We start from the raw sequence: 57671 nt of genomic DNA, 5'->3' as shown, positions 1-57671 counted from the left end.
CGGGACATTGGCGGCGGGTTTGGGCTGCACGTTCACGGTGACCTGGGCCTTGCCGACCTCATTTTCCGAATTGGTCGCTGTCAGGGTCAGCGTCCGGTTGCCAGCGGCGCTGAACAGGGCAGCGGGCGAGCCGCAGTTGTTGGCGGGCATGGCGTCGGTGGCGACGGAGCTGGTCCACTTTTCCTTCTGACAATCGTTGAGGCTGGACGATCCCATCAGCGGCACAGTCACGCTGTTGCCGTTCAGGTACAGGGTTTCGCCTGCCGTTGGGGCCTGGATGGTCGCGGTGGGCACAGGCTGATTGACGGCCGTGATGTTGACGTCGATGGATTTGGAGGACTTGGCGCCTTCGCTGTCGGTGGCCGTGACGGTCAGTTTGCGGGTGCCAGTGGTTTTGAAGCGGTAGACCACGCAGCCGTCTGGTCCCACGGCAGGCAGGGCTTCTTTGTCGCTGGCGTAGCTCAGCGTGAAGGGATCATTCTCGGGATCCTTGGCCGTGGCGCAGATCTTGACGTCATCGGTGAGGGTCAGGTCGTTGCCCACACCTCCGCCAAAGATGTTGTCGCGCTCTGCGGTGAAGCTATTGATGACGGGCGCAGCGTTTTGCGCTTCGGCGATGGACTTGCACTTTTTGAAGACCTCGGCGGAGTAGGAGAACTCGTCGAAGAACAGGTCCGCCTCCACACCCACGTTGCCCGCGCCGCAGAGGTCGAGTTTCCACAGGGGCTTGGCGGGATACTGCGCCTTGAAGTTGGCGTAGGCGCGGGCCTCGCCGTAGGCACCGGCCACGCCGTACAGGAGCATCGCCAGCCGCACGCGGGGACCGACCTGCGCTTCGGCGCTCGCACTCGCCTGGATGCCGGAGTGCTTGAACGTCCAGTCCGGACCGCTCGACAGGTTCTTGAACTCGTCGATGTACTCCACCCCAGCAGACGCCTTCAGCGTCTGCTGTAACGCGTAGTTCACCTCACCCTGAATCTTGCCGCTCGCGTCGAGGTACAGCGTCACCACCGGCACGATCACCACCGTTACTGGGCCGATCGGCACCGTGATGGGCGAGAACTGCAGCTCGGAAAGTTTGAATTCCTTCTTGAACTCGTACTTGCCGCGGGCGTACAGCTGCAGGTTGGTGCCCTGGTCGACGTCCACCTTGGCGCGGAAGTCGAGGTCGAACCAGTTGACGTCCAGCATGAAGTCCAGCCCCAGGTTGAAGTAGAAGTTGCCCTTGCTGCCCGTCTGGTCGTCCAGGGTCTTCTCGTCCCCGTCGATGTCGTACAGCACCTTATTCAGCGAGACGCTGTACCCGTACGTCTTCTGCCAGTCGACGAGGGGATCGTCCGACTGGGCGCTCAGGTGGCCCTGGCCCGCAGCGCTGCTGGTGGCGAGTTGGACACCCGGGGCGAGGGTCTGCTTGGCGAGCTTCTCGGGCTTGAGGGCCTGCTGAAGATCGATGCGTCCACGGGCCACCGCGTCGGTGATGCGCCCCTGTTCGGCCTGCACGATGATCACGCCGCCCTCGCGCTTCACGTTCGTGACCTTGACGAGGTAACCGTAGGGCGCGTTGGGACCGGGTTCGCTCACCAGCACGTTGCCCGGCTGGATGGCTTCGGTGAAGGGGGTGGACTGGTAGCGCATTTCGTACATGGCACGTTTGCCGTTGCTGGGCAGCTTCTGGAAGGTGGTCAGCGCGGCGCGGCTCTGGGCGTCGGGAATGCGGGCCTCGGGGCGGATGATTGGCTCGACGGGAGCGGTGTCCCTGGGGGTCGTGCTTCCGCCATTGTTGCCACCGCCTGTAGAACCGCCAGGCGTCGGGGTCGACGTGCCGCAGGAGGAGAGGGTGAGGAGGCCGAGGGTGAGGGCAGCGGTGAACTTCAGGACAGTAGACATGTGACTTCTCCTTGTTGCGGAAAGGGGAGTGTGAAGGGAACTGGGTTTTGAAGTGGGCGTTGGCGTTCCCGCTCGGCTCTTGCCTGACTTCTGAGCAGAGCTTACGGAGAGGGGCGTCTACTCACCGTCCACCGCTGCGGTGGACGCAGCGCCGCGTCCGGTAGACGCAGCGCCTACTGCAGGCCTGGCCGCGGCGCCTTCCCCTGCACGCTGTGCTGGCGCACCAACTCACTGAGCCGCTGCGTCAGTTCAGCCAGCGAATCGAACCGCTCCACATCCCAAGGCCCCCCAGGACTTTCCAGGGTCCAGTGGCACCGCTCCCCTTCCTGCCGCCACAGGCGCACTTTGAAATCCACCGGTCCATCGCCATTGCCCAACACGCCGTTTTGCATCTTGTTCCTCCTCGGCGCGAGGCTAGCCATTCGGCCGTCTGCTCACCGTCTATTTGCGTCTGGAAGGGGAATGCTTCAACGGAAAAAAGCAGCATGCACCCGCATCTGTTCGTTGCGGGTGCATGCGAGCTGTGCAAGGTGATGCGGGGCGCGGAGGGCGCGCGCTGGAAGAAACCAGGCGTGGCCCTGGCCAAACGGCTTCAGGCTTGAGCTCCTACACGGCCCGACTCCAGCCCGTGGACCTTCGGCGCGCACACCGCAACGAAGGTCCCACAGGCCGTGTATACGTCAATGATGTCTTCCATCTTGGCCACGAGCTTGGCGCTGCGCTTGCCGATGCACCATGGCTTCGAAGCTCGTTTTTTTCAGACGGTGGTACGCAGCGACGTTGCTGATGAAGTTGAAGTAACCCCGCTCGGTCATCTGCTCGGCAAGGAGGCGCAGCGTCCAACGTTTGCGGCCCGCTGCACGCCAGCATGACGAGCTTGGCCTCAATGTCGCCGGTGATTTTAGGCGGCGTGACACTTCTGGACTTGCCGTGGAGTGCCATGTTGTAGGTAGGTGTGCTTGATGCGCCCGACGCGCCCAGGAGTTGTGCCGAGCGCATCGGCAATCTCCTGATGGCTGCGCTTGTGGCCTTGCGGTCGACCAGCAGCAGGATGCGCGCGCGCGACCTTGCGCGCACGATGGGTATCCGTATCGACAAGGCGCTCAAGCTCGGCGCGCTCGTCGGGCTTCAAAAACAGATGCGGGTGTTGACCCATGCCCTCATCAAGGATCAAACGTATGAAACTTCCTTGGCGGTCCGGTAGAGAAGTAAGTTGGAAATAGGAGTCGGCGGAGGTGGACGATGCATCGTGGCCCTTCATCGCCAGTCCCTGCCCTCACAGACGAAGGGCGACGCCAGCGAAAGTCGTGCTGCTGAGGGTTCCGACTTTTCGTATATCTGTCCCAGGTCAGGAAGACGTTCAAGTCCCACCGGCCTTCACCGAACGCCTTGCAGACCTCCTCTGTTGTGCTGCCTGACTTCGGTAAATGGCCGAAGTCGAGCTTAGTTCCAGCCTTCGCAGCTGACGTCTTGTTGGAAGTACTTCTTGCTCAGCCTGGCATAGGTGCCGTTGTCTTCCAATTTTGTGAACGCGACATTGTAGGCGGCGGACAGGGCGCTGTCACGGCGGGATGAACCGGGCGTCACCAACTGCAGGTGCTGGTTCCACAGAGGGGAGCTGATATGAAGCTTCTTGGCCCCGACCCGGTTGTACATCTTCAGGGCGTCGAAACGGTCGAGGACCAGCGAGTCAACCGAGCCCGACAGGAAGGCCAGCAGCGCCTGGTCTGAGTTGGCAAATACGTTGACCTTCTTCTCGAAGGGGAGGTTACGCACGTAATAGAAGTAGGGGCTGTTCGTCGCCACAGCGATGCGCTGTCCCTTGATGTCCTCTTCGAACTCGGGCCCACCGGGACGGCTGAGCAGCACCCCTCCGGTACAAGTGAAGGGCGCCTGCCGCGCAACATTGTCCAACTGCAGCGGCAGATTGACGTCCATAATCGCGTCGAGCTTGCCGGCCCGCAAATCCTTGACCAGCTGCTCAGGGGTGGCGACCTTCTGCCAGGTGACGCCCTTCACCTTGATATCCTTGGCAATCATGTCCACAACCTCAACCGCAAAGCCCGCTGCTTTGCCGTTCTCCCAGGTGACCAGACCGGGCGTGTCGGTGGAGAAACCGATTCTGAACTTGCCACTGCTCTGAATTTTGGCGAGGTCGCCTGCCTGAGCGTGTGCAGGAAACAGGGCTGCTCCCCCCAACAGGGCGGTCAGCAGGAGAAGGGGAGCGCGTGAAGCGTGAACAATAATCATGATAAACCTCGACAGACGAAGTGAACGAACTGCGAAGGTTGTGGCCAACCAACAGAACGTCTCTACCTGCGAAAGACAGGCATGGGAAGGGTGGGTTCTTTGACAGGAAGGATAGATCCGAGACTCTCTCTAATTTATGACAATCCTGAGTAAGCCTCCCCACTTGTTTCGTAAACAGGGTGAACTTACTAACAATTACGATGAGGCTTTTGCTGGGAAAGAGGAGAACGCAGCATTTATAGAAAGGGAACGGCAGCCACGGCTGCCGTTCCCTTCATTGGGGCGTTAAAAGAGGGCGTCCCTTCTTCAACCCCAACGCTAACTGTACTTCGGGGAAATCCAGAGTAGGACCAGGGAGGCCAGCATGACCGATGCTGGCCTCCAGCTATGCCAGGTGCTATGTCGCCCTGGGTCCGACACTTTCCCACTTGGTTTGCGCCCTTTCTAACGCACTTTCGCCACGCAGCACAACGGACTTGGGCACCGTTGTACGTCCGAGGATTGTGCAGCGCTGCGTCGCGGAAAAGCATGCACCCTCTGGCTGCCGTGGTCGCTCCTGGGAAAGAAGACCACGTTCAGCACTTCATCACCGACAGTCCCTGGACGACTCATCCCCTCGAAACGCTGCTGGCTGAGCGGGCCCAGCAGATGCTTGGAGGCAAAGACGCTGTCCTGATCATTGACGATACCTGCCTGACCAAGTTTGGAACGAAGTCTGTGGGCGTGGCCCGTCAATATTCAGGACAGGTGGGCAAGATCACGTCCTGTCAGTGTCTGGTCTCCCTGACCTTGGCCCACTTGCCTGTCCCCCTGGCCCTACGACTCTTCCTCCCGCAGGAGTGGACCAGTGATCCGGTGCGTCTTCAAGCTGCTGGTGTTCCACTGGAACACCAGCAGCCACAGACCAAATGGGCGTTGGCTCTTCAGGAGTTGGACCGGGTGCGCGAACACGTGACCTTCGGCATGGTTTTGGCGGACGCTCGGTCAGCGCGTGGCGCCTCAGTTCCGCCACGCGCTGACCGAGCGTGGACTGCTGTGGTCCGTCGGGATCACCCGCACGCAGAGGGTCTATCCCAAGGAGGTCCGATTGATCCCCATCCCCAAGTTCTTTCGGGGCAGAAGACCCAAGTCCCCCACCCCCTCAGAAGACCGGCAATCGGTCGAAGAGGTCCTCAAAGGTGCTGCCATGCAGCACCTGGTGTGGCGACATGGGACCAAGGGCCCCCCCTCTCAGGACGCTTTGCCGCCGTGTGCGTGCGTCTCGCCGATGGAGAGGAGAACGCGCAGGGCCAGCACCTTCCTGGGCAAGCCGCCTGGATTATTGGGGAACAACGCCGGGGAGAGGAACGCAAATATTACGTCTGCAACTTGCCCGAAAACACTCCACTTTCTCGTCTGGTGGAGGTGAACAAGCGCCGCTGGGCTTGTGAGTTGACGCACCGAGAGCTGAAGGACGAAGTCGGTCTGGACCACTTTGAGGGTCGTTCCTGGCAGGGCCTCTATCACCACGCCGTGCTGTGCATGGTGGCTCTGACCTTCCTTCAATGGTTGCGCTTGACCCAGCCCGATGACCTCAAAGGAAACACCGTTCCTACCATACGAGCGGAGGTGGGCCCCTGCCACCTCAATGCCGATCTTGTCGCGCCTGCACAGCTTTATTCAGTGGTCCCTGAATTTCCCCGAAGTACAGCTACAGTGCAGAGGAAAACTTATCTCCCAACTTACTTCTCTATCAGACCACTAATCGGCCTTATGAACAAAGAGTTGCTGGGTGCTTCAGACCGTTGGGTATTACGGCTTTTCGTCCTGAAGCGGTGCGGCCTTGTTGAAGTGGTTTGCCAGAACAAAAAAGGTAGGGGCCCATAACCCCACGAAGATGCCAAACCGCTCACCGTGCGCACGTTCCTCGGCAGAACGGCCTTGTCCGCCCTGGCTGGCCCAGATGGCGATGGAGCCGAGAATGGAGATGGCTCCGGCAGCGGTGAACAGATGGGCAATATTACGGTTTTGCATGCGGTGACTCCCGGGAAGCCATGTCCTGCAGGACATGGTCACGAAGTTGCGTGGCCAGGTGCCCAGCAGCCTTTCCGTGTTGATGAATGCACTATGGACCGAATCAGGAGAGCAGTGTTGCTGAATGTGCGAGAGGTCGTGGCTTCGGCAGTGACAATGAAGAGGCGCTCAAGAGGTGATGGTGAATGGAACAGTTCTATCCTTGAGGCTCGGGGTATGGGAAAGGGAAAATATATACGAGTAAGTGTAATAACCCCTCTTCCCGTCCCACCCCCGAAGTTCCCTCCTCTGCTCACCACGCACTGCACCTGTTCTCAGTTCGCCTCCGAAGTTTTGCACCCCTGCGCCTCGCGCGCTACGACTGTTTTCCGCCGCCTTGTGCGCCTGCACCGGCAAGAACATTGAGTACAGGAAGAGGGCAACTTCTGACCACCCTTCAAAACGTCCGGAAGGAGTGAAAAAGCCGGCCCCAGTCGGGTGTATCTGCGGTGAAAGCACCCAGGAGCAGGGCGCCCTAGACCGCAATGCGGTCTGCGTTCCCCCTGGACGCCTGACGCCTGTCCGTCTTTGCTGCTCTGATCCTGGCGATGATCCAAGCGTCCTGCACACGCTCAAGAATCACGTTCCCCTGCCCGGTCGTGGAGAAACGTGGGACCAGCGTCTGCAACGAGAACATGCAACTTTCGTTGCCCGAAGAACTGTTTAGCCGCTTTGCTGTGTCCTTGCTCCCGGAGGGCGAACTTGATCTGATTCTTGATCGGACGAACTGGAAGCTCGGACAGCGTGACGTCAACGTCCTCCTGCTGTCCGCCGTATGGAATGGGTTCAGTCTGCCGCTGATGTGGACCCTTCTCGCGCATGGCGGCTCCAGTCGCCAACGAACGAGAGAAGCGCTTCACGGGCGCTTCGTCACCACCTGTCCTGAGCGCAACATACGCTGCATCCTCGCGGACCGAGCGTTCATCGGTGAGCACGGCTTCAAATTCCTGGAGCAGCAAGGGATTGCCCCCTGTATCCGCCTTCCCGCTCGAGCCACAGGAGGTGGGTACGGCTTGCCCGTATCCGCCGCATTCAGGAACGTGTAACCAGGGGAAGTCCGTGTCTGGCACCGTCCGGTCAAGGTCTATGGCGTCTCTCTCCGCGTTGCAGCAACGAAAAACGCTGCTGGTGAGATGTTGTACCTGGCGCATCGCGGGCACGCCGGACCGAACCTTAGACACCTGGGCACAGCGCTGGTAGACCGAGAACCTACAGGCCGCACTGAACGCCAGAGGCTTCAACCTGGAGGACACCGGGCTCACCCGACCAGAGCGCGTCACGACGCTGCTGACCGTCGTCGCTGTGGCGTTGCCTCACCGGGCACGTTCAGGAAGCACAACAAGGCATCAAACGCAAAGCACACGGACACCGTGCGGTGTCCGTGTTTCGGTAAGGCCTGGATCCCTTCCAGAACCTCCTTTTGCATCCCTCCCCGACCTCATGGCACACCTTGGCCCGCGTTTTGAAGGGTAGTCGGCGTTAACCCTCTTTCTCTGGATTAAGCACGTCTTAGACTCACTTTAATCACGTATGCGTCTTTGTGTACGCTTCCAGAGCCATTCGCCGTACAGGAGGTCCAGGAAAATGAATGGTGTGTCCCGTGACCCCTCACCGGCCTGCGCTGCTCAACCGGTCTCTAAGGGGAGTGACGAACGGGTGGGACGGCGAATCCGCTTCCCCTTTCCCGCGCTACAGGCTGGATTCGAAGTCCGGGCAGGCTCGGATTGCTTCGGCGAATGCGGTCACCAGCTGGGGATCAATCCCTTGGCCTGCCTGACGTTGAAGTTCGGCAAAAGCAGCGGCTGGCGTCCAGGCGGGTTTATAGGGGCGCTCTGAGGTGAGGGCGTCGTACACGTCAGCGACTGCCACAATCTTCGTGAGCAGGGGGAGCGCTGCCCCTGCATTCTTCCAGGCGTCGTGGTGGTGGCGGGCGATGCTGACGACGGCGTGGGGGAAGACAGCATAACCAGCGAGCAGTTCCGCCCCGGCGGAAGCGTGCAGGTCCACCCAGGCGCGTTCCTCGCTGGTCAATGCGCAAGGTTTGTTCAGGACCAACCTGGGCACGGCCAATTTGCCGATGTCATGTAACAGCGCACCCCAGTGCAACTCCTGCCGCTGGACCGGCGTCAGGTTGAGCGCCCGACCCAGTGTGCGGGCCAGACGGGCCACCCGGACGCTGTGGTACAGGGATGTCTCGTCATAGGTTCCGAGTTCACCGAGAAGTTCGCGCACGATGGCTTCGACCGGTTGCGTACGCGGTGAGCCGGGACAGTGGGTATCGGAAACCGGGGCGTTCCTGGAGGTCGGCAGGAGGACGGGCTGGGGGCCCTGAACGTGGCCCATGCTCATTCCCTCTGCCTGGAAGTCCGGCAGCGAGGTGCTGGGGCAAGAGGAAAGGACAGACGAGGGGCTCATAGGACCCACCCTAAGCGACCGAGGATGATTGCAGGATGACGGGACGGGGGGTCTGTCCTGCATTGGGGGGGTGTGGCCACGCCGTTCTGAAGCGCGGCCTGCGTCAACGTGCCTGGCTTGCCGGTCCTCGGCGGGTGGAAGTCGAGCGAGCGTTGCTGGTCGGCCAGGAGGCGAAGGCCTCCCGCGAAGGGCAAAGTGGTTCAGAGCCGGGTCGTAGACGGAGCAAATGCAAGCTGCGTTTTCCTCGGATGGATCTTGGAACTCCTCCTTTCGTTGAGGTTTGGTCCACTCTTCTGAAGTTGTCGGAGGTGTTGGACCACAAGGTAACTTTGCCGCGGCTGAGGTGAACCATTTTCAGTGACCCGGGAAGGAGGTGGGAAAAAACCCCCATCTTCTTCCTTTATATATTCTGCTGTTCCCTCCCCAGCTGCAGGATTGGAGCAAATGGCAAACTGGGTTGTGAAGCAGGCGAATGGAAAGCAAGTCCATGTGGTGATGGAAGCGACCAATGTGCCCTGCGAGCGGCCAGCTCACCATTTCCACCGATTTGGTCTGCGGGTCAGCGCCGTTAACCCTGTGCAGATCAAGTACTTTGCCAGGTCAGCCTTGAGGTGCGGGAAGACCGATGCCGTGGATGCGGAGATCACCGCGCAGTACGGGGGTGTGACGCAGCCACCAGCCCGGACCCCTCCAGCTCGGGTGAGGGCCGAGCCCAAGCAGTTGACGCCGGAACGAGAAGCTGTGTTGGCGCAACGGACCCAGGAGGACACCCACCTCATGGCCTTAAAAGACGCTCAGCACGCCTCGCCTATCGCGATTCTTCGTCTCAGCAGCGTTTGGAACTGCAGCGCCAGGTTGATGAAGTTGAACAGGCGCTGAAGGCGCGGGTAGAACAGGATGCCAGCTTGGCGCAGCAACTTCAGTTGCTGCTCAGCGTCCCTGGATCTGCATTGATCTCGGCACTCACGGTGCTTGCGTAAACCGAGGGCTTCGCGCAGATCGGCGCAGGACGGGAGATTTCAGCAGCAGCTGGCATGGCACCCGCGCCCCGACAGTCGGGTGCGCGTCCGGGTCGAGGCAGGATCTCCAAAACGGGGAATACTCGGCTGCGGCGGATCGCTCATCTTTCTGCCCTTGGAGCCTCGAAGTCACGCAGCCGCTTACGCACCTACTCTCCCGGCTTGCAGGAGAAAGGAAAACCACCTCAGGTGGCTTTGATCGCCCTGGACGCAAACTGCTGCGTATTGGCCCGGCAGTTGTACGGTCCGGCCAACCGTACCAGGACAGCTTTCTTTCCCCGCATGGCCGAGCTGGCCCGACGTCAGGCAGAGCTTGACGTCCCGCCTACGAAACCTATCTAGGATTTCCCGTTCCTCACGTAGGATCTCGTTCTCTTTGCGCAGCCGTTGAATCTTTTCTCGGGCCTCAGGTTCTGACGCCCGAGCCTGGGAAATGCGGCATCACCTTCCTGACCGGCTTCTCGAACCCAACGCTGCAGGGTAGAGATGCCGGTTCCCAGATCCCGTGCGGTTTGCGTAACCGTCACATCTGGCCGCTGGGGGAGATGGACGGCTGCGGCCTGATTCGCGGGTGATTGCCGTTGAAAGGAGCGGTACCCGCAGTGCGGCCTCCAGACCGGCCAGGTCGACAGCCTCGGGAATCAGGGTGCAGTCACGCTGTCCCCCCTACGCTGCCAGCGCCCAGGAAGTTTTTCTCACCTGCAAAGGAGCCCACCATGTTCAAACCTCGTCTGCCCTCCCGCCGCCTTGCGTGGGCTTGCCTGCTGGGCAGCCTGACGTTCGGTGCCACGCTTGCGCGCGGCACAACCGCGTCACCGGCACCTGTCGTAAACCTCCGCGCGCAGATCGTGCGGCAGTTCCTCGCCCGCCATGAGGGTACTGTTCCGCTCTCGCAGGCCACTCGGGGCGTGCACGCGTTTACCCTGGAAGTCCACCGCATTCAGACCGAGATCGCGCCTGGCGTCAGGGTGGAGGCGTGGGCCTTCGGCTTCCCGGGTCAAGCCGCCACCGTCCCCGGGCCCGAACTCCGCGTCAAGGTCGGCGAGCGGGTGCGCGTCACCCTGGTGAACACCCACGACCAACCGCACGCCCTGCACCTGCACGGCATCACCTCCCTCGCGCAGGAAATGGACGGTGTGCCCCACCTCAGCGGCGAGGTATTGCCCGGGCAGTCCTTCACCTACGAGTTCGTCGCCACCGAAGCGGGCACCTTCGCCTACCACTGCCACTTCCAGACCAACGTCCACCTCGACATGGGCATGTACGGCGCCCTGATCGTGGAGGACCCGGACCACAAGCCGGTGTGGTCGCAAGACCACACCCTGATCCTCGACGAGTGGGACAGCCACCATGACGCCGCCAAACTCCCCTACCAGCCCCAGTACGACGAGTTTCTGGTCAACGGCAGGGCCTTTCCCTTCATCCCGCCCCTGAAGATTCTGGCGGGTGAGACGCACCTCGTGCGCCTCCTGAACGTGGGCGCGCAGCCCCACAGTCTGCATCTGCATGGCACCAGCTTTCTGGTGACCGCCAAAGACGGGCACGACCTGAGCGTTCCGTATATGGCCGACACCCTGCCCATCCTGCCGGGAGAGCGGTATGACGTGCTGGTGAAGGGGCGGGACGGAACCTTTCCCTGGCACGACCACAACAGCAACGCCAACACGACAGGGGGCCAGTACCCGGGGGGGATGCACTTTGACGTGGAGGGGAGCCCAGCGCTGAGGGCAGACGGCACCCCCGCGCCCATCCAGGCCCATGACCACGGACATCGGGACATGTCCGGCATGGGCAGCATGGATGTGTCCTCGACCACCGCCAGCAGCGTGGTCACGATCTCAAACTTCGAGTTCAATCCGGAAGCCGTCCACATCAAGGCGGGCGGGAGCGTGACCTGGGAAAACCACGACGCCGTAGCGCACGAGGTCGTCGTGACGTTGGGCGGGCAGGAAGTGCACCGTGAGTTACCCCCGCATGGGCAGGTGACCCTCACCTTTCCGCGAACGGGCACGTTCGCGTACCACTGCCTGCCCCACCCCTTCATGACCGGGACGGTGGCCGTGGAGTAGCGGGCGTTCCGCTTATCCCCAGCACAAAGGCCCACAACCGCCAGTCACGCTGCAATCAGGGTCCGCTTTCTAGCGTCTGAGGCACCGAGGCGAGCGCGGGGGCCGCGCACGCCCGGTCCCTCGCCCCAACCGCAGCCCAGTTCCTCCCCAGTCGGCACAACCATGGGCTCCCCCCCATTACGGCCACAGTCGGTGCCGCCGGGGAAGGCTGACCCTGCCGGGAGGCAGCGTGAGAATCGACATTCCCGCCGGAGCCTTGAGCGCCGATACTGCTGCTCAGCGGCACCGCGCCCGGGCAGCGCGGCCACGCCTACCGCCTGACCCCCGGAGGCACCCAGTTCGCCAAGCCGGTCAAACTGACCTTCACACGGACCAGGACGTGGAGGGCTCCGCACCGCAGCCCCTCAGCATCGCCTCTCAGGACAAAACCGGCGTGTGGCAGATGTACCGCAAGCCTGTCCGCGACCTCACCGCCCGTACTGTGTCCGTGGAGACCAACAGCGGCTGGTCGGTGGGGCGCCGTGAGGGCTGCCTTTCCACCCGCGGCGCCATTCAGACAAATGCGCTAAGGTCAAAGGTCAGGGGGCGGGCCCTCAGGGCCGTGTACTGCAGCGCGCCCTCCCAGGATGAGAACGGCCTCTTCGTGCCGTTGCCCGGCGCCCCACCAGCGGGTGTGGCTGCGCCATAGCGTCCTCAACGTGGGGGAGGGAAACAGCAGTGTGAGAACGTTGAGCGCCACCGGGACCAAGGGAGACGGTACCGCCAGCCGCACGTCCCCCACGGAGAAGCCCGGCAAGCCAGGGACGGTGGACGTGGAAGATCCCCCGAATGGCCCTCTCATCCTGGTCTTGAATGTTACGGTCACGGACGAGACGCCCGGGTGGCAGGGCAAGGTCACCTGCACCGAGACGGGCCCGTAGCCCCGAAACGTCCAGTCTGGCTTCGAGGGCTCCGGGCTGAAGACCTTCAAGCAGGTCCACACGTTCAAGGTGGTCGGCGTGAAGGCGGAGAGGGGACTCCCCGGAGGGGCTGCAGGACGCCAAGGTGGTCGGTCAGAACGCTTCCACCCACGCCGCGTCGCTCACCGGCGGGTTCGCCGCGACCGGGAATTTTCCGGGCGTGCCGACCAAGATCTGAAGGCGTGTTGCGCAGTAAGGAGGCGAGGCTCCAGAAACGGCGTCTGGGTAGGGGAAAAGCCCTTCTTTTTGAACCAAAACCAATCTGGGTTGGTTATGGTCGACCCAGACAGCGTTTTCGTAAACTTGATCTGCCACTGCGCAACCGGTCTTGAGTGGAACGGAACCTCAGCCAGGACAACTGAACTGGGGGCTCCTCACCAGATACGGAGGAAACCGCCTCAAGGAGGCACCCCCGGTTCCTTCCCGTGGGTTTTGGGAGCCGCGCTGCTCAGTTCGCCTCGTGGGCGAGGACGACCGGGTCGGCAGCGGAGCGCCGGAAGGCCACCTGGGCCCACTCCTCAAAGCGCGCACGGTACTCGGTGGGCACGTCATGCTCGGCGGTCTGCTGGACCCAGGCGCGGAGATCGGCAAGCGCCTGGGTCCCACGGTCAGGGCCGAGTATCCGCGCCACCCGCGCCCGCACCTCCCGCCACTCCAGGAGGCCGATCACCCCGGCAGGGTGGTCCTCGGGTGGGGCCTCCCAGGGCAGGGGCGGCAGCCCCAGTTCCAGCCGGGCGGCGTTGCGGCGCACTTCGGCACCGAGCGCCACTCCGCGGAAGCCCTCCTCGCGGCTGCGGCCCAGCACCGCCTCAAGCAGGGGCAGGCGTTCTTGCGGGCCGAACAGAGCTGCGCGGGCGAGGTCCAGGCGTGCCGCCCAGTATCCCCTGCCCTGCAGAACCCGCCCGGCCTCGCGCAGGGCTGCCTCCGCTTCCTCCCGGTGTCCCAGGTTCGCAATCAGGTCCAGCACGAGCACCCGGACCTCAGGGAGCTGGTTGGGCGAGTCCGGCAGGGTCCGCAGCAGGTCGCGCGCCTCCGCGAGGGCGTCGCGGGACGCGCCCAGTTCGGCGAGGACGGTCGCCCGCCACGCCCGCACCTCGGGCGTCCAGACGGAGCCGTGCATCACCTCCAGCCGCAGGGCCTGATCGAGGGCGTTCAGCGCTCCCGCCATGCGGCCCTGAGCATAGTCGCACCACGCCTCGCTCTCCAGCAGGAAGAGCCGCTGGGTCGCCATCGCGGTGCCCCGCTCGAGGTAGGTTGCCATACGGGCGAGGGCCTCACGGGCCGTGTGGACGTCGCCGAACCTGAGGTGCATGCCCGCGATCTTCTGCGCACAGGCCGCGGCACCCTGCACGTCGCCCAGCGTGCGGTAGAGCACCTCTCCGCCCTCGGCGTGGCGCAGGGCCTCGCGCGGGTGGGAGACGCTCAGGTACAGCGCCCAGAGGTCGTGGGTCTTGGCCTGAAGGGCCGGAGCGTTCAGCGCGTCTCCCACCGTGAGCATGCGCTCCAGCCAGGCCGCCGGGTCGGGCGAGAAGCCCTGTTGGTAACTGGCGAAGATCAGCACTTCGAGCAGGTCGGCTTCCAGACGCAGATCACCCGCCTGGACCGCACAGGCCAGGCCGAGCCCGGCGGTCTCCAGCCCCCGCTCCACCTCGCCCCGCATCAGCGCGGCGGCGCTGTCGATGCGGTAGGCCAGCGCCTTCTGGGGGGGGGTCCTCGCCCGCTCGCACATGGTCTGCGCCAGGGCTTCGAGGGAAGGGAGGTCTTCCAGGTAGAACAGCAGCTCCCCCTGCTGGCCCCAGGCTCCAAAGGCAGCCTCCGCCTCGCCCGCTGCCCAGTAGGCTTCTCCGGCCTGGCCCAGGTTCTGCGCAGCGGTGGGGTTCAGGTAGCGGGCCTGCGCCTGTTCGGCGGCCTTGACCCACTGGGGCGCAGCCAGAGCGGGTTTGCCGCCCTCCTTCCAGTGGGAGGCGATGCGGGCCGGGTGCGCGCCCTGCCCTTCAAGCGCCCGGGCCGCGCCCCGGTGCAACAGGGGCTGCACAGAGGCGGGGACGCCCTGACGAACCGCCTCGTACACCAGGTCGTGCGAGAAGCGCTCCCCGGTGACGATCTGGGCCGCGCCGAGTTCCTCCCAGGCGGTCATCAGGTCGAAGAGGGGCGCGCCCAGCACCTGGGCCACGAGTTCGACGTCAAAGTCGCGCTGCAGGGTGGCGGCGGCCCGGGCCGCCTGAAGTGCCGGGGTCGAGAGCAGCGCGAGGCGGCGCTCAATAAGTTGTCCCACCCTGGGCGGCAGGGGCAGCCGTTCGGGGAGGCCCTGAGCCAGCTGGCCGGTTTCGAGGAGGTGCCGAACGGTTTCGAGGAGGAACAGCGGATTGCCGCCGCAGTGGGCGTGCAGCCGCGCGCGCACCCCCGGGTCGTCCGGCACACCGAGGTCGTCCATCAGCGTGCCCACGCCGTCGCCTTCCAGCGGTTCGAGGTCGATCAGGATGCCCTGTCCCGCCTCAATCAGGCGCAGGATCAGCGCCTCGCTCTCGGGGGCCACCTCGCCCTTGCGGTAGGTGATCAGCATGGGTGGCAGCCGGCCCTTCATCCCCTGTGGCAGGGGCGTATTCCACATAAACGCGCCGTCCTGGTTGGACTCGTAGTCGAAAAACTGCCAGTCATCCGCCACCACGGCGGCGAGGCCCTCATTCCGCTCGGCGAAAAACACCTGCATGGCCTGCCGAAGCCGCAACACGTCCGACTCGCTGCTCAGGGGGGCCAGGACCTCGCCTTCCCTCGCCAGTTCGGGCAGCACCCGCGCCATCTCGCGCCGCACCCACTCCTGAAGGGGCACGTCGGGAAAGCGGCCCAGCACCGTCCGGGCATTGCGGGCCGAGGACGCGAAGGGCACCTGGGTATCACCCGGGCGGCCCTCGTACACCACGAACTCGCCCTTGCTCGCCGCGAAGTCCTGGGCCAGGCGCGTCTTGCCGGCCCCGGGCGCGCCCCGGATGTAGATGTAGGTCGCTCCCCGCTCCCAGGCCGCCTCCATCTGGGCCCACTCGCGCTCGCGGCCCACGAGGTGCGGCGGGCGCTGCACCGCGAGGGAGAGGGCAGCGGACCGGGAAGGCCTCGGGGCCGGCACCGTACCCCGGTCGATCTCACGGGCGAGATCCGCCGTCTCGGGCAGCGGGTCCACGCCGAATTCGCGCCGCAGCACCTGCTGGCAGCGCCGGTAAGCGCGCAGGGCCGCCGGGCGGTCGCCGGACAGGTACGTCAGCCGCATGACGTGACGCCAGGCTTCCTCAGACACCGGGTCGAGGTCGAGCAGCCGCCGGGCCAGGGCGAGGGCCTCTCCGACTTCGCCGTCCCGCTCCGCCCTCAGCAGTTGGGCCCGCAGCGCCCCGGTTCGCCACTCCTGAAGTTGTTCGCGCTGAGCCGTCACCCAGTCGTCGAGGTCCGGACAGTCGTCGTAGCTCAGGTGGTGCAGCAGCGTTCCGTCCAGCTCCAGCAAATCAGCGAGACGGCCCTGGGTCAGTGCAGCGCGCGCTTGCGCGGCGTCGACCGCCAGCGCTGGCCTCAGGCCCACCTCGTCACTCCCCCCGATCAGGTCCGCACCTGTGGCGAGGCGCAATTTGCGCAGCATCTGTGAGAGGTTGTTTCTGGCGGTGGCTTCCGGCGAATCGGGCCACAGCAGCCCGACGAGGCGCGAGCGGGACGTGGTGCCCTCCAGCGCGAGGTACGCGAGGCACGCCGCCAGCTTGCGTTCCAGCGGGACGACAACTTGCCCGGGACCCGTCAGGCGGACCTGCCCCAGAACCTGGGCATGCCACACCGCGCTCATCTCCGTCCCCAGGGGGAGGCGAGCGCGTCGAGCGGCGTGGGATGCATAGGACTGGACATCATGACCTCCTCGGTAGGCAGGGTTTCAGCCGTGGGACGGGAGCGGCTGGGGCCTGGGCAGGAGGGCCAGCCGCCCAGCCTGGGCGGCACCGGCCTTGTCTCCCGGCGCGTCCCGCACCTCAGCCACCTCGCCGTGAACGCGGGCGGCCTCCTCCAAGCGGTACTGGTCCTGAGCCCAGCGCGCGGCCCGCCGGAGGAACGGCAGGGCCGCCCCGGGCTTGCTTTCCTGCCGTCAATGCTCGGCAATGCTCCCAGCAGGCCGAGGAGCGGCGCACCGGGCACCTCGGCCACCCGCTCGGCGCCGAAGTCGCTCTGCAAGGTGGCGACCACGCGCGGCATACCGCCCGGCTGTCGCAGCGGAAAGCTGGTGCCGAACGTGAAGGCGCCCACCGCGTTCGTGCTGTCGCCGAAGAACTGCCAGCCGTCACACACGTTGCTGAGCAGACCGTCGTGGACGGCAGCGGTCCAGAATGTGTGGGCTTCACGCAACCGCAGCAGGTCCTCCTCACTGGCGATGACCGCCGTGAACTGACCCAGAGGGGCGATCTCGGGCGCAAAACGACACAACTCCGGGCGCACCCACGGTTTCGTCCGGGGCATGAGGTCCGGGCGGCGCTCCTCCTCGTGCCGCAACGTGCGGGTGAGCGCTGCCCAGGACTGCACCCGGTTGCCGGATTGCCGGGAGTACACGGTGAATTCGCCCTTGCTCGCTGCGAAACCGAAGGCGAGGAGAGCCTGGCCCGGGCCAGGCTCTCCGGGAATGGAAATCCACTGGCCCGCCTGCCAGGCCTGCTCCAATATCTTCCGCTCGCGCTCACGCCCGCTCAGGTGCTGGGGGCGCGACACGGCCAGGGGCGGTTCACGCCCCACTGGTGGGGTGGAGGGCATCGGGACCGTGCCACGGCCGATCTCGCGGGCCAGCCGCACGGTCCCGGGCAGGGATTCGGTGCCGAACCCGCGGGGACCGAGGTCGAGGAGCCCGCAGCCATGGACCAGGGCCGCCGGGAGATCGCCCGCCCGCGCCAGCCGGGCAGCCCTGTGTCGCCTCGCCTGGGTTCGCCATTCCAAGAGCCGTTCGCGCCGGGCCATCACCCACCCGTCAAGGTCCGGGCAGTCGCCGTACCTCTGGTTCTGGAAGAATTCCCCACCCAGGTCCAGCAATTCGTTGAGGCGGGCCTGCGCGGAGGCGCCCCGGGCCCGTGCCGCGTCCACCTCCAGTCCAGAGAGGAGGTCAAATTCACCGGTTCCAGCAGTGAATTCGGTGCCGTTGGCGAGGCGCAGTTTGCGCAGCATCTGCGGGAGATTGTTCCGGGCGGTTGCCCCGGGCGGGTCGGACCACAGGAGTCCAACGAGGCGTGAACGGGATGTAGGCCCCTCCAAGGCCAGGTAGGCCAGGTAGGCCAGGCACGCCGCCAGCTTGCGCTCAACCGGCGAGGCCGTCCCTGTGGGGCCGTTCAGCCGCGCCTGACCCAGAACCTGGAGGTGCCAAGTCGGCATGTTCATGAGGTCTAAATGTTAGCACTTCGTCCGCAATCAGGCCCCAATCATGCCGCCCCGTCTAGGCTTCCCCGACACTGCCGAGCGGTGCTGGAGGCCCACGATATGAACGACGACAGCCGCGTCCTTTCCCCCACTGAACACGAGGTCTACCTGCTGCGCGTCTGGTACGAGTTCGACGGGCCGCGCCCGGTGTGGCGGGCCTCGGTGCTGCTCCCCCACGACGACCGGAGGCGCTACTTCGCCACGCCGGAGGTGCTGCTGCACTTCCTTGGAAAGCATGTCCTGACTCAGCGTCCGGTGGACAGCGCTCCCCAGGACCTGTAGCCCTGATTTCAGGTCCACCCCACCCAACCCACTCCCCCAGTCACGCCCGAATCAGGGGTACTTTTCTACCGTGATGGGGCCAACAGGCAAGGAGACCCCACCATGCGAGCACTCACCCTGACCAGCGCCCTCCCGCTCTCCGCTGCCCTTTTCGCCTGCTCCACGGGCGGCAGCACTTCCGCCCTCACCGTCCAGACCACCGAACCCACTCCGGGCAGCGCCAGCGTGGGGGCAGGTCAGAGCACCACCCTCACCGCCACTGCGGGGAACGCGCAGGGCCAGGTTTTGCCGAACACCACCTTCACCTGGAAGTCCAGCAGCGAGGCGGTCGCAAAGGTGGCGGGCGGCGTCGTGACCGGAATGGGGGCGCGGGCATGGCGCACGTCACCGCCAGCACAGGCGGCGTGACGAGCCACACGGCGAACATCACCGTGACCCAGACCCAACCCTCCAGCAGCTTCGACCTGAGGCTCTCCGGCGACAAACTTCCCGTCGTGACGGGAACGAGCGCGGGCCTGACAGTCAACGCCGCCCGCAAGAACGGCTTTGCAGGGGCTGTCACGCTGAACGTGGGTGGTCTCCCAGCGGGGACGAGCGCGGCCCCCGTGACCCTTGCGGCCGATCAGACGAGCGCGACGGTGACGTTCAGTGCGGCGGCCAGCACCCCGCACTCGCAGCCCACCGCCGTCCCCCTGACGGGGACCGGGACGGACGTGGCCAGCGTGACCAAGGCCCTTACCGTGACGCTGCGCGGTCCCGCAGGGAGCCTGGACACGACCTTCGGCATGGGTGGCGTCAGCGTGGCCCCGATGGGCGACGGCGACGATTACCTGAGCGCTGTGGTCGTGCAAAGTGACGGCAAGCTCTTGGTGACAGGCTCCGGCGGCAGCGGCGCGACCTCGCCCGACGTTGCGGTGGCGCGCTTTACCCGGGACGGCGCCGCAGCGTTCGGCACGGTGCGCCTGACGGCAAGCGGTCAACCCGGCGCCAGCTTCGGTACGAACGGCAAGGTCCTGACCACCTTTGGGAGCAGCGCCGGCGCCGGGGACCGGGTCAACGCCGCACTGGTCCAGCCCGGCGGGAAGATCGTGGTGGGCGGCTCGCCGAGCTTCTCCAGCGCCACGACCGGCGTGGACTTCGCCCTGGCCCGGTACACGCCCTCCGGCGCCCTCGACGACGCCTTCGGCACGGGCGGTACGGTGAACACCGCCGTCACGGCGGTCAGCTCCTCGGACAAGGTGTACGCGCTGGCCCTGCAGGGCGGCAAGATTGTCGCATCGCAGTGGGAGGGGACATATTTGAGGCTGCGAGGTACACGGCCTCGGGGGCGCTCGACTCCAGCTTCGGCGCTGGAGGGAAGGTCAGCACCCTCCTGGAGAATGCTGGAACCGCCCGCTCCGTGCAGGTGGCTGCCCAGGGCCGGCTCGTGCCGGCGGGCGAGCACCGCATGAACACGCTGGTCGTGTCGTCCTGCAACCCGGCGACTGCGTCCCCGCCACCTGGATTGTGCTCACGGGGGAACGGAACGACGGCAACGAGGACTTCGCCCTGACCCGCCACTGGCCCTGAAGACAGCGGAGCGGCCCCTTCGGCCTGCTGCCCCCGAATCAACACCCCACCGACCCTTTCTGCCCCCGCGTTCACCGTACGGGTCCGTCCCCTCGTCTCTCAGGAGCAAAGGCCATGCGCAAGACCGTTCTGATCACCTCTCTCGCCCTCTCCACGGCGCTGGCGGCCTCCAGCAAACCCGTTTCTGGCAGCGTGCAAGGCCAGGCGCTCGACACGGGCGGCAAGCCCCTGTCTGGCGTGCAGGTCTGGATCAAGCCGGTCGTGACGACTGGCGTCGCCGAGACCCTCACCGACGACACGGGCCGCTATCAGGTCACCGGCCTGCCTCCCGTGGGCTACCGCTCCTACGCCTGGCTCCGGGCCCCCTACCAGGGCAAGACCTTCTGCTACCGCCTCGCCCAGCCCAGCGCCACCGACTACAACGCCTTCAACCCACGTGAAGGTCTGGTGCGCAACTTCAGGTGGCAGCTCTCAGGCCGCATTCCGGGCGAAGAACCCTACAGCGACCTGGGCTACTTCGGCGGCAGCCTTCCCCTGATGGCCGCCTTCGGTCAGCCGCGATGGGCCACCCAGGACGACGAGATCGAACTGCAACTCACGCCGGTGGGGCCCCTCATCGACGGCAGTGTGGGCAAGCCCATGACGAAGACGGCCCCCGCGCGGGGCATGGTGCTCGACGTGCCGATCGGCACCTACCGGGTCAAGGCCACCTTTATCGGTACGAACGGCACACGCGAGGCACTCCACGTCTCTGCCTTCGACGGGAACTACGCGGAGGAGGCGACCGTGAAGTTCAAACCCTCCGGTGACATCTGCAAGGGCGCGACCGGCGGGGCACCGGGCCGCGCTTACGTCTACTGGAAGTTCCAGTAAGACCCTCCGCATCCTCTATCTGCCCCCCAGGAGACCCACCGTGAAATCCCTTCCCTTCTTGACCCTCGCTCTCGCCGTGCTCTCTGGCGCTTCCGCCGCCCGCCTGCCCACCAACCTGAAGCCGTTCGAGGCCGACCAGGTGTGCGTAGGACGCGCTGAGGTGGTGGTGCGCGGCAAGGCCGACGGCAAACTCACCCAGATGACCCAAGACACCCTGACGAAGCTCGCGGCGTCCATGAGATTAAACCCGGACGGCGAGAGTTATACGGCGTGTCCCGCCTGGCTCTCCTTTCGCGTGGAGGCGGGAAACACCGCAGATGGTGGGCTCGTTTACTCGGCGATCTTGAGCCTCGTCACGCCGAAGGTGCAGACCAAGGCGGTCGAGAATCTGAAGAGCGAGAGCTTCGACTACGACGGCGGCTTCGAGTACGTCACCCTGTGGAGCGACACGGGCTACAACACCGCCACGAACCTGGACAACCTGGGTTTTAAGCTGAGGGCCGAGGTCGTGTCGCAAATGGACGACTTCTCGGCGGATTGGAAGAAGGTGCGCTAGCCCGGCTCTCCTACCCCAAGGTTGTGGCAAACCCACCGCAGTGGGGTCGAAGTGGTGCAGCAGGGGGCTTGATTCTCAAGCCCCCTGCTGCATTGCCTCTCGCCAGAGGAGCTGTGCTGCGGTTTGGTTGCTTTCTCGGATGGAAGTGGCCATGGCGCCCTGAGCGTGGTTCTGCCGCAGTACGTTCGTCTCGCTCCCCACACCGAAGGCAACTCCATGCCCTGGACGCAACGAGGGCCTCTGGCCGCCACTTTTGATGATTGGGGTGGTCACGCTCCTGATCATGCAATTCCTTGTGCGCTCACCTCCAACGTTCTCACCCACCTCGCGCAGGCGAACGACGACATGAAGAACCTGCTCGGGAGCGCCAGGATCGCCACGCTGTATCTGGGCAATGACCTGCGGATCAGGCGCTTTGGGCCTCTCAGGTCATGAACCTGATTCCCACCGATGTTGAGCGGCACGAGGAGGACACCAGCGTCAAGCTCCTCGATACCGACTTCGGGCGTGGTGTCCGGCAGGTGCTCGGTACGCTCACGCCCATAGCGGTGCAGGTGCGCGCCACAGGCGGTCACTGGTACCGCATGCGGATTTATCCCTGCCGCACCTCCGACAACTTCATTGACGGCGTCGTCATGGCCTTTACCAACACTGACGCGGTCAAATCGTTGGAGGCGAGGCCCGACCACTCGGCGCTGCACTCCGAAGCGCTTCTCAGGAGCATCCTGACGCCCCCGCTCGTGTTCGGCGATGACTTGCGCGTGGTGACCGCCAACAGGGCGCTGCACACGTTGCTGCGGGCTTTCCCGAGCAGGTCCGGGGGCAGCGGTTGTACGACCTCGGCAGCCGTCAGCTCGGCCAGTGGGAGCTGCGCGAGCAGCGGAGCCGCAGGGTCCGGACGGATACACCGCTGTCACAGTTCATCATCCATCTGAACGTGCCGGGCGTGGGCGTGCAGAAGACGAAGGTGGAGGTGCGGCCGGTGCTGGACCCGGGTCAAGTGCAGGCCCTGAACCTGATGATGCTGGAGGACGTCACGTCGGTCTTCCACCGGGTGGCTGAGGTCGGAGAGGGCTTCACGGGGGATCCCCGGGCGCAGGAGCAGTGACGCAAAAGACCTCGACCTGACCCGGGGCGATGAACACCGGACTTTGGTTGGGAATCGGTCGGGGCTTCCTCACGGTCTTCTCCGGGCGGAGTGGAGGACTGGACCCAAGTCGACGAGGAACGTCCGCTGGAAATCGCGGCGCCTGCGTTGATAAGGGCCGTGTTACCAGAGCGGTTGGGGACGCCTTCTGCCGGGGAAGAACCGGCGGCACCCGTGCTGAAGACGTCCCTGCCCCAACAGGACCGTCCCGGCGAGCAGGAAGCGGCGCAGGGGTTGGAGGCAGCGGTCACGGAGGCGTTGAGTGAGGTCCGCCGGGAGCTGTCGCGGGAGACTGGGTATGCGGCGTACCTGGTCTTTCCGAACGCCACGTTGGGTGCGCTCGCTGTGCGCCGGCCTCAGACGATGGCGGCGTTGGGGGGCATTGCCGGGCTGGGTCCCAAGCGCATTCAAGCGTACGGAGAAAGGATTGGTTGGAGGTGGAGTTTGTTCAGCCTTGCCTGGCGTGGAAAACGCCAGAGCCCGTTCAAGCTCCAGATCGGGCACAGCAAGCTCACCAAGCAGCTACGGCTCAGGCAGAGTAAATAGAAAAGCTGTGCCCTCTCCCAGTTGAGACTCCAGCCATAACGTCCCTCCATGTTCCTCAATGACAGAACGAGCAATGGCAAGCCCGATCCCGTTGCCCTCGTACGTCTGTCGATCATGCAACCGCTGAAAAACACCGAAGATCCGTTCAAAGTCTGCGGGCGCGATGCCAATCCCGTTGTCCTCAACGCGGAACTGCCACATTCCATCAAGTGAAACGGCATGAATGCACACCGCTGGAACACGGCCCGGTGGTTGAAACTTCAAGGCGTTCACAATGAGGTTCTGAAACAATTGGCTGAGCTGAGATGTATCTCCAACGACCACGGGCAACTGGCCAACCTCAACCACTGCACCTGTGTCCTCAATCAGGACATGCAGGTTTTCGAGCACAGCTGCCACCCGCTCTTGCAGATTGACTGGCTGGAAAGGTGGATGTTGTCCGATGCGGGAAACGGCCAGCAGGTCGTCGATCATTTTATTCATGCGTTCGGCAGCGCTGACGGTCATAGCAATGAGGCGGTCTGCCTGGTCATCGAGCTGTCCCTGGTATTTGCGCCGAAGCAAGCCAACGAAACTGGATATGGTTCTCAGCGGCTCCCGTAGGTCGTGCGAAGCCACGTATGCAAACTGTTCGAGTGATCGGTTGGAGCGGAGGAGTTGCGCTGTACGCTGCTCCACATGCTGCTCCAGGGTATGGTTCAGGCGCTGCAGTTCAGCCTCCGCTTGCTTCTGCGCCTGCACGATGGTTCCGCTGGCAAGCCAAGCAAAGTTTGAAGACGGTGTAGGCAGAGGTTGTACCTGAAACAAAAACCAGTAGTAGCGCCCCTGATTGCAGCAAAGCCGGAAGCTGAGCTGAAAGGGCCGTCCTCCTGCAATCAGGGTATGCCAGTCGGCCAGCACCTGCGTTCGGTCATCCGGATGAATGAGTTCCGCGAACCTTAACCCCAAAAACGCCTCACGTGGGCGGCCGCTGTAGCGCAGGGTCCGGCCGTTTACGTCCTGTACCTGTCCTTGGGATCCGAGCTGCCAGACCATTTGAGGCAGCACGTCCAGCAGTCCCCGCGCAGCTGCAAACGCATCTGCATTGCTGGCAACCTCGGTGGTCATGGCCCCAGTGTAGCGGCTCAGCAGAAGCTCAGCTGTCGCGCTGCACCCACGGTGGCCAGGACAATTCACCGGTAACTCGCCTTTCTCTCCCGCCTTCGCCTTGGCGCTGTCCAGGGTCCGGTGCCTTCCCGCACCCGCAGCATCCGCCTCTCGGCGCTTGGACGGCGACCGCGGTCGGGTCGCGTCAACCGGACACGCCTATTGCTGCGTGCCCCCCGCTTCAGGGCGTTCAGCTCCAACCCCTGTTCGGCGAAGGACAGGCCAAGCATCTGCGAACTGCACAGCGCCCCACCTGAAGCTCCGGGTGATCGGCCTCAGCGGCGCGAGCCAGGGGTTCTGTCCGCTCGCGAGCGTGCTGCCGTTTGACCGCCAGAACTGCTCAGCAGCGTCACGAGGTTCTGCCCTTCAGGCGCTTTGCGGATCTGGCGCGGCAGGGAAGTGGCTCGCGGGAGGGCAGAAGATCATGCGGCGGTGCCCCAGAGGTGGCGGCCTGAACAGCCCGCCGAAGATCTGCTCTGGAAGCGTGATGACGGTCTGGGAGGGTGTGGTATTTGAGCTTGCGCCGCTGTCCCTCCACCCAGTTCAGTTCCGGGCTGTAGGACGGGAGAGACGCAATCACCAGGCCCTGTTCTTTCCAACGTTGGCGGTGTTGACCCACGCTGGCACTGGCGTGCATGCCCGCCTGGTTCATCAGGAGCACCGTGGGCCGCACCGGGAACAGACCCCGCAGGGTCTGAAGACACGGTGGACCGCGTCAGGATTGGACTGAACCCTTAGGAGCGGACCAAGAGACCAAGCACTTCGTCCCCGTCAGCCCGTAGGCTGACGGCACCGAAGGAGCCCGTATGCCCGGACGTACCCACAGCCGTGAGTTCAAGCTCGACATCGTGAATCAAGTTGACGGGGGTCAAAAGACGACCGCTCAGCTCTGCCGAGAACACGCTCTCTCGCCCAGTCTGATCCACCGCTGGCGGAAGGAGGTCGAGGTGCGTGGGGAAATGGCCTTCACCGACCAGGCCAAGCCCGACCAGTCGTTGGAACAGCGAATCGCCGAGTTGGAACGGTTTTGCGGGCAGTTGTCGTTGGAGAACACAATCCTAAAAAAGTCGTTGGCGACGTACCGCTCGAAACAAGGCACCAAATGATCGAGGATGCGCGGAGCGCGCCCAAAAGAGGTGTCGGTGCGTCGTCTGTGTGAGCTGCACGGGGTTAATCGCTCGTGGTTCTACGAACAGCAGGGCCGGGAGGAGATGGACGCCGATCAGGCGTTGTCCCAGGACATTGAGGCCGTAGTGGTGGAGTTCGACGGATACGGATATCGGCGTGTCACCCGCGAGTTGGCCCGACGAGGCCGCCCAGTGAACCACAAGCGCGTGTTGAGAGTCATGCGGGAACGCCGGTTGCTCTGCCGCCCGAAGCGCCGCTATCGGGCGACAACCGATTCCAACCACAACGAGAAGCGCTTCCCAAATCTGCTACGCGAAGTCGTCCCAGTACGGCCAGATCAGGTCTGGCAAGCCGATCTGACCTACGTGCGAGTCCGCCAAGGCTTTGTGTACCTGGCCTGCGTGCTGGACGGTTTTACCCGTGAGGTGGTGGGCTGGTCCATGTCAAAGTTTCTGGACGCAGATTTACCGCTGGCAGCGCTCAACAACGCGCTTGCAGCGCGTTGTCCTGCCCCCGGTCTGCTGCACCATTCGGACCAGGGCGTGCAATACGCCAGTCGGGTGTACGTGGACCGCTTGCGGTCCGCAGGAATCACGCCAAGTATGTCCAGGACAGGCAATCCCTATGACAACGCCAAAATGGAGAGCTTCTACAAGACCCTGAAGACTGAGGAGGTCGATCTGCAAGAATACGTCGATCTGGACGACGCTCGACGACACATCGAGTTCTTTATTGCGGACCTGTACAACCGTCGCCGACTGCACTCCAGCCTGGGGTACGTTCCACCCGCCGAGTTCGCCGCCCGCTACACTACCGCCCAGATGTGACTTGCCCTGCGGTCCGCTCGATTGGGTTCACTCCAGATCGTCTCCGATATACCTACTGCCCCACAGTGATGTGGCGGAGTAGGCAGCGAGCCGTTCCGCCTGCATCTGCCCGCTTGGCGGTGTTTTGGTGGGGGACGACGGGACATGTTGGTGGAGTCCGCCACAGGTGACTCCCGCAAGTTGAGGGGAGGGACGGTGGTATGGAAGGGGAAGAGATCAAGTGAGTGCAGGCGGTAGGGGTTGGTGGGGCCGTCCGGCGACGCGAGGCGGCTCACAGTGGCCCGCGCGAAGGTGTCGTCCGCCCGCTGGAACAACGGTGTGGGGCGCGTGCGGTACAGGGCCGACTGAAAAGTCAACACGCCGCCCGGGGAGCAGGCTGGTGGCGCCCACGTGACCGCCGAGCGTTTGACTGGCAACGCCAAATCCAAGGCGCAGGAGGCTGGACCGCCTGACGCTGCACCGCCCGGTTCTGGAGAACTGCCCCCTGAATCTGGGCGGCGGAGGGACGGTGCGGCGCGAGCATAGGCAGAAGGTGGGGCATGGGAGGGGGGCGGGGTGGATCGGAGACGGTTCCCGCCCCGGCGGTTACTTCGAGCAGGTCAGGTCCACCCGGAAGGAGGGCGTCTGGGTGTTGTAGGCCAGGCCCTCGTTCTTCACGGGCGTCGGGTTGAGGACCGAGAGAATCAGTTTGGTGGGCCGGGCAGCGGTAAAGGCGGGCCAGGTGGTTCGGTCGCTCCCGGCGTAAAAGCGCATCTGACCCCGCAACACCCCTCCGGGCGGCAGGTCTTTGGCGAAGGTGTAATACACGCCGTCCCCGGAAATGTCACCCGCCGGATTCCCACCAGCCTGAAATAGGTAAATCCCCTTGCCAAACGCGTCGATGGAGATCGTGGGCGAGATGTCCTTGCTCGTGGCGTTCCTGAATTCCAGGTCCACGCCCCAGCCGGGTGCACCTGCACCCTCGTCGCGGGCGACGGCTTTCACGGCCAGCACCTTTACCCGCCAGACGCCGTTGAACAGGGTGTCACCCAGGCAGCCCTCGGTGGCTGGGCGCTGGTTGGTCCCCCCGACGGGGCTGACCGGTCCGGGTGTGGATGCGCCCGCCGTCAGTGTGAGCGTATTGCCGCTGCGTGTCGCCCGCACGCCCAGGCGGGTCAGCGCCGAGACTGGCACGAACGCCTCGCCCTTCACGACGATGGCGTGGGTGGATGACACCTGCCCGCCCACCACGAGGTCGAGCACACTTTGCACGCCTTGCGCGAGGGTGAGCCCAGCCGTCAGCAGTCCGGCGGTGAGGAGGGCGGTGCGGGCCTGACGCGTGATGTTTTGCCTCATGGGATGCTCCTTCACTGGCCTTGGAGGCCGGAAAAACGGGTGGTTTCAGCGCAGGGGCAGGTCTGTCTGCGCGCAGAAGCGAGCTGCGTTATCTGGGCCCGCCGATTGCCAGGGTCAGAACACGTCCATTCATACGTGTACTCCTCTTTCGAAATCCGGCCTGGGGCTTCAGTTCTGCTCGCGTTCCCAGGTGATCGTCACCACGTCGCCGCCCTGGAGGAATTCGTGGTCGTGCAGCACGGTGGCGGCAGTGAAACCGCCCACAACGTTGTCCTTGGCGCGTCCGAGGTGGGTCGCAGCGCTCCGTTCCCGCTGAGGATGGAGGGGGTGGGATTCATGGACTCTCCTTGAGGCTCGGGCCGTACCTGACCGCACAGACTTCCCACTGGGAGTCCGTCCTGGCCGCCCCGGCTGTTTGCTCTGGAAGCACCGTAACTCTCCGTGCGTGATTTCAGCGTTACGGGAAAGCTGGGGCGCCATGGGGCCGGGCAGCGCCCTCAAGAGCCCACTGGGCCGGTACAGCACGTGCACAACCGCCGGTTCGCCTGCTTTCCCGTCGTGTCACGCAAATGTAACGCTGTCTCCCTTACCCTTCGGGGACAGGAGGGAAGCATGACCGACATCGGTACACAGGGGCTGATCCCCGGGAGAATGGGCCACAGGAGGACGGCCCGGCACATCAGGTCGAACTCCGGCTGCGCATCTCGCCGGGCTGGGCGGGCGCGGGGTGGCGGGCCGTGCTGAGTGGCCCCGGCGACCCGGCCCCACACCAGTTTGATCGCCCCGAGGACGTGGCGGCTTTTTTGCGGCGGTACTGGTTGCCCTTCGGCCCGCGTTGACTTCGGCAGCTGTTCCCGTTCTCACAGGAGGTCAGGATGCGCGCCACCCGTCCCACTCGCCGCCCACTTCGTCCCTACACCCGCCCACTCTCCGCACTGCTTGCCCTGACTCTGGGAACCGCCCACGCTGGGTATTCCACCGACGCGGTGGTGCGGGAAATCACGGCGCAGGCCCTGAAGGTTCCCACCACCACACCTCCCGTCGCCGCCACCCGGCTGGCCGCCCTGTTGCCCAAACGCTGCGTGAGGGCCACCCCATCCAGGCCCAGGCTGGCGCAGGGGCACGCCGAGGCCACCTACGGCACCACCCGCGTGCTGCTCGACGATTTCGCGGGGCGTGCGCTGAATACGGTCATGGGCGCGGCCTTCGAGTTTGGGCAGTACGCGGACGTGCGCGACGCGGCGCTGGTCCGGCCCATGCCCGGGGCCCTGGGCTACACGGTCTTCGAGCCCCGCGCGGCGCGGGCCCAGACGCGCGTGTGGGTGGGGGGCCGCTTCGTGGTGCAAATCATCGCGGAGTCCGCCCACAGCCGCAGTGACGTGGACGCCTGCCTCAGGGCCACCGGACTCGCGGGTCTGGCCGCGCTGAGCCAGACTCCGCCATGAACCGGATAATTCAGCGCCCCGCTTGCCCGTGTCCGCCGTTGCTGCGGTGAAGCATTCGTCCGCACCGGAGGAATCGGAACCCCAGGACACCCGCTCTCCAGGGGCGGCTCACAGAGAGGAAATCCTGTGTCCCACAGCGGCCCAGTCCGTAGCCTTCCCCAGCGGCAGATTACGCCTGCACGGCCTCCTGTGGCCTCCAGACGCAGAGGGCCGCTCGCCCGTCATCTTGCTCAACCACGGAAGCGGGCGTGATCCCGGCAGTAAGCCTGAGGTCGCCCAGGTGTTTGTGGAAGCCGGTTACGCCGTGTTCGTGCCGCGTCGTCGGGGCCACGGACAGTCTGGGGGCCCTACATCGTGGACGCCCTTCCAGCAGGTGGGGAAGGGCCTCTCGCACCTCAGGACGGCGAGACGCTCGTGCGTCTGCTGAACGAGCAGCAGGCCGATCTGTACGCCGCACTGGAGTTTCTGACGGGCCATCCCTCCACCGATGCGTCCCGGGTGGCAGTGGTGGGCAGTTCCTTCAGCGGTATCCAGACTGTGCTGGCAAGCACGTAGCCCTGGCCAGTGCGGGCGGCGGGTTCCGGCCCTGCAAGCCCGGTTGCGGCGAGCCGGGCGTGAGGCGCGCGTTCCCCTGATGCGGCTGCAAGCCCGCAACGATTTCGACCTTGGGTCGACCGAAGCGTTGGAGGAGCTGCTGCGCGCTGCGGGAAAACCCCACTTCCGGCTGCTCACGCCCCCGGTGGGCGAGGGCGAGATGGACGGGCACCGCCTCATCGTGCTCGCGCCCCAGGAGTGGCGGGCGGCAGTGCTCGCCTTCTTCGCTCCGCTCTGCCCACCGGGACCGGCATAGATCGCAAACGTCCCTGCGCCGCGAGTGCCAGGCGGGGCAGGGCCATGACGCGTGGGCGGCCCTGCAAACGGCCGCACCTCAAGGCCGCGTGGCCTGGTTCAGACACGCCTATCATCCGGTCTCTGGACGACACATGCTCCGGGTCGAAGGTCCGTGTTGATGGTGTGGAGGACCAGCGGCCAAGACCCACGCAAGGGCCAGTGCTTCGGAATCTCCACGTTGAGTTCCTCCTCACTCAAGCGCTTTACCTGGCTTTCTGAGGTAGATGCTGATCTGGTGGTCCGGTAGAGAAGTAAGTTGGAAATAGGAGTCGGCGGAGGTGGACGACGCATCGTGGCCCTTCATCGCCAGTCCCTGCCCTCACGGACAGAGGGCGGCGGCAGCTCAGCGAATGGGCGCGGGGCCTTGCGACGCGAGCGAAAGTCGTCCTGCTGAGTGCGGAGAAACCGGCGGCCACCCTGGGTGAGACCGGTGCAGTGGTGGAGCTGTGTGATGACACGGCAGGGATGCGGCGCAAGAGGTCCGCGCAGGACCGACGCGCCGGTCTTCCAGATGCACCGAAGCGTGGTGCCCCTCGGACCAGAGGAGACGCAGACGTCGGGCGGGTGGTCCGACTCACGCTGGACACGCTCCCGGAGAACGCCACACACTGGAGTACGCGGAGCATGGCGAAATACAGGGGACGGACGCAAAATGCGGTGTTCCGGATCTGGAAAGCGTTTGGGCGCCGTCCTCACCTGTGTCTTCGTTCAAGCCGTCAAAAGATCCGCTGCTGATCGAGAACGTGCGGGACATGGTCGGCGCCACCCGACCCGGCCGTGCGGTGTGTGGACGAGAAGCCCCAGAGAGCGGGCAAGTCTGACGTTCCCAATGCGTCCTGGGCAAGAGGAGCGGACGGGGCACGACTCTGTCCGTCATGGCACCACAACCTTGATTGCTGGGCCAGGTGCCAAAGTTGGAACGGTCATTGCGCAGCGCTCTGGCAGACACCGTGCACCCCAGTTCAGGAACTTTCCCGATGTCGTCGGTACTCGGCGAGGTTCACGTCATTCTCGACGATGACGTCACACAAGGCCAAAGTGATGCAGGACCGGGTGCTTGCCCATCCCCACTTTCACTTCCATTTCACGCCCACGGGCGGTTCCTGGCTCAATCTCGTGGAGTCCTGGTTCTCGTTACTGAGCCGCTTGCGGCTCAGACGGGGACACTTCAAATCGAAAGGCGAACCCGAACGAGCAACTGAGGCCTTCGTCGCCCAGAACAGCGAGCACCCGACATCTTCCGTATGGACCAGGTCTGGCGGTGACATTCTTCAAAGCGTCAAGCGCTTTTGTGAGGGCCAGCTTCCCCTGCAAAACACCCAGGAAACCTCCCCATCAGACCACTAGAGCGTGGGTTAAAGTGTGGACTTCCTTTTGACCGAGTACGGCGAGCGAACTTGAATGTGCATTGGGGACAAATACTCGTGGTGAAACGGCCTTGAAGGCGGAGTTGAAGCTAAGGAACGGACAACGGGCCGTACGGCAAGCCAAAGCCTGTGAAACAACGAAGGCGGCGGGCCGTATGGCCCGCCGCTTAAAGTGCGGGGACCTCAGCGTTTCCTCCTCCCCTTGGAATTTCACGGCTTCGCCGAGGCGAGCGAAACCAAATGCGGTGACACGGGCTGCGCGTCCCCATGGGCCTCGACCACAGCGTCAGCTTTGTCGTCGCCTTTGGTATCCACCGCACGGCCCACAGCGACGTCATCCCCTGTCCCTTCTGCACCACCCTCGCTCAGGCGTCCCTCAACTGGGTGCACACGTTCAGACACGGCCTTGTGATTCCGGGCTGTTTCCGCCGTCCGGGTGCTTCCGCTTGGCTCATGGCCCGCTTGCCCTCCGGCGGCGGCCCAACCAACGCCCCCGCCGCTTTCGTCTTTCGTCCGTCGGCTGCGCGCCGCTGTTGCCTCCAACGCTGCTGTCCTGTGCGGCAACCGTTCTGCGCGGTTGTCCCTTCCTCATCCTGCGGGTCTGTCCTTGGGCCTTCTTGCCTTATAAGGATTCCGGTCCATCCGTGATGAGACAACTGGTGAACCCAGGCGGTGCGAGCAGGAAAAACGGTGACGGAGAAGCGTGGAAACACCGGAGCGGAAGGGACGGAACGGGTGATCCGGAAACTGTATTAGGCGTTCTGAAGCGCAGGGAGGGGCGCACGTCCTGCAGATTGCAGGAGATATTCCATGTACCGCTCGGAAAAGCCCTGCACGAGCATCTCGGCCACCTCCGCTATGTCGGTGCCCAGAGGATGGGTGAAGGGTTCGGGAACGGTGAAATTGTTCACCTGTGCGCCCTGCACCACCAGTTTCCCTCCGTAGGTCACCGTCAGGGGGAGGTGCACCTCGAACTCTGGGCTTTCGAGCCCCTCAAGCGGCAGCTTCATCCGGATCTGCAGCGACGACATGCTGGCCACGTCCTGCGTGGAAAGGGGGGCATCCGGCTGCTGGACGCGTACATCCCGGTACCCCCGCTGCTCCAAGACCTCTTGAAGGTGCGTTTGTAATTCCTCCAGATACGTCTGCGCCCGGTGCCGCGCCTCCTGCCGGATATACAGGATCTGAGCGAAATCGAGCGCACACGGTGTGGCGTCATGTCCTCTCCGGGTCGCAGATGGAGGTAAGGTCATCATCGCCCCCTCAGCATGATGGGGGGGGCAGCGGAGTGGAGACGGAACGTTTGAAAGCGGCTTGCGCCGTTTCAAAGGATGTTCCCAACTTGGCTCAACGCCGCTTCACCAAACCTTCCCCAACAGGGGCACCGGCTCGGTCACCGTCATGCCCCGGATGGAGATGAGCCAAACCACACTGACTCTAACGTTCATGCTGGCAAGGCTTCAGGACAACGACCTCACTTGTCCTCCGTCAAGGCAAAGCCTCGGCTGAACTGCTTCTGCAGAGCGGTAAAAACCACCAGCGGGGGAAGCATCGTGACGATGGCTCCGGCCATGACGGCTCCCCAGTCCGTCTGGCCGCCCACCTCGATCAAGCGGCGCAGCCCCACCTGCACGACCTGTTTGTCGTCTTGCTGTAAGATTACCAGCGGCCAAATGTACTGGTCCCAGGCATACACGAACTGAATTACCCCGAGCGCGCCGATGGTGTTCCAACTCATTGGCACCAATATTCGCGTGAGGTATAGCAGTGGGCCGCAGCCATCGATGCGTGCGGCGTCGGCGAGGCTGGTCGGAATATTCAGAAAGTGCTGACGAAAGAGAAAGGTGCCTGTAGCGCTTGCCAGAAAGGGCACGATGATGGCGGCGTAGGTGTCGGCCCACTTCAGGTCTCGGCTGACAAAGTCGAACAAGGCGATGATCAAGACCTCGGTCGGCAGCATCAGCGACAGCAGCACCAGCGTAAAGGCGACACCCTTGAGTGGAAAACGGAAGTAGACGAACGCGAGTGCGGCGAGCAGGGACAGCACAGTCTTGCCGAGCGTCACGCACACGGCCACCAACAGGCTGTTGAGCATGAAATGCCCGAGGTGCGCTTCTCTCCAGATGCCCGAGAGGTTGTGAACGAATGCCCCACCAGGCCACAACCGCGCGCTCAACACGTCGCTCGACACCTGGGTGGCTTTGATCAGCGCGAACAGGAGTGGCGCGCTGATCAGCAGCACGGCCAGGTTGAGAATCAGGTGGGTGATCCACACCTGCTGATGGTGCCGGCCCTTAAGCACCGTAATGCACCCGCCGCTCTCCCAACCGGAACTGCATCCAGGTGACGAAAGCCACCAGCGCCAGCATCAGGGCCGCCTGCGCCGCAGCCGCCCCGGTCTTGAAGTTCACAAAGCCGTCTTGATAGAGCTGATACACCAGAAAGGTCGTGATTCCAGCGTGGCCGATGTAGGGTCCACCCTTGGTCAGGATGTCGGTCAGTGCAAACGAGTCGAACAGGGCAGAGACGATGTTGGTCAGCACCAGGAAAAATGTGATTGGCGTCAGAAGGGGACAAACGACCTTCCAGAACACCTGCCTTGCGCAAGCCCCGTCGATTTCCGCCGCTTCCAGCACGTCGCCCGGCAGGTTCTGGATGCTCGCCAAGTAGAACACGATGTTGTAGGCCAGCCCCTTCCAGATGGCCGCGAGCGTCACCAGGCCAAACGCGAGCACGGGGGTGTCCAACCAGCGGGGGCGTACGTCAAACAGGGCGCCCAGCAGTTGATTGACCACGCCGATCTCGGGATTGAAGAGAAACAGCCACAGGGTTCCGGCGATGGCTGGACTGAGGGCGTAGGGATAGATCAGCAGGAGCCGGTAGACCGGCGCGCCGCGCACCGGACGGCTCGCCAGCCAGGCCAGACCCAGGGCGCTCAGCAGCCCCAGCCCGACGGTCAACACCGTAAACACCAGCGTCTGAAGCGCCACCTGACGGTACGCTGGGCTCAACAGGAGGTTGGCCAGATTGCCCAGGCCCACAAACTGCTCGGTACCCAGAATGACGTTGGCACGGTAGGCCGCCAGCCGCAGCGTTTGCACAGCCGGAAGGTAAATAAAGCCCGCCAGGATGAGCAGGCTGGGCAGCAAAAAGGCCCAGGGCAACGCCCGTCCCTGAAAGACGGCGCGTTCCTCGGCGGCGGCGCGGGTGCGGTCGGGCTTAAGCATGTGGGACGTCCTTGTGGTGATGTACGGATGGCAAGGAAGGCCCGCCTCCCCGGGTTGGGGAATGCGGGCCGGAGGAGTTGGCGGGAGGCAGAACGCGCCGCCAGGATTACTTGAAGTTGGCGTTGTATTCGCTCAGGGCCGCGTCGGCCCGGGCCTTGGTTTCTTGCAGGGCGGCGTCGACGCTCTGGCCCGCCAGAACCTTCTGAAGACCCTCTTCGATAATCTTGCGTGTCTGGATGGCCGTCCCGTTGAGGCCGCCCGCCGTGGCCGGGCTGGGCACCGTGCGGGTCAGCTGGTTAAACGCGACGAGTTGCAGGGGCGTCTGGGTAAACCAGCCCTGTTTGCGAAGCAGTTCGATGCTGCTCTGACGCACAGGGTAGTACCCGGTCAACTTGTGCCAGTCCGCCATGTTCTTGGTATTGGTCATGTAAAGCGCGAAGTCCAGCGCTCCCTCGGCCTGCGCCCGACCAACACCCTTGGAAATCCACAGGCTGGCTCCACCGATCACGACGCCGCTCCGCTTGGTACCGTTTGCGATGGGCAGCACGCCCACCCCGAGGGTAAAGCCGCTTTTTTGCGCCGCGTCGCGGATGTTGCCGATATCGGCGGTCGAGGTGATGTGGAAGACCGTTTTCTGGTTGGTAAAGATGGCGTCGCTGCCGTCCCAGTCTTCGAGCTTGCCCGTGTAGGTAAAGGCCTTGTTGTCCTGAAGCGTCTTGAAGAAGGAAAAGATGTTTTTCGCGGCAACACTGTTCAGATTGGTCGCTGTGGCGCGGCTACTGCGCCCGTTGCCGTTGTTCAGCAGTGTGGCCCCCTGCTGCGCCATCCACTGCTCGACAAACCAGCCGTTCAGGCTCATGCCGAAGCAGGTTACGCCCAGCTTGGCCGCCTCAATCTTCTGACAGGCCTTGAGCAACGCACCGAACGTCGTAGGAGGCGTCTTGGGGTTCAAACCCGCCTTCTTCATCAAGTCCTGGTTGAAATACAATACTGGACTGCTTGAATTGAAAGGCAAGCTGTTCACTTTCCCTCCGATGGTATAATAGTTAATTACCGGCTTTATGTAATCTGAGAAGTCTACATTCTTAACACTACTGATTGGTTGAAATACTCCGCTGTCGAGTGCCAGCTGACTTCCCACTTCAAAGATCTGCACCAGTGCAGGCGCTTTGTTCTGGCGGGCGGCTAAAATGGTCGCCTGGAGACTATCATTGTAGCTTCCCTTGTATGAAGGCACAACTTTAACATTAGGATGGGCCCTGTTATATTCTTCTGCTCGCGCCTGTATCCAGCCCGAGCGCTTGGCATCTCCGAAAGAGTGCCAGAATTCAACGGTGGTCTGCGCTGTAGCCGTTCCTGCCAGGAACAGCGTCATCAAAAAAGCTTTCACGTTCTTTAACGTAGGTGCTTCTCATCAGCGCTTTGTCAAGTGAGGCGGGGCGGGATTATGGGCAGCGGGCGATCAGCAGAACATCGGGCACGTCGCCTATCAAGCCGTCTATGCCTAACGCCACCAAACGCTGAACCTCCGCCGCGTCATTGACGGTCCAGGTATTGATACGCCATCCCTGGGCATGCGCTGCGTTTATCAGCGAACGGCTCACCAGCTTTGACTGTGGATGCAGGGCGGTGGCGTCCACCGCACGCATCAGCGCAGGCAGGCGCAGCCCCAAGCGGGAGGCCTGGTGAATGAGCAGACCCCTTTCAATGGACGGCGCATGTTCAAGCGACGTGCGGAGAATCAGGGGGCTGAAACTGCTGACGATGACCTGCCCGGTGAGGCCATGCACCCGAATCGCGTCCAGTGTCTGGAGGACCCAGGGACCGGGCCGCCCACATTCTGCCTTGAGTTCCACATTGACGTAAGCTCCTGTCTCCACCGCCCAGGCCAGGCCGGCCTCCAGGGTGGGAACGTACTTTGGCAACGCCGTCTGTTCCAGTTCTCGGAGCCAGCGACCATCTGTGAGCTGTGGGTCATGGTGGAGCACCAGAGTTCCGTCTCCGAGGGGACGGACATCCCATTCCACGCCGTCCAAACCGTGATCGATGGCGGCCTGAAACCCGGGCACTGTGTTCTCCCGATGGAGTAGGGGTGTTCCTCGGTGGCCCAGGAGCAAAGGGGTCATACCCGTAGGCTAGTGCGGCGAGGTCGATTGGCTGTCAGCCGATGGTTTTGTCCTGACAGGCTGGTGCAGGCATCCTGCTGTTGGGGTTCCTCTGCTTGATCCTGCGCTCGCTCAACCACTTCGGTCACCAGCGGGTGAGCAGCAGGGCACAGTCACCACCCTCCGGTAGTGCTCCAGAAATCCCTTCAAGCGGCGTTGCGAGACTTTGGCGCTTCGAGCAGCTTGGCCCAGGGGCAGGCATGGCCTAAGGCTGAGTGGAGCCGAACCTGGTTGTACCCGTCCCGGAACCGAACGGTTCCGTGGCGCAATTCCTGCATACAGCCGAACTCTTCTCGGAAGACGAACTCGTACTTCAGGGTGCGGTTGGTTCTCTCCAGGATTCCCATTCCTCCTTTTTGGGAGACCCTCGCGCGAGTCCACTGGCCGACCCGCTCACACGCGTCCTGAAAGGCCGCTGAGGTGAAATCCGAGCCACCGTCTGTCATGACCAGCACGTCCTCCTGAATGCCGAGGTCGCGAAGGACCTGGAGCCCCGCCTGCAGCGCGGAGACCGCGCCGCTTTCAGAAAGGCTGCGGAGGACGTGGAGATGCAGCAGGCACCGCGTCTCCACATCCAGGACCAGATACGCCCAGTAGACCCCATCCCCCAGACTGAAACGCGTGGCGTCAACCTGAACCCGGCGGCTCGCAGGCCACAAGGTCTCATAGACGGCTGATACGGAACTAAAGTGATTCCCGTATATGGCTGGATGTGTGATGAGGACGCAGGTCACATCTAGGAAGACTTCAATAGGTATGACTTTCATAACCATATGAGTGAAAATCATTATTGTTCCGTATGAGAGCGCTTTCTTCCGGGTTTTGCAAGGCAAGGGTGGCTGAAGATCCAACTGGGCAAGAGCAAGCCGAATGGTATGCAGCCCCAGGTGCCCAGGAGCAGGCTGCTCCTGGACTGGTGTTGTGGCCAGGACCTGGTGAAGTCGCCGATCGCCGTACGTCGGGTGCTGCAAAGCAACCTCTCGAACGCGTTCCAGCCGGGCCTGTTCCTTCTTTTCTCGCCCTGACTGCTGTGCGGCGTGTTGTCGGGCGTCCCGCAATTTCCAGGCAGGGATGTCCTGCTCCGCGCGCGAAGCAGGACAGGCTGAGCTGCGGATGTCTCTGTGAAACTCCTCGTACAGGGCGAGGAGCTCAGCCGGACTCAGAGACCCCGCACTTTTTTTGCGATCTGGAGGGCCGACTCCTTTTCGCCGACGAGTACCTTCAGTCGTTCGTTCTCGCGTTCCAGCTCCGTGTGCCGGTCCTCCTGGCGATCTCCAGCGAGGCGGGCACGGCCCGCCTCGAGGAACTGTGCTTTCCAGGCGTGAATCAGGCTCTCGTCGACGCCGTGCTGCTGTGCCGCTTCAGCAACGCTGAGTTGCCCACCGAGGACGGCCAGAACAATCTGCTCTTTCGTGTCGGTTGTCCAGGTTTTCCGTTGCTTGCCCATACTGTCCCTCCAGTGTGCCCAACCCTCGCAAGTGGGCCGGTGATTTTGGAAGGATTTCCTGGAGCAGTACCTCCTGACTCGCATTGTCGGTGGCCTGCTCGCGCCACTCTTGTTTGGCAACGTGCTCAATCTCGGCGGTGGAGCAGCCCACAACGGCTTCAACATCATTCGCACCGTTTGGGGCGTCCTGCTTAAAGCCGTGCTCGTCTTGCGCGAAGCGCGTCAGCGCAAATCCGTCCCGTAAGGGGTTTCGACCAACTCTGGTGATTTCGTGGCAGGGAATGCGGCCCCCAGCGTGCCCGGTGGCCCTATGCTTTCATCAATGTTCTTGCCCCCCACCGGCCTTTCTGCCACCCCCATAAACCCAGTGGAACTGGCTGCCCTTTGATGCGCCGCTACGACTTCGTCACAGTGGATGTTTTTACAGACCGGCAATTCGGTGGTAACCCGCTCGCGGTCTTCCCTGACGCGCAGGGCATCTCGGATACCGAGATGCAGGCGCTGGCAGCTGAGCTCAACCTGTCTGAAACCACCTTCGTCTTGCCACCCAAAAGTCCGGCGAATACCGCCCACGTCCGTATCTTCAACCGTACTGCTGAGATGCCCTTCGCTGGGCATCCCAATGTCGGTACGGGCTTTGTGCTGGCTGACCGGGCGCAGGGCGGCCTGCTCCGCTTTGAGGAAATCGCCGGACTGGTCGAGGTGCGGCTCCACCACGGCGTGGGCGGGGCAGTCACCGGCGCGACCATCACCGCGCCGCAGCCTCTGGCCATCGGAGACGTGCTGCCGCTTGACCTCGCGGCTGCCTGCGCTGGGATCGCGGCGGACGGGATCATCACTGCAAGTCATCCGCCGACCACCGCTGCGGATGGTGGCAACCCGCGCCTGCTGCTGGAGGTGACGGAGGCAGCGATGGCCGCCGCCTCACCCGACCTGGCCGCCTTCCGCCGAGCAGTGGCGGCGATACCCTCGCTCGGTGGCAAGCTCTCGCTCTACCTCTACCGCCGGGAAGGAGTGGGGTTACGCGCCCGGATGTTCTCACCCCTTTCTGGCACCTGGGAGGATGCAGCGACCGGCAGCGCAGCGACGCCACTGGCCGGCTTCTTGCTGCACCTCTCGGGTGCCAAGAGCGGCGCTTGGGAGATCATCCAGGGAGTTGAGATGGGTCGCCCCAGCCTGTTACGGACCACCGCCTGGCAGACACCAGAGGGCATCTGCGCCAGCGTTGGTGGTGACTGCGTGCCGGTGTTTCGGGGCGAGGCCATGCTGCCGAGCGCCATGGCCCTGTAATCACCCGGTCCTGTTCGCAGGACGCCGAAACCACCGTTTGGCTTTTGAGCCAAATGCCTCTGGAGCAGGTGTCAAAGTGCGGACTTCTTCTTGACCGGGCCCGGCGAGCGAACCTGAACGCGCATGGGGGAGAATGGCGCCGTGAGGGGTGCCCTTCCACCCGCCCCACCATTCGGACAAATGCTCCAGGAACCGAGGTCCGTCGCGCCCTGTGCGAGTGCTGTGGACCTGGGCCGGTCTTCCATGCACAGCAACTGGAGCAACGCCGTGCTGCCCCCTCTGGTGTGCCAAAAGTAGGCCCACCAATCCACTTTTTCTGTAACCGCACAGGCGGTTCTTATCCTGGCTTTTTGCGCAGCTGCAGGCGTCTTGGCCTTCGGCATATCGCGAGGAGGCCCAAGCCGTGGGGACGGAGAACTGTGTAGGCGTGATTCCGACCAGCACCGTGATATTTACGGCCACCCCACGTCCCCCGAACAGGGGTCCACCGTATGGGCCAAAAATGCCTGGGGGCCTCACCAATGCGCCGTCCTGTGAACCCTGAGGATGCCCCTGACCATGGATGTCCCGGATCAACAAGAGGGGGTAAGGGGGCCTAGGACGTTTCCTCTGCATCCATGCAATTTCTTCCGCGCCACAGCCCAGAAACGTCCTTTCCTTTCCTCAGGTTGCAACCTTTGGCGGCCACGCCGCAGGTGCCCCTCACCTCCCCCAACAGGGGGAGGTCATGGGGGCGCGTTTTTTTATGGCAATTAAGTAAGTTTTATGTCATATCCATCCTCCTAATATTCAGTTGTTCGGCGGCAGAGAGACACTCTGCGCAGCTCGACGAAAAGGCAAACCCTGCGCGAGCAGGGGGCGCAAAGCCACGGGACTCACGCAGTCAGCCGGGCCACCGAAACGAGGGATCCTGTGCAAAAATTACTCTGGCTGCTGCCTGCCGTGTTTATCGTTGGATGCTCGAACACCACCCTTCCCCAAAGCGAAGCCGCCGTCAGCGATACCAACGTGCAGGCTCAGGGTGTGAAAACCAGCCCCACCCCCCTCCCCACTACGGCCGGGCGCTCCTTTTACCTCGACTGCAATGGCAACGACCGCGCCAACGGCACCACCGCCAGCACCGCCTTCCGGACCCTGAACAAGGTCAGCGGACTCAGCCTCCTTGCCGGCGACAAAGTCCTGCTGAAACGCGGCTGCACCTTTACGGGCTCGCTCGTCGCGAAGTCGAGCGGTACCGCCACATCGCCCATCGTGTACACGGCCTACGGTACCGGTGCCGCCCCCACCATTGTGTTGAACATCGACAGCGAAGCAGTCCTCGTTGGTGGCAACTACCTGGTGTTCGACGGACTGAACGTCACCTCCACCCGCCCCGCGCCCGCCGGCACCGGCAAGTGCGCCAACACCCCGGTTGCCTGGCGAGTCGGCTTCGCCGTGACCGGGCAGTACAACACCGTGCAGAATTCCTCTGCGAGCGGCTTCATGGCGGGCGTGCACCTCATGACTGGCGCGAACAACAACCGCGTGCTGGGCAATACCCTGACCAACAACAACGTCATGAAGAAGAATACGGCCGGCGTGTACGACGACGACTCTGGCGCCTGGGGCGTGCTCGTCAACTCCAACGGCAACGAGGTCGCGAACAACACCTTCAGCGGCAACTGGGCCTGCAGCGAGGACTACGGCGTAGACGGCGCGAGCGTCGAACTGTATGAGGCGAGCAACAACAACGTCCACCACAACGTCAGCACTGAAGACATTGCCTTTACGGAGCTGGGCGGCACGCCCACAACGCAGAGCGAGAACAACACCTTTGCGTACAACCAGTACGCCCCTGTGAAAGTGGGCGGCTCGATGATCGTGTTGCGCGGCACGAAGAGCCACTGGGGCGGCAACCCCGGCACGGTGTTCCACCACAATGTGGGGTACATGGTGGACACGGGCATCATCTGCTCGGACGGCTGCGCGCCCAGCATCCTGAAGGCCTACGACAACATCCTGTGGCAGCGCGACGTGGCGGGCGGCATCGTTCCCGCGGCGAACATGACCCCCATGTGGGCCGACGCGCCCTTCACGGAGTACAACAACGTCTTCTGGAAGACCACCGGCCGCCCCTACGTCAGCATTGACAACGGCAGCCTGCACCCCAGCGACCGCGTCGCAGACCCCCTGTTCGTCAACGCGTCTGCGCTCAACTTCACCAGCCAGCTTGCCCCAGTCGTTCTCGCCAGCGCGCGCTGAAGCGCCGCAGCAGGAGGCGGGGCCCGTTCGCGAACGGGCCCCGCCTCCTTGTGGATCAGGAGACGTCTCTTCAGATTTTGCCGGTCCTGCGCCCAATCCACACCCCGTGTTGCACCGCCGGCGCCCTGCAGGTGTGGTGCCCACGCAGACCAGAAGGGAGGGGCTCGGCGTGCATTTCAGCCAGTGTCCGTTCCAGCGGCGGCGCCGCCTCCGCCTTCAGGCCGCCGGCCCGCAGCGCGCGCAGATGCGGGCAAGCCAGATGGGAAAGGGCCGTTCCTCCCGCACAGCCCCGGCTTCGCCAAACAGCCCGGTGGCCGCCGGGTCACGCAGGGCCAGGTGCGCCTGACCGTAGGCACCCGGTTGGTCACCGACGCGGTGGTGCAGGCAGTGGTCCACGAGGCGGTGGTCGCCGGTCTCGCAGCCGGTGGTCAGGGCGGCCTCCAGGTCTACGCGGGCCTCCTCCGGCTGCCCCAACCCGCGCGTCACCCAGACGTGGGGACCGAGGACAAAGCCCTCCAGATGGCGGGAGCCACCGCTGCAAATCAGCGCCAGCGCCGCGCCGAGGTCCTGCAGGGCCAGGTCGAAGCGTCATAGAGGCCGTACACGGCTCCGCTGTGAGGTCAGGATCGCCCCCCCCTCCAGGCCCCAGACGGCAAAGCGCCCGTTGAGGGCGCAGGAAGCTCGTCTCGGTTCGGCTCAGGGGTAGAGGTCAAAGCCCGCTTCGTCAAGGAGTTGCTCCAGGCGCTTCTTGGCAGCGTGGATCTGAGGCATGGTGTCCGCCTCGAAGTAGACCTTGATTGGGCGGCCCGCTCGGGTTTTGCCGAGATCCCAGGTGGTGCCCCCGTACGCCTGGTCTTCCTGGAGTTTCTGGAGGGCAGCTTTGACGGCTTTCTCAGGGATGCCGGCGTGAATGGCCATATCGTCTTTGAGCACGGACTCAGGGTAATGCACCGGTGTTCCAGCGAGGTGCCGGCATGAAAGAAAGGCTGGACGGCCGCCGGGATGGGGTGGGTTGGCGTTCGCGCAGCACGCCAGGGAACGTGGGAACAACGCTCCCTGGGGCCACATCCCAGGTATACCACCTCGGGTCTGACAGTCCTCTGGCAGGGGGATGCCCCCGTTGGGGACCGTGGAGGTGGGCGCCCGCATCAAGGGGGCAGAGGCCCGTGCCAGCAAAAAGCCCTTTTTGAGGACTGCCCGCCGTCTTTATCCGGTTGGTCCAATTTGAGGGATGGACCCCGTGGACCGGCAGCGCTCAGGGCCAGCGTCCGGCGAACGCGTTGAAGGTGTCACTCGAGGTCTGGAAAACCGAGCAGTCGACCCGAGTGGTGGCCCTGAATGGGGCAGACGCGTGGAGGAACGCCGCTTGCTGGACGCGCGCGCGCGCGGTTTGGCCCATGGCCAGATCAAGGTGGGGCGCACCCACCACCGCCTGAAAGCGGCGCGCCGACTTTCGCCACCGGGCGCTGGGCTTTCAATCAGGGTGGAAACATGACGTCGCGCACCTTTGACCTGTTGTTCCTCACCAGCGTCCTGACGGTGGCCTATACCGCCGGACCCCAACCCCTCCCCAGCGGAAACGGCGTAAAGGTCACCGGCAACTTCGTCGTTCCGGATGGTCAGACGCCTCTGACCAACGCCCTCGCCGATATCGGGGACAGCGCTACCAACGTCACCTTTCAAGCCACCCTCCCGCGCGGCACGCCACCCGATGCGGGTTTGGCCGCGACTTGACTTGCACGGGACCGGACGGGTCGTTGGCCCTGAACGCGAAAGTGTCGGGAACCAGCCTGAAGGCTGTCCTCAAAGAGGGGAGTTTCACCACCCGCGTCTGCCTGAACGTCACATCGGCCGGTCAGGTGAACGCGGGCAACGTCAAGGTCAGCACCGACCCCACCCAGGGTGGAGCGCGAATCGCCGTCGTTGCCGGGGATTACGAATCCATTGAAAGCGTCCTGGCGAAACTCAGATTTGGCACCGTGGAAAGCGGCGTCCTGAAACTGGGTACCGAGACATTTAAGTACACCGCACCTCACGTTGCGACTTTTCAGAAGGGCACCGAAAAGTCTCCACTCCCGGTGGGCTGCACGTTTTCCGCTTCTCACTCCGCTCGGCTGATCTAAAGATCAACTACGGTGTACTTAACCTGTTTGACGGCGCCGACCAGCTTGGCGGCAACTACAAGGACGTCGGTGCGCTGTTTCTGAACAGTGATAAGGACGGCAAAGCCGACATCTTCAAGTACCAGGTCGTCGTTTTCACCACAGTTGAAAACGAATTGATTGACGGCGCGCACGCCAAAATGCTCCGCGCGTACATTCAGGCGGGTGACAAAATCCACGTGAGCGATCAGTCGTACGACTACGTCGAGCAGGCGTTTCCCGAGTACGTCGACTTCTACGGCTCAGACGGCACCCCCGAAATTGCGCCCGAGCAGCCCGATGAAGCTGCAGAGCGGGAGCGCTGAGCGCACCACAGACGCGGACGTCACGCCTGAACTCGGGGCCTGGCTGAAGTCAGTCACTTGCGAGGGGGGATGCGTGAATGCGAACGGAACCGTTCATATCGGGGGCTTCCTCAGCAGTTGGGCCGTCATGAACGGTGTCCACACCGGTCAGGCCAGTGCCCTGAAGACCTGGGTCTCCGGCCCAGTCTCCTGGAATGCAGGGGAGGGCGTCCGGCCGCCGAAGGTGACCCTCGATCACGGCGCGGGCCGGGTCCTGTACACCCCGTACCATACCGAACCCGGGGAGAGCGGCGGCGTCTCGCCGCAGGAGCGCATTCCTCCAGTACCTCGTGTTCGAACTGTAGTTCAGGTCCGGTGCGGCGCAGGGCTGCACCGGTGTTCCCTGACGCTGGCAGTTCCAGAAAAGGCACACCTTCTTCCGAGAAGGCGCGCGCCACTTTTTCTGAAACGTCTACCGGAGCACCTCGACCCTTCGGAGGCTGAACCCAGGCTTCCGCCTTCTTTTCCCTGGGCCCCCTCGAGCGGAACGGCGGCCTTCACGGTACGTGGCGCGTGCGGCTGTTCCCTTCCGTTTCAATTGTGCCCCGACTGCGCCCAGCAGGTACTTTATTGAGAACAGCCCAGGTTCGGGACGCCGAGCACGCTCCTTCTCTCACGGAACCTCACCCCCGCGGAACACCCTCCTTGATGCCGCGTCTCAAACGCACCCTGGTGTCAATCACTGCTTTTCGGGGACCGATTCCAGCAACATAAGTCGACTCTTGGAGTTTCCTTTTCGTTTTGGTGGGCTACTATGGCAATTGAAACCACAAAGATTAATATGAAGAATGAAGATCATTCTTGCTACTGTTCTGCTGGGTTTACTAGGCAGGAGTGGTGCCCTCGTGAATTATTTCATTGGTCTTGGCGGGCCCACACACTACGCAGTTGTGGGGAATGCGCCCTGGGGCTGGGCGGTCATGTCTCATCCCACAGCAGTACGAGACGGGAAGCAAATCTTCACCACATTGCACGTTCTCAGTCTCAGACAAAGCGATATTCGCGTTCAATGCAACACGTACACTATCGCCTTTCAAAAAAGAGCGCTGTTGAGGCTTACAAAAACAGTGGTGATGCGTCCAAGGCCAAACGACAGATACAGCGCTTACCTGCGCGAACTGCAGAAACCAAAAAACATCACGAGATGGATTTACGTACTCAGCAGCATATGTAAGAACAGCTATGGACTCTATGAGATGCGGTCCATAAGATTCGATTCCGAGAACAGGTTTGGCGTACCAGAAATGGGGATGGTGGAATTCACGCCTCAGAAAACGGCGCACGGCTGGGTATTCAAGCCAGTGCAGAAGTCGCAGCCCTCAACCCGCATCTAACCCCATTCCAGCAAAGACTGGAACATTTGTTATAAAGAGGCCAGGATGGCCAAGTCGAAACCAGACTGCGCTCCCTTGAGGTGTAACTGTCCGCAGAGCCGCCCATATGGCGACGGGGGTTTACCGAGGATGGGCCACCCACCAGCCCTGGCAGCGGCTTTCATCTTGGAGAACCTTCATTCAACGGAATTGAAGCGTCAAAGTGACTGTTCGGCCCGGGGCCGCTTCGCGCCGGGCAGTCACTTCGCCCTGAAACCAAGAGGAATCATGCAGACTTAAATAAGTCTAAGACGTATTCAAACTAGGGAAAGAGGGTCAACGACTCTACTTCTCGAGGGCAACTTCTAAGTCCTTTACATTCTGCTACGATTAGATCTTCGATTTCTTAAATGTCTCGAATTGATTTATTTACCAATGGCACTTTCAATTTCTTGGCCGTAGGTTCTATCGGCGAGAGCTCAGGTGTATAGGCTGGAAACGGGAGTGGAAAGATGTTGGTAGGAACGCTGAATTTCTTACTCATGTGCCCCCCGCTTGGTCGAACAGAAGCACAATAAGCTGTCGACCCTGAGGGTCGACAGCCCGACTGAACTCTCTCAGAGTGGTCTACATTCATGGGATGTTGCCCGTGGGAAAGATCAGGAATTCACTTTGGCCCGTCTGAGGTTCGACGAAAATGTAGGTATAGAGCCATTGATAACGCCGGCGTTGAGCAACCACAGGCCGCTTACCCCGAAGCGCCCAGAGGCGCTTCAACAGCGGCTTATTGATACCGGCTGAAGTTGCGGACGTTAGAATGGGTGGATGACGGACCGTTGGCTGCCCTCGCGCCTGACGCGAGCTCAACTTGAAGAACGTCGACTGCACTTCCTCAAGCTGCTCGAAACTGGCCAACACAGCAGCAAGGAACTCGCGGAGCTTCTGGGTGTCTCCATGAGTACTCTGCGCACCTGGAGGCACCTCCTGCGGCACCAGGGTCCAGGTGCACTGCAGGCCACCATCACCACGGGGAGAGTGCCAGCACTCTCCGGAGAGCAGCGAGAGACCCTGAAGCGACTGCTCAACGAAGGCGCACAGGTGCATGGCTTCCCCGACGCGAGCTGGACGACCCCGCGCGTCCGGGAGGTCATCGGTCGTCACTTCGACATCTGGCATCATCGCGACCACGTTCGGAGAATCCTGCACCAGTTGGGCTTCTCCCGCCAGAAGCCCGATCAACGCGCGCTGGAACAGAATCCCGAAGCGGTGGCCACCTGGATTCAGACCGTCCTGCCCGAGATCAAAAAAAAGTAACGGCGGGAGCGACCCTGGTCTTCCTGGATGAGGTGGGGTTCAGCCTGAAAGGCACGGTGAAGCACACCTGGGCGCTGCGCGGCCACACGCCCGTGGTGTATGGCAAAGCCAGCTGGGACAAGGTGTCGACTATCGGTGCACTCACCACTGCCGGCCAGTTCCTGCAACACACGCAACACGGCGCGTTCAAGAGTCCGGACGTGATTCGCTTCCTGCAGCACGTGTTGACGCACGTTCCAGGAGAGGTCGTGGTCGTCCTCGACAACGCCGGCATCCACAAATCGAAGGCCGTCACGGCCTTCGCAACAGGTGAAGCACGGCTGTCTCTGCAATATCTCCCGCCGTACGCTCCGGAACTCAATCCCATTGAACTGGTGTGGGCCTATGTCAAGCGCAACGTCCTGGGGAACTTCTGTGCACGGACACTGAAGGAATTGAAGGCGCGCCTCAAGGTTGGATGGGCGCGCGTCCGGTATGTCCGACTCCCTGCTCGCCTCCTCCACAGCTACCTTCCGTCCTAAACTTCAGCCGAGATCAATAAGGCCAAAACGTCCTTCGTCCTGTACCCAAAGGCGAACTTGCTTTTCAGGGTTAGGCGGCCTGTAGTTGCTCAACGCCGCTTCGACTTCTTTATGAACGCCCCATGTTCTTTGAGAGAAGCCGCCTCCGTATGCGTCGGTCGAGGAACCTGAATAGTAAAGCCAAGTCTTTTCAATTAGCCCCAGGCACACGCCTCTGTCACTTCAATCCCAAAATGCTCCTGGATATGTATCTTGACTTTCTTGCTGGTCCAAAGACCACCTGTTTCAGGCTCCCTCTGGAGAGTCTGAAATAATGCCTCTTGCTGGTCTCGGTTCAGAGCCGGATCAGACTTGTTAAACTGACGCTTCTCCAGAAGGGTCTGTTCGCCGTTGGCATTGTAGGTAGCAATCAACGTACTGATCGTTGTACGCGAAAACCCGGTTGCGTCAATAATCTCCGGAATTGACTTTCCTTTGCTTTTGAGCCAGATAATCTGCAAGCGGGAGCGTTCAAGAGGACGTTCGGCTTGGCGATACGCAACTTCAAGCTCTTCAAATGTATGGTGCGGAATTAGGGCAGCAGCTCTCATATCCGGAACTCATCTTAACTCTGTATGAGGCACCGTTGATGGTCTACAAAGCTATGCCAGGATGGACGGACTCTACAAGCGACGAGGCCCAATTTGGTCGCCGGATGGTCCAAGCGGCGGCGAAATTACCGTTTCCCTTGGACCCTCTGGCCTATTGGTACTCCGTTGACTGGCGGGAACCTGATGGATGGCGCCCGTGTTTCTGGGGTCAGCGCGGTACGGAAAGGGTGGGAATCCCCCGTGTTCTTCGCCAGCACTTTCAGACGCAACGGAGTACCAATAATGGTTGAGGCGAACGTTGCGGAAACCACTTGGGTCGCGTGGAGAACGGAGTTCTTGCGGAGAATCACACTGGCCCTTGGCTTTATTGTGAAAGACGCAGAGAGCCAGGGATAAGAAACAGAGTAACTGCTTACCACAAAACTGGTTCCCTTGGTGAGCAGTTACCCTGTTTCTTGAGTAGGGAGTGATCTCTATATTTTGTATACCGCTCGGCCCACATTTAACTCTTATTAACGAAACATACTCCTATAACTCCCCGTTGATTTATACTGAACCCTTCTGCAATTTCTTTACCAGAAAGACCGATATACTCTTCTATAGGCCGTGGCCTGCGGCTTCCCAGTTTATGGCGCGACGCGGATGATGGGACTGGGCTCACTCAGTTCTCCGCTCCTGCTCACCGCGCGCAGCACGTACTGCGAGTCCGCTTGCCCTTGCGGATCCGTAAAGGCCAGTTCGGAAAGAAGATCGGACACCTGGAGGGGTTGGGTGCCGGCCAGGCGGTACACCACGTACTGGGCTGCGCTGGGACCCCTGTCCCAGCGCAGCTGTACGCCTGCTTTTTCCGGCAGCAGCGTGGCGCGCAGGTTGATGGGCAAGGTTCCACCAGCCAACGCCGGGAGGGCAGCCGTGACGGGCGCGGCCGCCTGAGAGCGGTTGCCGGCACGGTCCAGGCTCCGCAGAGAATAGGTGTACGCGACCCCGCGAGTCGCAGAGGTGTCGGCGTAGGTGCGGACGCTGGCACCCGGCGTCGCCAGCACTGTCTCTGACGTATTCACGGCCGTACGGGTGACCTCAAAACCTGCGAGGTCTGGCACCTCGGCCTGACTCCAGTTCAGGGTCAGGCCCGTTGGGCCAACGGCAACAGGGGCGAGGATGGGAGATGGAGGCGGCGTGCGGTCCAGGAGCGTGGCGGCGACGCTCACCGAAGGTGCAGAGTCCACCTGCGTGGTGTTGACCGCCACCACACGGTACCGGTAGCGGGTCTGCACGCCCGGCGCAATGGCGTCCGAGTAGGTGGTGGCGGTGATCGGCAGGCCAGTCAGCAACAGCTCCTGGGTGACTGGTTGGTCGTCCTCTGCGCGGTAGACCCGGTAGCCGCGCAGGTCCCCTTCCGGATTGGCGGCCCAGTTCAGGATCAGGGCGCGCTCGCCAGGCGTGATTGTCAGGCCACCCGGAGCAGCAGGTGGCGTCAGGTTCTGTCCAACCGCGCTCGTGAGGCTGCCCCTGGGGCCGACCTGGCCGGTCTCGTCCACAACCGCCAGGGCGTACAGGTACGGAACGCCGCCCTCGACGCCCGCGTCGAGGTACCTGCCGACCGTGGGAGCCAGGCGGGCCACGACGCTCAGGTTGTCTGGTGTGGTTCCCCTCAGCACCATCTGCGTGCGGATACGTGGGTCGCTGCCAGGCGTCCAGTCCAGCGTGACGGTGCGGTTGCCGGAACTCGCGCGGGAGATTTCCGGGGCAGACAGTGGCGCGCGGGTCACGAGGGTCACGGGCGCGGTGGGTGCCGACTCCCGCCCAAACAGGTCCACGCTGGTCACCCGATAACGGTAGGACGCGCCCGGCCGGACCGCAGGATCGCTGAACACGTCTCCACCAGACCCCTGCGTCCGGAAAAATGGAGCGGGCTCCAGCCGTGTGAAGGGTCCTGTGGCGGAAGCCCGGTACACGTTGTAGGCCACCACCAGCCCCGTATCCGCGCCGACGGGCGCGGCCCAGGTGAGGCGCGCCGCTAGGCCGCTACCTGCCTTCACGGCGGAGGGGACGGGCACCGGGGGCGTGGGACCGGTACGGAAGGTGGTGCCACCCACGCGGGTCTGGCGGCCCCCGCTGACGGCATAGACGGTCGCGGTGTAGGTCCCCGGCGGAAGGTCCGTCAGGGCCGTGAGGATGCCCAGCGCGCGGGCGTAGGCGGGCCGAGCGACCACGTTCAGGTTGAAGATGGCGCGCTGAACCTTGTTGCCCTCGTCACTGATGGGCGGAGTATAGATGGCCGTTACGGCGTCGTACTCGCCCCGCGTGAGGCCCAGGGCCGCCGTGAAGGGTTGCGGTGAGGCCACGGGCACCGAGCGGACGCCCGCCGGACCCGTCACCTGAACCAGGAAGCCGCCGCCTGGAATCACGTCGCCCGGCAGGAACCAGCGCAGCAGTGCGCCGTCCGGGGTGGGCAGCGCCGCGACGCCAGCCTTGGCCGGCTCCGGGTTGGTCGGGGGGGTTTGGGCAACGGCGAGGCCAAGGGTAAGCGCGAGGATCAGGCTGGGAAGGGTACGCATGGTCTCCTTGAGGGAACGCGCGGGCGGCCGAAGACGGCGAGACCCGCGCGAAGCATCAGAACTTCACTTTCGTTTTGACGTTGAAACCAATGTCGGGAATGACGGGCAGGCTCACGTTGGCCGAGACCGACCCGTCGAAGTACCGCTCGGCGCTGGCCACGTGCAGTTTGCCGTCGAAGGTCATGTTCGCCGCGACCCCCACATTGATGCCGCAACCTCCGGCGCTGGCGCTGGCCTGGGCATCAAACTTCACGCCGCCGTCCAGGGCCACGGGCGCGTAGGTGATGCCGAACTCAGCGTCCAAGTTGGCGGTGGCCTTGATGTTCCAGTTCCAGCTGCAGACCAATAGGCTGCCGCTGTCTCCCTTCTCGAAGCCCCAGGTCACGCCCGCGCCGACGTTCACGCTGCCTTTGTCGATCATCAGGTAGCCGCGGCCTTCGGGCACGCTCGGAAGGTTCACGACGATGGGAGACTCCTTGGTCCCCACGTACAGGTGGTGGGCGTCGCCCGAGAACGGCGCGTACAGTTCGAGCGACCCACGCAACTTCATGAGGTCGTAGAGGTTCAGTTCGGCCACACCCGCGCAGTTCAGGCCGCCCACACTCGAGATGCCATTGGGACCCACGCACGCCTGCACCAGCAGGCGGCCATCGGTGAACTGGCCGAACAAGGGCGCGGAGATGCTCACCAGGGCGCGGCCATTCGGAGCGCTCTGGTTCAGCGTTTGACCTGTCTTGACCAGCCAGGCGTCGGCCTTCATGTCCAGGCCGCCCGCGGTGCCGACGCTCAAGATCCCCTTGACAAAAGGCTTGAACGGCGCGCCCGGATCCTGCTTCACGCTGAGCAACGCTCCAGCCTGGAAGATGGTGTTCGGCCCGGACTCCCGGAAGCGGGGCGCATTGTCCAGCCCGTTGGGCCAGTCCATGTTCACGACAACGCCGCCCTGAAGCTCGTAGACTTCCACCCGCTTGACGCTGATCAGCGGTTTGCCGAGGGCCGCGTTTCCGGCAGCGCTGGCAAGCACCGAACCGTACCCGACCGAGCCCGCCGTGTTTGGTTTGAAGTACTCGTAGTTCGTGCCGTTGAACCGCCCGAAGAGGGCCTTGGCCTTCACGTCGAGCAGTCCGGCCATATTCATCTTGCCGTCGCCGGTAAATTCAAGCCTGCCTTCATCTGTGAGCGCCCCGTCCAGGGTGATGTCAAAGGGCACCTTCGCCACCTCACCGGCCAGACGGATGCGTTCGGTCGTGACCTTCACGTCCTTTCCGCCCTGCACCCAGAAGAGGAGCGGGGCGTCGGTGGTGTTTACCGGGAGGTGCTCGTTGACCTGAAAGCGGCCCCGGAGGCCCAGGGTGTACGCGCCACTGCTCTGGCGCTGCACACCTACTTCAGCGGCGGCGAAGGGATAGCCGAACAGGGTCAGGTTGGTCTTTCCCGTCACGCTGCTCCAGGGGTGGCCGTCCACGCTGACGTCGCCGTTGCCGCTCATGGTCAGGTTGTTCAGATTCACGTCGCTCAGGTTCTGCGCGTTGTCGCGACCCACGTCTTGGAGGTGCCAGAGGGCGTTACTGAACACCACGCTGGCGACCCCCTGCTCGCTCCACGTCCAGACCCCCTGACCCAGGTCCAGGCTGGTTTTGCCGAACGTGTGTTTCTTGACAGTGCCGCTGGAAGTGAAGGTAAACCTCTCGCCAGACTTGGCATTGGTGTTCCAGCCCAGGGAGACGTTCATCCGCTCGTCCACGAGGGGCAGCACGACGCTGCCCGCGCCCCGGGTGGTCGAGATGCGGCCCGCCACCACGCTGGAGTGCAGGGCAGTAAGGTCCACGTCCCAGCCCAGGACGCCCGCGCTGCCCGCAGCGAGGTCGAGGGTGGTGACGTACCCGGAGAGGTTGTACGCCACGGGCGTGCTCAGCGTGACCGCCTGGCGCAGGATGGGGGTGCTGACCCGAAGCTGGGCGTCGGGAAACACCAGGCCCATCCAGTCATTGGACGGCTTGGCCTGGTCCTTGTAGGCCCCGGCGAGCGCGTCCGTGTTTTTCGCGGCCGACAGGTCCAGCGTCACCTCGCCGGCGCTGAGGCTCAGGCCGGGTTCGGGCAGGGCGACGTTCTGAATGGGGGTGGAGGCGTGCATGGCGGCCATCAGGTCGCCGCTGTCGGCGGCCAGGGGCGCGTCAGTGAAAGACAAGGTGGCCGCGGCGCGGCCCACTGCCGGCAGGGTGACGCTGCCGCTGAGGGCCGCGCCGTCCTTGGTCAGGGTCAGGCGGTCCACCCGCAGACCCAGGTCGCCCAGGCGGGCGTTGCGCACGCTCTGGCCGTTGAGCTCCACCGTGGTGGCCGGGCCACTGATCACGGTTCCACCGCTGGTGACCTGCTGGTCGGCAAAGGTGACGTTCACGCCGGCCAGGGGGGTGCCGCCCACAACAGGTGTGGCCGTGCCCGTGCCCGACACGGTGATCACGCCGCCCGGCATGACGCTGAGTTTGGTGATGGTGCTGACCACGACCTTGAACCCGCCGTAGCTCAGGGTGCCCGGCGCGTTCAGGGCGTACGTCACGGGACGGACCACGAGGGGGGTGGTGCCCGTGAACTCGAAGGTCAGGGTGTGGCGGCCGGGAAAGGTCTCGGTCCGGGTAAACGTGACCGGCGCGGTCGCGGTGCCCGACGCCTCGGTCAGGGTCAGGTCCACGTTCTCGACGGGCCGGCCATCCAGGACCCAGCGGCCGCTCAGGCGGCCACCGCCACGGTAGGAGACGGTCAGGGTCGCCTCGATGGGCTCAGCCGTGTTCAGGGAGAGGTCCGCATCTCGGAAGGGCTTCGTGAAGCTCAGGGTGGCGTTTTGCACGCCCAGCGCAATCTGCACCTGCTGGACGCTGGTGGTCCGCACGAGGTCGCCGCCGTAACTCCGGAACAGCAGCGTGACGGTGTAGGCGCCCGACTTCATGTAGGTGTGGTCCAGCGTCACGTCCGCGCTGCTGTTCAGGCGCTCGCTGGTGCCGTCGCCGTAGTCCACCACGTAGACGCCCTCGGGCAGCATCCCGGTGACCCGGAAGTGGTATCCCGCCCCGAGATCGTCCGTGTTCAGCACCTGCATGGCCTCGCGGGGCGGCAAGCCCACGGTGAGGGACGCGCTCGCGCCCAGGATGCCGGGGAGGCGGCGGTAGGACACCTGGGCGACCTTGACCACGAAGGGGCCGGGTTGGGCGTACACGTGCGTGGCGGTGAGGGCCGCCTGACCCTGGATGTACTGCCCAGCGCCGTCGCCCCACTCCAGCAGGTACTCGGCGCCCGGCAGCAGGCCACTGAGCTGCGCGGTGGCGGTCAGGGTCACCGCGCTCACCGTCAGGACCGGGGCCACGGCGCTGACCGTGACGGTGCCCGTGGCCGTGCCCACGCCCGGCGACGTGAGGGTCACGGTGTACGTGCCGGGCAGGGCGTAGGCGTGGGTCTTGCCGGCCGCCGCGCTTCCGGTGGTGGTGTCTGACGCGCCGTCGCCCCAGTCGAGGGTATAGGTCAGCTCGGGTTCCAGGCCGGAAAGCGCGGCGGTGGCGATCAGGTCCTGCGCGCTCAGCGCGAGTGCGCCCGCCGGAACGCCCACCGTCAGATTCTGCCGGACGCCGCGCGGGTTGACGGTCAGGAGCAGCGGGTACTCCCCTGGCGCCGCATAACGGTGGGTCAGGGTGGTGGTGGTCACGCCGGTCACGGGGACCGGGGGGGTGCCGTCGCCCCAGTCGAAGGTCGAGGTCAGGGCCGGAACCAGTCCACTGAGGGTGGCGGTGGCGTTCAGGCGCTCGGCGCTGGCCGTCAGGACCGGGGTGGGCACCGCGACTTGGATCAGGTAGCCGCGCGAACTGTACCCCTGCGCCTGGTCCACGTGGAGGCCGAAGAAGCCTTCTTTGAGGTAGCTGTGCGTGCGCTGCGCGGTGGTCACGCCCGTGATGGCTTCGGTCGTGCCGTCGCCCCAGTCGAGCGTGTAGCTCAGGGCGGGAATCAGGGAGCTCAGGTTCGCCGTGACCGTCTGCCCGGCCTGCACCGAAACGTGGCCGTCTTGCCCTTCTCCCGGCGTGACCGTCAGGCCTGCATCGGGCCCGCGCACGGCGACGTCCAGCGTGACGGGCGAAACACCGCTCCTCGTCACCGTCACGGTGAAGGTGCCGGGCTGGCCGTACGTGTGGGTGAGCTGCGCGGCGTCGGTGGTCGGCGTGAGGGTCTCAGAGGTGCCGTCGCCCCAGGTCAGGGTGTAGGGATCGCCGCTCAGCAGCCTACCCAGCGTCAGGGAGACGGTCAGCAGGTTGTCGCCCGTGCCGGTGACCGTGGGGACAGGCAGGCCAGCGGTGACGGTCGCCGTTACAGTCACTGTCTCCGGAGCGCCCAGCGTCACCCTGTAGGTGCCGGGGGCGCTGTACCTGTGGGTCTTCTGGGCTGTGGCCGCTCCCGTCACGGTGTCCGAGGTGCCGTCGCCCCAGTCCAGGGTGTAGATCAGCGCCGGGACGAGTGCGGACAGCCGGGCCGTGGCGGGCTCGCGGACGACCGGAGTGGCTGGCGCCACGTCCAGTACAGGGGCCGGGGCGGCGACCGTCACTTTGTTCTGAAGTTTGAGCGTGTCGGGCCCGCTCAGCGTCACGGTGAACACGCCGACCGAGGCGTAGGTGTGGGTGCGGACCGGAGGGCTCTGGCGGTTGACGAATTCATAGCTGCCGTCGCCCCACTCCAGGGTGACCAACCTCTGCGGCAGGTTGGTCAGTTCGGCCGTGACCGTTTCCCCGATCAAAACGGTGGCGGGCGCAACCTTCAGGGCGGGCACCGGATCGGCCACCACCACCGTGACTGACACCGGCGTGGCGGAAACGGGCGTGACCGTGATGCCGTACCCGCCGGCCCGCGCGTAGGTGTGCGTCTGCTGCGCGGTCGTGGCCGTGGCCTTCAAGGGATCCCCCCGGACGCCGTCGCCCCAGTCGAGCTGGTACTCGTAGCCCGGCAGCAGGTTGCTCAGGTGGAGCGTCACGGTCAGGGCGTCCGGCGTGGCCGAGACCCCCGGGACCGGCACGGTCGTCGTGGCCGTGACGAACACGGTCTTGGTGCCGGAAGCCTCCAGGTACACCGCGCGGCTGCCCGCTTCCGAGTAGGCGTGGGTGCGCACGGCGGTCGCGCTGCCCGTCAGGGTGTTGGTCGTGCCATCACCCCAGTTCAGGGTATAGGTCAGCGAGGGAAGCATCCCGGAGACCGTGACCGTCATGGGCTGCCCCAGCGGCGCGCTTTCAGGCGTAATCGACAGGCTCGCGTCGGCCACGACCAGCGTCACCTCGGTGACGACGGGCGCTCCCCCGTAGAGCGGAGTCACGACCACGCGGAAGGTGCCGGGGCGAACGTAGCGGTGGACGAGGACGGCGGGCAGGTTGGTTCCAGGACTGCGGAACTGTTCGGAGGTGCCGTCACCCCAGTCAACCGAGGAGGGCTGCGGGAGCAGGTTGCCCACCGTCAGGGTCAGCGTCAGCTGCTCCTGTTCGGTGCTCAGGGTGGGTACCGGCAGTTCCACGGACACGGCCGCCGTGACGGTCGTGACGCCCGGAGCGCTCAACGTGACCGTGAAAGTACCGGGGATGTACGTCCGCGTGCCGGTGTACGTGGCCACTCCGGTCACGGTTTCCACGGGACCGCCGTCTCCCCAGTCGAACGTGTACGTCAGGGCGGGCACGAGTCCCGACAGTGTGGCCGTCACCGTCTGCCCCACCACCGCGCGGGTGGGGGTCAGCGCCAACGCCGCCGCCGGCGCCGTGATGGTCACGGAAGCGGTCGCCCGGTCTCCACCCGGCAGCGCCACCCGCACGGCATAGGTGCCGGGCTTGCCGTAACCATGCGTGCGGGTCAGCTGCGCTTCAGTGGCCGTCAGCGTTTCCGCCGTTCCATCGCCCCAGTCCAGCGTGTAGGTCAGGCCGACGATCAATCCCGAAATCGAAGCATTGGCGGTGAGGTCGGTGGCGCCCACTTCCAGCGCGGGGGGCGCACTCAACTGCAGCGTGGTGGTGACCGGAGACATGCTGGGCGCTGTGAGGCCCACCGTCACCGTGCCAGGCTGCGCGTAGGGGTGCGAGAAGCGTGCCGCGGTGCCCGTCGGCGTGAACGCCTCGGTGGTCCCGTCACCCCAGCTCAAGCTGTAGAGCTGACCTGGGGTGAGCTGGCCCAACTCTGCTACGGCGTCGAGCCGCACGGCTGTGACCGCCAGGACCGCTGCAGGAAGGCGCGTAATCACGGAGGCCGTCACGGGCGTGCTGCCCCTGGGCGTGACCTGAACCGTGAAGGTGCCGGGCTGGCTGTAGGCGTGACTCAGGGTCGCGGTCGCAGCGGTGGCGGTCAGGGGTTCGGTCGTTCCGTCTCCCCAATTCACCGTGTAGCTGTAATCCGCGAGCAGGTTGCCCAGACCCAGGGAAGCCGTCAGGGCGGTGGAAGTCGCCGCCACGGTCGGAACGGGCATGCCAACCGGCAGGCTGAACGTCGCTGGAGTGGTCCCGGTTGCGGAGAGCGTCACGGTGTATGTCCCGGGCTGCGCGTACGTGTGCGTCTTCTGGGTGGCAGTGCTGCCAGTGATGGTTTCGGTGGTGCCGTCTCCCCAGTCGAGCGTATACGTCAGGGCGGGAACCAGGGCCGTCAGGTTCGCTGTGACCGTCTGGCGAATCAGGGGAGCGCTCGGCGTGACCGTCAGCACGGAGTTCGGCGCGTTCACTGTGACGGGCGTCGTCACGGGCGTGCTGCCCCTGGGCGTGACCTGAACCGTGAAGGTGCCGGGCTGGCTGTAGGCGTGACTCAGGGTCGCGGTCGCAGCGGTGGCCGTCAGGGGCTCGGTCGTTCCGTCGCCCCACGCGACGCTGTAGGGGTACCCGCTCAGCAGGTTGCCCAGATTCAGGGAAACGCTCAAACCACTTGCCGTTCCGCTGGCCGTCGGGGCGGGAACAGCCGCTGTCACGCTGGCCGTCACCGGCGTGGTCGCGGGAGAGGTAAGGGTAACGCTATAGCTGCCCGGGGCGCTGTACCGGTGCGTTTTCTGGGTGGCGGCGGTGCCGGTGATGGTTTCGGTGGTGCCGTCTCCCCAGTCGAGCGTATAGGTCAGGGCGGGAACCAGGGAGCTCAGGTTCGCCGTGACCGTCTGGCGAATCAGAGGAGCGCTCGGCGTGACCGTCAGCACGGAGTTCGGCGCGTTCACCGTGACGGGCGTCGTGACTGGAGCGCTGCCCCTGGGCGTGACCTGAACCGTGAAGGTGCCGGGCTGGCTGTAGGCGTGACTCAGGGTCGCGGTCGCAGCGGTGGCGGTCAGGGGTTC

At 63.9% G+C, this 57671-nt stretch carries 51 protein-coding genes, 2 pseudogenes and 1 riboswitch (1 of these 54 cut by a window edge); of the genes and pseudogenes, 30 read left to right on the top strand and 23 right to left on the bottom strand.

Translation table 11 applies throughout. From position 1 onward, the window contains the following. Positions 1–1887: the 5' portion of a hypothetical protein gene (locus B9A95_RS30725; protein ID WP_084051381.1), read on the bottom strand. Its footprint begins 339 nt before the window's first position; 1887 of the gene's 2226 nt are visible here — the first part of the coding sequence; its start codon is at positions 1885–1887; its stop codon lies beyond the left edge, outside the window. Between the two features lie 173 nt (positions 1888–2060). Continuing rightward, entirely contained in the window at positions 2061–2279 is a 219-nt protein-coding gene (locus tag B9A95_RS30720) for a hypothetical protein (RefSeq protein ID WP_084051380.1), read from the bottom strand. A 294-nt stretch (positions 2280–2573) separates the two neighbouring features. Between B9A95_RS30720 and B9A95_RS32985 the strand changes: the two genes are divergently transcribed. Both B9A95_RS32985 and B9A95_RS30715 read left to right on the top strand, forming a co-directional pair. After that, positions 2574–2759, top strand: coding sequence for a hypothetical protein (locus B9A95_RS32985; RefSeq protein ID WP_139807184.1), 186 nt, complete (start codon positions 2574–2576; stop codon positions 2757–2759). A gap of 83 nt (positions 2760–2842) precedes the next feature. After that, complete coding sequence (locus tag B9A95_RS30715; protein ID WP_084051379.1) at positions 2843–3091, top strand: hypothetical protein; 249 nt, start codon at positions 2843–2845, stop codon at positions 3089–3091. 239 nt (positions 3092–3330) lie between these two features. Here the strand turns inward: B9A95_RS30715 and B9A95_RS30710 are convergent, their stop codons facing one another. Continuing rightward, entirely contained in the window at positions 3331–4137 is an 807-nt protein-coding gene (locus B9A95_RS30710) for a substrate-binding periplasmic protein (protein ID WP_084051378.1), read from the bottom strand. Between the two features lie 387 nt (positions 4138–4524). On the opposite strand from B9A95_RS30710, the pseudogene B9A95_RS37485 reads away from it, so the two are divergent. Then, positions 4525–5810 (top strand): annotated as a pseudogene (locus B9A95_RS37485) (IS701 family transposase). Positions 5811–5928: 118 nt separating this feature from the next. On the opposite strand, the gene B9A95_RS30690 reads toward B9A95_RS37485, so the two are convergent. Continuing rightward, entirely contained in the window at positions 5929–6150 is a 222-nt protein-coding gene (locus B9A95_RS30690; RefSeq protein WP_084051376.1) for a hypothetical protein, read from the bottom strand. 524 nt (positions 6151–6674) lie between these two features. Here B9A95_RS30690 and B9A95_RS30685 point away from each other — a divergent pair. Then, a pseudogene (locus tag B9A95_RS30685) lies at positions 6675–7672 on the top strand (IS4 family transposase). A gap of 206 nt (positions 7673–7878) precedes the next feature. Here the strand turns inward: B9A95_RS30685 and B9A95_RS30680 are convergent. Then, positions 7879–8604, bottom strand: coding sequence for an HD-GYP domain-containing protein (locus tag B9A95_RS30680; RefSeq protein WP_170928883.1), 726 nt, complete (start codon positions 8602–8604; stop codon positions 7879–7881). Between the two features lie 357 nt (positions 8605–8961). Between B9A95_RS30680 and B9A95_RS37480 the strand changes: the two genes are divergently transcribed. The 5 genes from B9A95_RS37480 to B9A95_RS30655 all read left to right on the top strand — a co-directional run bounded on the left by B9A95_RS37480 (position 8962) and on the right by B9A95_RS30655 (position 12612). Then, positions 8962–9483, top strand: coding sequence for an IS110 family transposase (locus B9A95_RS37480; RefSeq protein ID WP_425429996.1), 522 nt, complete (start codon positions 8962–8964; stop codon positions 9481–9483). Beyond that, positions 9441–9584, top strand: a complete 144-nt coding sequence (locus B9A95_RS34350; RefSeq protein WP_170928868.1) for a hypothetical protein — start codon at positions 9441–9443, stop codon at positions 9582–9584. The genes B9A95_RS37480 and B9A95_RS34350 overlap by 43 nt, the downstream gene beginning before the upstream one ends. An 18-nt stretch (positions 9585–9602) precedes the next feature. After that, entirely contained in the window at positions 9603–9965 is a 363-nt protein-coding gene (locus tag B9A95_RS37475) for a transposase (protein WP_425430000.1), read from the top strand. Between the two features lie 374 nt (positions 9966–10339). Beyond that, entirely contained in the window at positions 10340–11692 is a 1353-nt protein-coding gene (locus B9A95_RS30665) for a multicopper oxidase family protein (protein WP_084051372.1), read from the top strand. Positions 11693–12411: 719 nt separating this feature from the next. Continuing rightward, complete coding sequence (locus tag B9A95_RS30655) at positions 12412–12612, top strand: hypothetical protein (RefSeq protein ID WP_139807182.1); 201 nt, start codon at positions 12412–12414, stop codon at positions 12610–12612. A 487-nt stretch (positions 12613–13099) separates the two neighbouring features. On the opposite strand, the gene B9A95_RS30650 is transcribed toward B9A95_RS30655, so the two are convergent. Together B9A95_RS30650 and B9A95_RS30645 are read right to left on the bottom strand one after the other, a co-directional pair. Beyond that, entirely contained in the window at positions 13100–16471 is a 3372-nt protein-coding gene (locus B9A95_RS30650; protein ID WP_084051369.1) for an ATP-binding protein, read from the bottom strand. Beyond that, positions 16468–18033, bottom strand: coding sequence for an AfsR/SARP family transcriptional regulator (locus tag B9A95_RS30645; protein WP_084051368.1), 1566 nt, complete (start codon positions 18031–18033; stop codon positions 16468–16470). Before B9A95_RS30645 ends, B9A95_RS30650 begins: the two co-directional genes overlap by 4 nt. 99 nt (positions 18034–18132) lie before the next feature. On the opposite strand from B9A95_RS30645, the gene B9A95_RS30640 reads away from it, so the two are divergent. From B9A95_RS30640 to B9A95_RS30605, 8 genes are all read left to right on the top strand, one after another. After that, a complete protein-coding gene (locus B9A95_RS30640; protein WP_084051367.1) occupies positions 18133–18354 on the top strand; it encodes a hypothetical protein in 222 nt (73 codons plus the stop codon). Positions 18355–18456: 102 nt separating this feature from the next. Then, positions 18457–18762, top strand: a complete 306-nt coding sequence (locus B9A95_RS30635; RefSeq protein WP_084051366.1) for a hypothetical protein — start codon at positions 18457–18459, stop codon at positions 18760–18762. Next, positions 18729–19805: an NHL repeat-containing protein gene (locus B9A95_RS30630; protein ID WP_084051365.1), complete on the top strand. Its 1077-nt coding sequence runs from the start codon at positions 18729–18731 to the stop codon at positions 19803–19805. Before B9A95_RS30635 ends, B9A95_RS30630 begins: the two co-directional genes overlap by 34 nt. Positions 19806–20037: 232 nt before the next feature. Further along, positions 20038–20796: a carboxypeptidase-like regulatory domain-containing protein gene (locus B9A95_RS30625; RefSeq protein ID WP_084051364.1), complete on the top strand. Its 759-nt coding sequence runs from the start codon at positions 20038–20040 to the stop codon at positions 20794–20796. A gap of 40 nt (positions 20797–20836) precedes the next feature. Continuing rightward, positions 20837–21352 carry a hypothetical protein gene (locus B9A95_RS30620; protein ID WP_084051363.1) on the top strand — a complete coding sequence of 172 codons (516 nt, stop codon included), beginning with the start codon at positions 20837–20839 and terminating at the stop codon, positions 21350–21352. Positions 21353–21783: 431 nt separating this feature from the next. Further along, positions 21784–22287, top strand: a complete 504-nt coding sequence (locus B9A95_RS30610) for a PAS domain-containing protein (protein WP_084051361.1) — start codon at positions 21784–21786, stop codon at positions 22285–22287. 17 nt (positions 22288–22304) lie between these two features. Continuing rightward, on the top strand, positions 22305–22460 hold the full coding sequence (locus tag B9A95_RS34345) for a hypothetical protein (protein WP_212648436.1): 156 nt from the start codon (positions 22305–22307) through the stop codon (positions 22458–22460). Positions 22461–22673: 213 nt separating this feature from the next. Continuing rightward, the gene (locus B9A95_RS30605) at positions 22674–23045 is read left to right on the top strand and encodes an HRDC domain-containing protein (RefSeq protein ID WP_245808605.1); all 372 of its coding nucleotides are present in this window, start codon (positions 22674–22676) and stop codon (positions 23043–23045) included. Here the strand turns inward: B9A95_RS30605 and B9A95_RS30600 are convergent. Next, complete coding sequence (locus B9A95_RS30600; RefSeq protein WP_084051359.1) at positions 23022–24152, bottom strand: PAS domain-containing sensor histidine kinase; 1131 nt, start codon at positions 24150–24152, stop codon at positions 23022–23024. The genes B9A95_RS30605 and B9A95_RS30600 overlap by 24 nt on opposite strands. Before the next feature lie 388 nt (positions 24153–24540). Continuing rightward, positions 24541–24882 carry a transposase gene (locus tag B9A95_RS37470; RefSeq protein WP_084051358.1) on the bottom strand — a complete coding sequence of 114 codons (342 nt, stop codon included), beginning with the start codon at positions 24880–24882 and terminating at the stop codon, positions 24541–24543. 115 nt (positions 24883–24997) lie between these two features. On the opposite strand from B9A95_RS37470, the gene B9A95_RS30590 reads away from it, so the two are divergent. Together B9A95_RS30590 and B9A95_RS30585 are read left to right on the top strand one after the other, a co-directional pair. Beyond that, positions 24998–25297: a transposase gene (locus tag B9A95_RS30590; protein WP_084044986.1), complete on the top strand. Its 300-nt coding sequence runs from the start codon at positions 24998–25000 to the stop codon at positions 25295–25297. Between the two features lie 6 nt (positions 25298–25303). Beyond that, positions 25304–26146, top strand: coding sequence for an IS3 family transposase (locus B9A95_RS30585; protein ID WP_084044985.1), 843 nt, complete (start codon positions 25304–25306; stop codon positions 26144–26146). A 585-nt stretch (positions 26147–26731) separates the two neighbouring features. Here the strand turns inward: B9A95_RS30585 and B9A95_RS30580 are convergent. Next, positions 26732–27481, bottom strand: a complete 750-nt coding sequence (locus B9A95_RS30580) for a hypothetical protein (protein WP_084051357.1) — start codon at positions 27479–27481, stop codon at positions 26732–26734. An 875-nt stretch (positions 27482–28356) separates the two neighbouring features. Between B9A95_RS30580 and B9A95_RS30575 the strand changes: the two genes are divergently transcribed. From B9A95_RS30575 to B9A95_RS30565, 3 genes are all read left to right on the top strand, one after another. Beyond that, the gene (locus tag B9A95_RS30575; RefSeq protein ID WP_084051356.1) at positions 28357–28926 is read left to right on the top strand and encodes a hypothetical protein; all 570 of its coding nucleotides are present in this window, start codon (positions 28357–28359) and stop codon (positions 28924–28926) included. Positions 28927–29280: 354 nt separating this feature from the next. Beyond that, on the top strand, positions 29281–29481 hold the full coding sequence (locus B9A95_RS30570) for a dienelactone hydrolase family protein (RefSeq protein ID WP_084051355.1): 201 nt from the start codon (positions 29281–29283) through the stop codon (positions 29479–29481). A gap of 79 nt (positions 29482–29560) precedes the next feature. Then, positions 29561–29776 (top strand): hypothetical protein, encoded by a 216-nt coding sequence (locus B9A95_RS30565; RefSeq protein ID WP_084051354.1) that lies wholly within the window; start codon positions 29561–29563, stop codon positions 29774–29776. A 2160-nt stretch (positions 29777–31936) separates the two neighbouring features. Here the strand turns inward: B9A95_RS30565 and B9A95_RS30560 are convergent. From B9A95_RS30560 to B9A95_RS30530, 7 genes are all read right to left on the bottom strand, one after another. After that, entirely contained in the window at positions 31937–32437 is a 501-nt protein-coding gene (locus B9A95_RS30560; RefSeq protein WP_084051469.1) for a hypothetical protein, read from the bottom strand. Positions 32438–32658: 221 nt separating this feature from the next. Then, positions 32659–33459 carry a carbohydrate ABC transporter permease gene (locus B9A95_RS30555; RefSeq protein ID WP_245808604.1) on the bottom strand — a complete coding sequence of 267 codons (801 nt, stop codon included), beginning with the start codon at positions 33457–33459 and terminating at the stop codon, positions 32659–32661. 19 nt (positions 33460–33478) lie between these two features. Continuing rightward, positions 33479–34411, bottom strand: a complete 933-nt coding sequence (locus tag B9A95_RS30550) for a carbohydrate ABC transporter permease (protein WP_084051352.1) — start codon at positions 34409–34411, stop codon at positions 33479–33481. Between the two features lie 106 nt (positions 34412–34517). Beyond that, a complete protein-coding gene (locus B9A95_RS30545) occupies positions 34518–35786 on the bottom strand; it encodes an ABC transporter substrate-binding protein (protein ID WP_084051351.1) in 1269 nt (422 codons plus the stop codon). 70 nt (positions 35787–35856) lie between these two features. Continuing rightward, on the bottom strand, positions 35857–36537 hold the full coding sequence (locus B9A95_RS30540) for a glycerophosphodiester phosphodiesterase (RefSeq protein ID WP_084051350.1): 681 nt from the start codon (positions 36535–36537) through the stop codon (positions 35857–35859). A 185-nt stretch (positions 36538–36722) separates the two neighbouring features. Then, a complete protein-coding gene (locus tag B9A95_RS30535) occupies positions 36723–37343 on the bottom strand; it encodes an integrase core domain-containing protein (RefSeq protein ID WP_170928880.1) in 621 nt (206 codons plus the stop codon). A gap of 392 nt (positions 37344–37735) precedes the next feature. Next, positions 37736–38023, bottom strand: coding sequence for a transposase (locus B9A95_RS30530; protein WP_084051348.1), 288 nt, complete (start codon positions 38021–38023; stop codon positions 37736–37738). Between the two features lie 109 nt (positions 38024–38132). Here B9A95_RS30530 and B9A95_RS36495 point away from each other — a divergent pair, with 109 nt between their 5' ends. From B9A95_RS36495 to B9A95_RS30520, 3 genes are all read left to right on the top strand, one after another. Further along, the gene (locus tag B9A95_RS36495) at positions 38133–38267 is read left to right on the top strand and encodes a hypothetical protein (protein WP_281255913.1); all 135 of its coding nucleotides are present in this window, start codon (positions 38133–38135) and stop codon (positions 38265–38267) included. Positions 38268–38410: 143 nt separating this feature from the next. After that, positions 38411–39313: a PhzF family phenazine biosynthesis protein gene (locus tag B9A95_RS30525; protein WP_084051347.1), complete on the top strand. Its 903-nt coding sequence runs from the start codon at positions 38411–38413 to the stop codon at positions 39311–39313. A gap of 825 nt (positions 39314–40138) precedes the next feature. After that, positions 40139–40213: riboswitch (cyclic di-GMP riboswitch) on the top strand. A gap of 12 nt (positions 40214–40225) precedes the next feature. After that, complete coding sequence (locus B9A95_RS30520; RefSeq protein ID WP_084051346.1) at positions 40226–41554, top strand: hypothetical protein; 1329 nt, start codon at positions 40226–40228, stop codon at positions 41552–41554. A 216-nt stretch (positions 41555–41770) separates the two neighbouring features. Here the strand turns inward: B9A95_RS30520 and B9A95_RS30515 are convergent, their stop codons facing one another. Beyond that, positions 41771–42040 carry a hypothetical protein gene (locus B9A95_RS30515; protein WP_084051345.1) on the bottom strand — a complete coding sequence of 90 codons (270 nt, stop codon included), beginning with the start codon at positions 42038–42040 and terminating at the stop codon, positions 41771–41773. A gap of 210 nt (positions 42041–42250) precedes the next feature. Continuing rightward, positions 42251–42487: a hypothetical protein gene (locus tag B9A95_RS30510; protein ID WP_084051468.1), complete on the bottom strand. Its 237-nt coding sequence runs from the start codon at positions 42485–42487 to the stop codon at positions 42251–42253. A 558-nt stretch (positions 42488–43045) separates the two neighbouring features. Between B9A95_RS30510 and B9A95_RS30505 the strand changes: the two genes are divergently transcribed. Both B9A95_RS30505 and B9A95_RS30500 read left to right on the top strand, forming a co-directional pair. Then, entirely contained in the window at positions 43046–43288 is a 243-nt protein-coding gene (locus tag B9A95_RS30505; RefSeq protein ID WP_084051344.1) for a hypothetical protein, read from the top strand. Between the two features lie 41 nt (positions 43289–43329). Next, positions 43330–43677, top strand: coding sequence for a hypothetical protein (locus tag B9A95_RS30500; protein ID WP_139807180.1), 348 nt, complete (start codon positions 43330–43332; stop codon positions 43675–43677). Here B9A95_RS30500 and B9A95_RS32975 read toward each other — a convergent pair. Further along, complete coding sequence (locus B9A95_RS32975) at positions 43674–43895, bottom strand: hypothetical protein (RefSeq protein WP_139807179.1); 222 nt, start codon at positions 43893–43895, stop codon at positions 43674–43676. The two genes, B9A95_RS30500 and B9A95_RS32975, sit on opposite strands and share 4 nt — an antisense overlap. Between B9A95_RS32975 and B9A95_RS36490 the strand changes: the two genes are divergently transcribed. The 3 genes from B9A95_RS36490 to B9A95_RS34890 all read left to right on the top strand — a co-directional run bounded on the left by B9A95_RS36490 (position 43896) and on the right by B9A95_RS34890 (position 47208). Next, a complete protein-coding gene (locus B9A95_RS36490) occupies positions 43896–44021 on the top strand; it encodes a hypothetical protein (protein WP_281255912.1) in 126 nt (41 codons plus the stop codon). Positions 44022–44848: 827 nt separating this feature from the next. Next, positions 44849–45394, top strand: coding sequence for a hypothetical protein (locus B9A95_RS30490; RefSeq protein WP_084051341.1), 546 nt, complete (start codon positions 44849–44851; stop codon positions 45392–45394). Positions 45395–46198: 804 nt separating this feature from the next. After that, a protein-coding gene (locus B9A95_RS34890; protein ID WP_425429995.1) for an IS630 family transposase occupies positions 46199–47208 on the top strand; the annotation gives its coding sequence in 2 pieces (ribosomal slippage) (positions 46199–46673 and positions 46673–47208; 1011 coding nt in all). A gap of 194 nt (positions 47209–47402) precedes the next feature. On the opposite strand, the gene B9A95_RS30480 is transcribed toward B9A95_RS34890, so the two are convergent. From B9A95_RS30480 to B9A95_RS30470, 3 genes are all read right to left on the bottom strand, one after another. Then, positions 47403–47798: a helix-turn-helix domain-containing protein gene (locus tag B9A95_RS30480; RefSeq protein WP_084051340.1), complete on the bottom strand. Its 396-nt coding sequence runs from the start codon at positions 47796–47798 to the stop codon at positions 47403–47405. A gap of 626 nt (positions 47799–48424) precedes the next feature. Next, positions 48425–50356 (bottom strand): fibronectin type III domain-containing protein, encoded by a 1932-nt coding sequence (locus B9A95_RS30475; RefSeq protein WP_084051339.1) that lies wholly within the window; start codon positions 50354–50356, stop codon positions 48425–48427. Positions 50357–50411: 55 nt separating this feature from the next. Further along, on the bottom strand, positions 50412–57671 hold a 7260-nt coding region (locus B9A95_RS30470; protein ID WP_139807178.1), incomplete at its 5' end, for a PKD domain-containing protein.

This window comes from Deinococcus hopiensis KR-140 (genome assembly GCF_900176165.1).
Lineage (GTDB): Bacteria > Deinococcota > Deinococci > Deinococcales > Deinococcaceae > Deinococcus > Deinococcus hopiensis.
This window is presented reverse-complemented; position numbering and strand designations above follow the sequence as displayed.

What these genes read in the sequence shown, in the direction of transcription:
- B9A95_RS30580 (WP_084051357.1), bottom strand. Translation starts at nt 27,481, where the DNA reads ATGAGGCAAAACATCACGCGTCAGGCCCGCACCGCCCTCCTCACCGCC.
- B9A95_RS30535 (WP_170928880.1), bottom strand. Translation starts at nt 37,343, where the DNA reads ATGAAAGTCATACCTATTGAAGTCTTCCTAGATGTGACCTGCGTCCTC.
- B9A95_RS30525 (WP_084051347.1), top strand. Translation starts at nt 38,411, where the DNA reads ATGCGCCGCTACGACTTCGTCACAGTGGATGTTTTTACAGACCGGCAA.
- B9A95_RS30610 (WP_084051361.1), top strand. Translation starts at nt 21,784, where the DNA reads ATGAACCTGATTCCCACCGATGTTGAGCGGCACGAGGAGGACACCAGC.
- B9A95_RS30635 (WP_084051366.1), top strand. Translation starts at nt 18,457, where the DNA reads ATGCGAGCACTCACCCTGACCAGCGCCCTCCCGCTCTCCGCTGCCCTT.
- B9A95_RS30505 (WP_084051344.1), top strand. Translation starts at nt 43,046, where the DNA reads ATGACGTCGCGCACCTTTGACCTGTTGTTCCTCACCAGCGTCCTGACG.
- B9A95_RS30720 (WP_084051380.1), bottom strand. Translation starts at nt 2,279, where the DNA reads ATGCAAAACGGCGTGTTGGGCAATGGCGATGGACCGGTGGATTTCAAA.
- B9A95_RS30490 (WP_084051341.1), top strand. Translation starts at nt 44,849, where the DNA reads ATGAAGATCATTCTTGCTACTGTTCTGCTGGGTTTACTAGGCAGGAGT.
- B9A95_RS32985 (WP_139807184.1), top strand. Translation starts at nt 2,574, where the DNA reads ATGTCTTCCATCTTGGCCACGAGCTTGGCGCTGCGCTTGCCGATGCAC.
- B9A95_RS30475 (WP_084051339.1), bottom strand. Translation starts at nt 50,356, where the DNA reads ATGCGTACCCTTCCCAGCCTGATCCTCGCGCTTACCCTTGGCCTCGCC.
- B9A95_RS30665 (WP_084051372.1), top strand. Translation starts at nt 10,340, where the DNA reads ATGTTCAAACCTCGTCTGCCCTCCCGCCGCCTTGCGTGGGCTTGCCTG.
- B9A95_RS30690 (WP_084051376.1), bottom strand. Translation starts at nt 6,150, where the DNA reads ATGCAAAACCGTAATATTGCCCATCTGTTCACCGCTGCCGGAGCCATC.
- B9A95_RS30480 (WP_084051340.1), bottom strand. Translation starts at nt 47,798, where the DNA reads ATGAGAGCTGCTGCCCTAATTCCGCACCATACATTTGAAGAGCTTGAA.
- B9A95_RS30565 (WP_084051354.1), top strand. Translation starts at nt 29,561, where the DNA reads ATGCGGCTGCAAGCCCGCAACGATTTCGACCTTGGGTCGACCGAAGCG.
- B9A95_RS30540 (WP_084051350.1), bottom strand. Translation starts at nt 36,537, where the DNA reads ATGACCCCTTTGCTCCTGGGCCACCGAGGAACACCCCTACTCCATCGG.
- B9A95_RS30650 (WP_084051369.1), bottom strand. Translation starts at nt 16,471, where the DNA reads ATGAGCGCGGTGTGGCATGCCCAGGTTCTGGGGCAGGTCCGCCTGACG.
- B9A95_RS30585 (WP_084044985.1), top strand. Translation starts at nt 25,304, where the DNA reads ATGCGCGGAGCGCGCCCAAAAGAGGTGTCGGTGCGTCGTCTGTGTGAG.
- B9A95_RS30550 (WP_084051352.1), bottom strand. Translation starts at nt 34,411, where the DNA reads ATGCTTAAGCCCGACCGCACCCGCGCCGCCGCCGAGGAACGCGCCGTC.
- B9A95_RS30630 (WP_084051365.1), top strand. Translation starts at nt 18,729, where the DNA reads ATGGCGCACGTCACCGCCAGCACAGGCGGCGTGACGAGCCACACGGCG.
- B9A95_RS30625 (WP_084051364.1), top strand. Translation starts at nt 20,038, where the DNA reads ATGCGCAAGACCGTTCTGATCACCTCTCTCGCCCTCTCCACGGCGCTG.
- B9A95_RS30545 (WP_084051351.1), bottom strand. Translation starts at nt 35,786, where the DNA reads ATGACGCTGTTCCTGGCAGGAACGGCTACAGCGCAGACCACCGTTGAA.
- B9A95_RS30575 (WP_084051356.1), top strand. Translation starts at nt 28,357, where the DNA reads ATGCGCGCCACCCGTCCCACTCGCCGCCCACTTCGTCCCTACACCCGC.
- B9A95_RS30530 (WP_084051348.1), bottom strand. Translation starts at nt 38,023, where the DNA reads ATGGGCAAGCAACGGAAAACCTGGACAACCGACACGAAAGAGCAGATT.
- B9A95_RS30710 (WP_084051378.1), bottom strand. Translation starts at nt 4,137, where the DNA reads ATGATTATTGTTCACGCTTCACGCGCTCCCCTTCTCCTGCTGACCGCC.
- B9A95_RS30645 (WP_084051368.1), bottom strand. Translation starts at nt 18,033, where the DNA reads ATGAACATGCCGACTTGGCACCTCCAGGTTCTGGGTCAGGCGCGGCTG.
- B9A95_RS30680 (WP_170928883.1), bottom strand. Translation starts at nt 8,604, where the DNA reads ATGAGCCCCTCGTCTGTCCTTTCCTCTTGCCCCAGCACCTCGCTGCCG.
- B9A95_RS30640 (WP_084051367.1), top strand. Translation starts at nt 18,133, where the DNA reads ATGAACGACGACAGCCGCGTCCTTTCCCCCACTGAACACGAGGTCTAC.
- B9A95_RS30590 (WP_084044986.1), top strand. Translation starts at nt 24,998, where the DNA reads ATGCCCGGACGTACCCACAGCCGTGAGTTCAAGCTCGACATCGTGAAT.
- B9A95_RS30600 (WP_084051359.1), bottom strand. Translation starts at nt 24,152, where the DNA reads ATGACCACCGAGGTTGCCAGCAATGCAGATGCGTTTGCAGCTGCGCGG.
- B9A95_RS30560 (WP_084051469.1), bottom strand. Translation starts at nt 32,437, where the DNA reads ATGACCTTACCTCCATCTGCGACCCGGAGAGGACATGACGCCACACCG.